Below are 53,537 nucleotides of genomic sequence, written 5' to 3'. Positions count from 1 at the left end.
CCGGCAGCGACCAGGTGCTCACACCCTCCGGTGACACATGGCGGACGAGCAGCACGCGCCCGTCCTCGACACACACGGCGTACGCCGCCAGCCGAAAGCTCATCCCGCACCTCCCGCCGGACCGTACCCCGGGCGTGGTTCTTTCGCCGCCGTAGCGGCCGGTTGCGGACCCTCGAAGCATTCGGGACGCAGGGGGAGCAACGTCGAACGGGACGTCTCAATCTTCCCGCCCGCAAAAAGAGTTGGCCGTACGCACGCCCTCGTCGCACGTCCGTTCCCCTGCTACTGTCACTCCCGCCCCACGAGACGACAGACGTTCACTCATCTTTCCCGTCAGCCAATGGGATTGTTCTTCCGGTCGTCACTCGCGAGGTGTGCGTGTCCCTGACTCGGTCGGATCTGGAAGGAGATCGCCGATGCGATGGTTGCGGCGGTTCGGGTTCATGGCGGCTGCGGTGGCGGCGGTCGTGTTCGGTATGGGAGGGCAGGCGAACGCGGCGGTGCCGCCGAAGAACTCCGGCTGGGTCTACACCCTGAGCGGGAGCGGCGCGACGTTCTTCGACGCCGACCTGGCGGGATACCCGTCGTACGAGAAGTACACCGTGTGCGACAACACGTCGGACGGCCGTGGCATCATCGCCACGTTCGTCGGGACGTCGCCCAGCGGCTACGCCATCGACCGGGAACTCCGCGACCCGTCCAACAACGGCGACTGCGCCGCGGCCTCCGGGAACTTCTTCGCGGACGGGTACTACGTCTACATCACCGTCTGCGAGTACTACGGCGACAACTACGTGAACTGCCGGCAGGGCACAGGCGTGGCGTAATGCCTGAACCCAGGCGCACGGGCGTCCCGCGAGCGGCCACACCGCATGCGGGGCGCCCTGCCCATGCGTCCCCCGGCCGGGGCGGCGCTAGCGTGAGCCGCATGATCGTATGGCTCAACGGGACGCATGGCGCCGGCAAGACGACGACCAGCGCGCTCGTGCAGCAACTGCTGCCAGATTCACGGGTGTTCGACGCCGAGAAGGTCGGCGAGACCCTGATGGACATCAAGCCGGGGCTGCCCGGGACGGACAACTTCCAGCACTGGCCGCCGTGGCGGCCACTCGTGGTCGAGACCGCCCGCCGCGTCCTCGACTACACCGGCGGCACCCTCGTGATGCCGATGACCGTCCTGGTCGAGGCGTACTGGCGCGAGATCAGTGCGGGACTCGATCAGCACGGCATCCCTGTACGGCACTTCGTCCTCCACGCGGATCAGGAAACCCTCCGCCGCCGCATCGAGGGCGACACCGTTCTCGGCCCGTCCTGGTTCCGCCTCAAGTACCTCGAACCGTACGCCGAGGCCGCCCGTACCTGGCTGCACGCCGAGGCCGAGGTCGTCGACATCACACACCTCACCCCCGCCGAGGCCGCCCAGCGGATCGCCGAAGCCGTCAAGAACTGAGCCCCAGGGGGCGTACGGCGGGTGGTGCGCGCCCCCGGTGGTGCGCGCGCGACGACGTCACTCTTCCGCGCCTCGTGCGGTGGGGGAGAGTGTCCGTAGCGTGTCCGGGGTGACACGTGCCTGTGGCCTCGTGAGCGAGGAGTTGAGTGTGGAGGCTGGGCAGTGGCCGCCGACGCGGTCGCCGTACCGGATCGAGCCCGGCGAGGGGCCGCGGACCGAGGACGAGTTGGCCGTCGCGCTCGCCCCGTGGCCGGACGAGGTGGCCCGCATGCGCGCCGAACTCGCCCGCGCGGCGGGACCCGAGCAGCGCGCGCGGACCGTGTCCGCGTGGCGCGCGGTGTGGGTGATGCGGACCCATCCGCGGATCAGGGCCGCGCTGGACCGCCTCGGCGACGGGCCGGACCCGGACGCGGTGCCGGCCGATGTGGTGTGGGCGCAGTACGACGATGCGTACGAACCCCGTACCCCGCCCGGCGCGGACGGGGAGCAGGAGCGGTGAGGTACAAGGTCAGCCTGAGCGGCGACGCGCAGCGCGGCCTCGGTACGCTCACGCCCGCGCAGCGGCGGGCCGTCCACGGCGCCCAGGAGACGCTGGCCCGCCGGCCGAGGGAGGTCGGCGAGCCGTACGAGGGGAGCGGTCCGGAGGCACTGCGCCGGTGGGTCCTGCCCGCGGCGCGGGTGTCGATCATGTACCGGGTGCTGGACCGCGCGGTCGTCGTCGAGGTGGTGTGGCTCATCGGCCACCCCTGAGCGGCGGGCGGGTGGCGCGGGTGGTGTACGGCGGGCCGTGCCTTCAATAGCCTCGCGGCATGGTCTCGGACACGGTACTGGTCGGGCTTCTCACCTTCCTGGGCACCGGGTTGGCCACGGCGGCCGGGGTGTGGCAGTGGCAGCGCGCCCATGCCAGGGAAGCGCGGGCCGACTTCCGAGCCGAGCGGGTGAAGGCGCTGGGGGAGGTGTGGGAGGCGCTGTCCGACCTGGAGGAGACGCAGCGCACGTCCGTGACCCGCCGAGGTCAGGCGGCCGGGACGGGCGAGCTGACGCGGGTCAACCTCCTGCTCCTGCGGCGTTCTCCTTTCCTCCGGCCGGACGAACAGGAGTGGGCGCAGGCGTTCGCGCACCACGTGACGGTGATCGACACCCTGATCCGGGCGGAGGCGGAGGGCGGCCGTCCCGCCGCGCAGTGGTGGATCACGAGCGCGCAGCAGCCCGCGTCGTCGGGCATCGCGGCCGTGGCCGCTCAGCAGCTCCGTTCACTGCGCGTCAAGCTGGGCGAACGGTACGCCGCCGTCGTGCGCGGTGACAGCGACTGAACCCGTGTCCCGCCGGGCATCGGCGGCCGGGTGGTACGGCCCGTTGCCGGTGTCGCCGCGCCACACGTACTGGCGGTGCGGCGTCACGGTCATGCCGAAGTCGTGGAACGCGGGTTCGTCGTGGCGGGTCCAGTGGTCCCAGGCGTGGGTGAGTTCTTCGTCGAGGTCCCTCGGGCCGCCGACGAAGGCGGTCCCGCTCCCACCGTCGAGCACGGCCCATGAGGAGCGCCCGTCGTGCAGCCCCACGGTGACCGCCCGGCCGCCCGACCGGGTGAAGACCTGTACGTCCGGCAGAGCGACGCGGAGGGCGAACAGCAGATGCGGGTCGTCGCGCAACGGCTCCGTGTCCCGGGCGAACGGCCTGGTCAGCCGCGCCGGATCCGTACCACGGACACGGTTCCAGGCGAGCCCGGTGGCCGGGAGACGGTCGCGGGCGGGCATGAACGTGCTCAGGCCGCGGACCCGTCCGGACGCGGAACGGCCGTCGTCGGCGACCGTGAGGGCGACGTGTCCCATACGGCCCCATGGTGTGACGATCCGGCCCCCGGGGCGGGTCTGCTCCACCCACGCCCACGGGATCGTGTCCACCGCGTAGGTGGCGATCAGCCGGTCGTACGGGCCGCGGCCGGGGCAGCCGGCGGCGCCGTCGGCGACCACGACCGTCACGTCCGGGCAGGGGGCGGCCGCGAGCCGTTCCCGGGCGGTGGCGGCGAGTTCGGGATCGACCTCGACGCTGACCACCCGCCCGGCACCGGCCCGGTATGCCAGCAGCGCCGCGTTCCACCCGGTGCCCGTGCCGAGTTCGAGCACGCGGTGCCCCGGGTCGAGGCGGAGGGCGTCCAGCATGTCCGCCACGACGGCGGGCGCGCTCATGCTGGAGCCGGGCAGACCGCCGACGATCCGCGTCAGGGCCGCCGAACCGGGACCGGCGTAGACCCGGGCCGCCCACCCACGCGGGTCGGCGGCGCGCTCGACGGCCGCGTAGGCGTCGCCGTCCCAGGCCCACAGCCGGTCCGGGGCGAAGAGTTCACGGGGCAGCCGGGCCGCAGCGCGCCGGATCCACGGGGACCGCGCGGGCCACTCGCCCGCCGCCTCCATGGCGGCGTCCAACCCGGCCCGCAGAGCTTCGTGTTCCGGCGACACTGCCATGTCTCTCGCTGCCTCCGGGGCTACTTCTCGTCCTTCTTGCCGTCGTCCTTCTTGTGCGTGCCGTTCCCGGTGGACGGCGTCTCCACCCGGCTGTCGCTGTTCCCGGGAGGCGGGGTGCCCTGGCTCAGATCCGGCTCGGGCTTGCTGTGTGCGCCCATGGTGCTACCTTCCGTGAGATCGCTTGCGGGCATCATGGCACGGGGCGGGGGCCGGCCGGTCGGCTGATGCGCCGGGCGCCGGCCGGTCCCCGTTCCCCCGGGGCCTGTTCGGGGCGGGAAGCTAGGCGGGCTTGTGGCAGACGGCGAGGGTGTCGTGCTCCCCGAGCGGCCGGAACGTGACGGTGTCGAACCCGGCGCCGGTGGCGTACTCCCGCAGTTCGTCCGTCGTGTACGCGCGGCCGCCCTGCGTCATCACCAGCATGGAGAGCGAGACCTTCAGGCTCTGGTCGGCCGTGCTGCCGGGCGCGTCGCCGAGCATCCGGTCGTAGACCAGGAACACGCCGCCGGGCCTGACGCTGTCGTACGCCTTGCGCACGAGGGCGCGTTGCCTGCCGGGGTCCCAGTTGACCAGCGCGTGGCCGATGATCGCGATGTCGGCCGGTGGCAGGTCGTCGGTGAGGAAGTCGCCCGGGTGGAAGGTCAGTCTGCCGTCGAGGCCGCGCTCCGCTCTCTTCTCGTCGAGGTACGGCGCCATCATCGGCAGGTCGAAGACGTGGCCCTCCAGGTGCGGGTGGGCGGCCAGGATGCCGGCGACGACGCTGCCTCGGCAGCCGCCGATGTCGAGGACCGACCCGTACCGGCCCCAGCCGTCGAACGCCGCCACGAGGTGGGGCATCAGGGAGTCCGTCATGTGGTCCATCTGGTTCGCGAACTGCCGCAGCACGTCGAGGCCCGCGACCATGCTCATGAACTCCTCGCCGCCGTACGGTGCGCCGGTGCGCAGCGAGTCGGTGAGGTGGGTGAGCGCGGGGAACAGCCGGAGGCGTACCACGTCCCCGATGTAGGAGTCGGCGCCGCGCACGAGGTACTGGTCCGCGGCCGGGGTGTTGCGGTACTTGTCCCCGTCGCGCAGCAGCACGCCGTTCAGGACCAGCAGGTCGAGCCAGTCCGACACGCCACGGCCGCGCAGACCGAGGGCGGAGCGCACGGTCTCCGCGTCGGCGGGGCCGGAGGAACGCAGCGCCGTGAACAGGTCCAGTTCCAGTGCGCTGAGCAGCGTCTGGGCGTCGCACAGGGAGTTGGTCAGGCTGACGAAGTCGGGGGTGGCGGCGGCGGTCTCGCCGACGGCCGGGAAGGCAGGCGTCATCACGTCTCCAGGACTGGGGCCGATGGGGTGATGTGGGGATGGATCCCGTTTTCGGGCGCCACATCACGTGATCGCACTGCCCGGCCGTTCCGGCCCCCGAACCTCGACGCGTTCATGACACTCTAATGAGCGATGTGACGCCCCGGACGACGGCGCCCGGTACGAGCGCGCACGCGGCGCCCGCCGCCGGGAAGAAGTGCGCCGCCACGGCCGCCGCGCTCATGCGGACGCCGTGGTGTGCGGGGGAAGGAGGGCCTGCCTGCGGGGGCGAGGAGGGTGCCGCTTACGGTGTGGCGGTGCAGCTCATCCCGTCGCCGCGGATACCGGCGAACGAACTCCGGCCCCGCCGCTACTGGTACGCCATAGCGGCCGGCATCGCCCTCGTGCTGATCGTGCTGGGCGTGGCCATCGGCGTGTACCGGTTCATCAGCGTGCGCGACGCGGTGGACACCGACAGGCGATTCGCCAACGGCGAGACCGCCACCGTACGTCTCGAACCGGAGAGCGACCGGGCGCTCTGGGTCAAGTACCCCGGCCAGTCACCCGGTCCGGAGTGCGACATCACCGGGCCGGGCGACCCCGTCCTCACCGACCCGGGCACCGACGTGTGGTTCACCCGCGACGAGACCTGGGACCTCCTCTACACCATCGACGTGTCCCAGGCCGGGGACTACACGATCACCTGCTCGTCCGACGCGCTGTCCCGGTACGCCTTCGGGGAGACCGAGGGCCTGTTCGCGTTCGGGATCGGGCTGGTCCTGGCCCTTCTCCTCCCGGTCCTCGGGGTCGGCGTCTGCGTCACCGTCGTCATCGTCACCGCCGTCCGCCGCCGGCGGCACCGCAAGCGGCTGCTCGCCGAGCGCCGGCCGGCCCAGGCCGGGTGAGACGGCCGGCGCGTGGCCGGCCGTATGCTCCGGGGATGTTCACTCGAATGCGCGCGCGGTCCGGCGGCGGCCCGGTGGATGTCGACACCCAGGTGCTCGCCGGGGTCGTCCGTCCCGGGGACACGGTGCCCGGCCAGGTGGTCGTCCGGGGCGGACGGTCCGGCACGGAGATCCAGGGGTTCACCTTCGACGTGCTCGCGTCATGGCCCGCCGCCCCCGGTGTGGAGGCCGGGGAGGACGAGATCAACCGCGCCCACGCCGACGGCCCCTTCACGATCCCGAAGGGCGAGGAGGCCGTCGTGCCGTTCACGGTCCGGCTGCCGTGGGCGACTCCGTTCACCGAGGTGGCGGGGCGCGCCCTGGGGATCGTCCTGGAACTGCGGACCGGCGTGGACGACAGCGTGCCGAGGGCCGGTTCGGACGAGGACCTGCTGCACGTCTCGCCCCTGCCGCTCCACGAGGCGATCCTCGACGCCTTCGCCGGCCACGGATACACCTGCGAGGCGGGGCGTCTGGTGGAGGAGTGGATCCCGGACGTCGACCAGCCGTACGACTTCTACCAACTGCTCGACCTGCGGGACCGTACGACGGACGGGGCCGGCACGGACCTCGAACTCGTCTTCCTCACCAACGCGGTCGGCTGCGAGATCCTGCTGCGGCGCGCCGGCCACGGCGTCCGGTACTGGGACGAGAAGCCGCCGGCCGGCCGTTTCGTCGCGGCGCACCACGATCTCGACAGCACCGACTGGAATCGTCGGGTGGGCGATTGGCTGGGCCGGGTGAAGGCGCTCTGAGCGGGACGAGGAACCGGCGGATCGTCGTGATCTGGGCGGGGCTGTGCCTGTCCGGAATGGCCGTCACCTGGGCACTCAATGCCTGGTCCTATTCGGGGGGACCTGAATCCCCGGCCGGGAATCCGGAACCGAGCGGAACGTACAGCGCAGAGTGCGAGGCGATCGCCGACGGGATCGCGCAGGCCCGCTTCGACGAGTTGAAGACGCAGGAGAAGGAACGCCTGCAGGGTCAGCTCACCGTGATGGACATATCGGTGCCGGAGGAGTGTGCGGACGAACTCGAAGCCCGCGGCCTGATCGACCGCTGACCGCGCGCCCTCCCCGGGCCGCCTCGTCAGAGCACCCGGTACGTCAGCTCGTACAGGGACAGGGACAGCGCGCCGATCGCCTGGATCCGGTCTCCGAGGCCGATCTCGGAGGGAATGATCTTCGCTCCGCCGATGAAACTGGCGCGGTCGTTCGCCTCGTTCCATTCATGCAGGATGATGTCGATGGGTTCCTGGTTCACGAACGGCACGAACCGCTCGTCGAACTCGTACACGTCCCCCACTCGCATTCTTACTTTCTCGAAGACTCCGCCGTCACCTCTGCTGATGATGATTTCGTCCGCGCCGTCCGGGTCCTGGATTCTCTTCGCCTCCAGCCATAGAAGCTTGGCGAAAGCAGCGTTCGACATACCGGTCTCCTATGTTCTGAATCGGACAGCGTATGAATAACTGATAGCACGCGCATCCGAGGGTCGCATGTCGGGAAAATTGCCCGGCCCGGGAAACCGTCCGCTTGACTTCAACCGCGCTTGAAGTTCCATGCTGGGCAGGCAGCGACGACAGGAGAGCCGTGTGATGTCGAATCAGCTCCCGGACCTGGCCCGGCCCGACGCCGGGACCACACTGGTCAGCGAATGGATCGTGGACACGCCGGACCGCCAGGACCGGGCGGCCCGCGCACTCCTCCAGGAGTGGGACGAGCTGTCGGCCAGGCTCCGCCCCGAAGCCTTCCTGCGGCTCAGTTGCTTCGCGAGCGCGGACGGGCGGGTGCTGCTCAGTGTCGCGCAGTGGACCAGCGACGAAGCCCACCTCGCCTGGATCCGGGAACACCGGGCCGAGATGATCAGCCGCATCGACCGGGAGATCCCGGGCATCCGGCGTCCCGGCCTGGTCCGCTTCCGGCTGGCGCACACGGTCACGCCCGACGGTGCGGGTGACGACACGACCGACCTGGTCGTCGTCGAGCGCGCCGAGGGCGCGCCGGGGTCCGTCGCCGAGGCATGGGCCGGGAGCACCGCCGACCGGCTGCGGACGGCACCGCCTCCCGGCATGGGCACCGCGCACGTCCTCGTGAGCAAGGACGGCGCCCGCGGCCTGCTCTACGCTCCGGTGACGCGCGCGGAGGGCTTTCCCGGCGCGCTGCCCCATCGGCTGATCGGCGCCGTCGCGGGGCCGGGCGACGACGGCGCATGACCGGCGGACGGCGCCGTAGGGTTGCCCGATGCGGCGGACGACGCGGTGGGTAGTGGCCGGGATCGCGGTCCTGGCGTGGGGTGAGTGGCTGAACCGGCGGTGGTCCCGGACGCTCGTGGGGAGCGGCGAGGGGCCTGCCGACGTCGTGGTCGTGCTGGGGTACCGCAATCCCGGAGCCACGGCGAACGTCATCAACCGCTGGCGGGTCCGCGCGGGCATCCGCTCCATCGCCGCTGACGACGGGCGCGGCGCACGGCTCGTCCTCAGCGGCGGCGCGGTCGGCGGCGGTACCCCGGAGGCCGAGCTGATGGCCCGGTACGCGAGGTCGCTCGCGTTCGACGGCGTGGTGACGCTGGAGGACCGGAGCCGGACGACGTGGGAGAACGTCACGAACGTGATTCCGATGCTGGAGGACGCCGACCGCATCGCCTTCGCGTCCCAGCCCGCCCACGCGCTCAAGGCCCGCGCGTACCTGCGCCGACAGCGCCCGGACCTCGCGGGGAGGCTCGTCCGCGCCGACGACTACCGCCCCGGCGAATGGCTGGTGGCGAAGCCGCTGCTGGCGCTGTACGGCCTGTGGACGCTCCGGGGGCTCAGCAGGGACGAACGGCAACGCTCGGCGTAGACGGCGGCGGCCGTATCGGCAGGGCGGAAGTCACGGTGCCCCGTGCGGTCGTTGCCCGCCGGGGCTCCGCCATGGACCTGCTCCGCCCGTCGTTCGGGCGCGGAAGCCCGCTCGATCTGTCGAAGGTCCTGCGTACTGCCCCGAATCCCGCGCGGCCCGCTGTGCCGCTCCACAGGACACCCCCTCTCACGGGTGACGCCCGAACCGGGCACGGACCTCAGTACACCGGCGGATTCGGCACACGGGGAGGCTCACAAGGGGGGCCGAAAACCCACAAGGGGGCCGACGCGCCTGCCGTCCGGGCCTACGCTCGGCGATGAGGCGGTGACTCCCACAGGAGGTGAGGCTCCCGGTGACCCGTTCGCCCAACACGGCACTGGCCACGCTCATCACCGCGTCCGGCACCAGCCACAAGGCTCTGGCGCACCGCGTGAACCAGCTCGCCGCACGCGCCGGCCGCCCGACCGCCTACAAGCACACGAGCGTCAGGACCTGGCTCGACGGGATGGTCCCGCGTCCGCCCGTCCCGGCCCTGCTGGCCCAGGCGCTGGGGGAACGGCTCGGCCGCGCGGTCGACATCGCCGAGATCGGCATGGCCGCACCCGGCCCGGCCGGCACCTGCGGGCTGGAGCTGCCCCGTGATCCCGCCGACGCCCGACGTGTGGCGTCCGCCTTCTGGAGAGACATGCACCGCCGCGCATTCGGACGGGCCTTCGCCGTCGCCGCCTACACCCTGCCGGTCACCCGCTGGCTGGTCCACCCCGCCAGTGCCGCCCCGGCCGACGGCGGCGGCCGGCGCGTCGGGCAGCAGGACCTCGCCGAGTTGTGGGAGCAGGCGGAACAGGCCCGGCAGTGGGACGCCCGCTACGGCGGCGGTTCCTGGCGCAGCAGCCAGGTCGTGGACTGCCTGACCAACCGCGCCGCGCCCCTCCTCGCCGGGCGGGCCACCCAGCAGATCGCCGACGGCCTGTACTCCGCCGCCGCCGAACTGTCCCGCCTCGCGGGCTGGGCGGCGTTCGACGCGGGCGAACACGCCCTCGCGCAGCGGCACTTCGTCCAGGCCCTGAGCCTGGCGCGGGCCGGCGGCAACGCCGGGCTCGGCGCGTACGTCCTGGCCACCATGGCCCTGCAGACCATGCGCCGCGGCTTCCCGAACGAGGCCATCGACATGGCCCAGGGCGCCGCCGAACGAGCGGGCCACGACGCCGCACCACGGGTGCTGGCCTTCGCCCGGCTGATCGAGGCGCGTGCCGCCGCCCGCGTCGGCGACGAACGGTCGGCGGCGCGGGCGCTGTCCACCTGCGAACGGCTCCTGGACACCGCGCGCGACCGGGAGAGTCCCACGTACATCGCCTACTTCGGCCCCGCCCGCATGGCGAGCGACGCGGTCGAGATCTACCGGGACCTCGGAAAGCCGCACGTCGCGGCCGGGTGGGACGCCCAGTGCGCCATGCCGTCCGGACACACCAGGGCGGTCGGGCTGCGGCTGTCCGTCACGGCGACCGCGCACCTGCAGGCGAGGGACCTCGACCAGGGCATCGCCGTCGCCCGCCGCGCGGTCGACATCCTGGCCGGTGTCACGTCCGACCGTGCACGCGAGTACATCGGGGACATCCACACGGCCCTGACCCCCTGGGCACGGGAACCCCGGGTGCAGGCATGGCAGACGTACGCCCGCCACCGGCTGAACGGCGGCACGCCGACCTGAGACACCTGCGGGCGCACAGCGCGGAACGCCCCCGCGTCCGCGCCTGCGAGGAAGTGCGGCGCTCAGCGAACTCCCGGCCGTCGCCGGTCACAGCCGTGCGCTGCTCGCCCGGCCCGGGCGGGGTCTGCTCGGTCGTCCCGCGAAGCAGGCGGCTCCCCGCCTCGCGCCGGCACGTGGGAGCCGACCCGCTCGGTGATGAGCCGCTGGTAGTTCGGGCATTGGGTGACGTCCTTGTACGCGCAGCCCAGGCCGCGCTCGATGAGTTCCAGGGAGGCCCGGGCCGCGGCGATCCTCGACCGCAGCTCCTCGGCCTCGGCGCGCAGGATCGCGTGCCGGGTGTCGCGATCCACGGTGCCGGACAGGTTCCTGATGGCGTCCAGGCCGAGGCCGGCCTCCTTCAGCATGAGGATCGTCGCCACGCGGGTGAGGTCGTCCGCACCGTAGCGGCGGCGCCCGCCCGTGTCCCGTCCGGGGTGCAGCAGGCCCATCGACTCCCAGTGCCGCAGGACGTGCGTGGCAAGGCCGAACCGTTCCGCGAGCACGCCGATGCTCATCGTGCCGGCGCCGCTGTCGTCGCTTGACTTCATGCCGACATTAAGTCGCAGGCTGATGTCCATGTCCAAGAACCAGGAAGCGGTGGAAGAGCACCGCGACACCGAGGCCCTGCTGGCACTCCTCGACGCGGCGGACCGGATGCCGAGCGCCGCCCGGCTGCGGGCCCGCTCCTACGAACTGCTGTCTCTCGTCCCGGACTCGACCGTCGTGGACGTCGGCTGCGGCGCCGGACGCGCCGTCGCCGAGCTGGCCGAACGCGGGGTCCACGCGGTGGGCGTGGACCCCGACCGGTGGATGCTGGCCGCGGCCCGGGAACGCTGGTCGGCGGCCGAGTTCCACGAGGCGGGGGCGGAGGAACTGCCGTTCGCCGACGGAAGCGTGCGCGGCTACCGTGCCGACAAGGTCTTCCACGTGCTCCAGGAGCCGGGGCGCGCGGTGGCGGAGGCGCGGCGCGTCCTGTGCCCGGGCGGCAGGATCGTCCTGGTCGGGCAGGACTGGGACGCCATCATGGTCGACTCGGACGACGCGGCGCTCACCCGTACGATCGTGCACGCCCGCGCCGACCTCCTGGGCGCGCCCCGCGCCGGCCGCCAGTACCGCAACCTGCTGCTCGACGGCGGCTTCGACGACGTCACCGTCGAGGTGCACACCAGCGTGTTCACCGACCCCGCGATGCTGTCGCTGCTCACCAGGCTCGCCGAACCGGCCTGCGCCAGCGGCGCCGTCGGCCGTGACCAGGCCGACGCGTGGCTCGCGGAGCAACGCCGCCGCGCCGAGACCGACCGCCTTCTCATCGCCATGCCGTTCTTCGTGGCCTCCGCCTCCGCACCGGCCGACGAGACAGGGTTCAGCGGTGGACGTTTCGGCGGTGGCCGACGTCGATCACTGTGACCAGTACCCGCAGCCGGTACTCCTCCTCGCGGCCACTGAGCTTCTTCACGTCCATGCCGGGTGCGTACGGGTCGATGGCCAGCCGCTCCAGGGCCGACTTGATGCGTTTTCGCCTCGCCGTCGAGGCCGCGCAGTTGGCGTTTGGCACTGCTCGTGAAGTCGAGTCGGTAACTCACCTGTCGTCGCCCTCGTCGTCACTGCACACTTCGGCGAGGGTGTAGCGGGTGCCGTCGTCCTCGTAGGTCCGTGTGGCCAGGGCCTCATCGACGGCTTCCTCTGCCACCTGGTAGTCCTTCATCGACACGATGGCCCCGATCGGCACTCCGCCACGGGTGACCACCGTCGCGCCGCCATCGGCCGCGCGGTCCAGCAGGCGGGTGAGGAGAGCAGGAAGCTCGGACTCGTCAACCTCGTCCGGGAGCAGGGCGTCAGGCGCATCAGACATGGTCGTCACCGTAGGGCGTCACCGCATTACGGTGTGCGAGTTCGATCGACGGCACGGCGGCCCCCGTTTGGTGCGGGGGCCGCGTGTGTGTGGGAGGTCAGCGTGTGAAGCCGTTGGCCACGGTCGCGTGGACGAACGCGCGCCAGGTGTCGGGGGAGACCCACAGCTCGGGGCCGCGTGAGCGGTGCTTCGAGTCGCGTGTGCCTACTGCATCGGTGCCGAGCGCCACCTCGACGCAGCAAGCATCACCGTTGCTGTAGCTCGATTTCGACCAGCGGGGCTCACTCGTCATACGCTTCGCCGCCTTCGCGATCACGGGTTCGGACATGCCTTCGTTCGGCGCTACGTGCGAGATGCCCTGGGCGCGCAGGGCGTATGCGTGGTCCTCCTCCCGGTGGTCCGGAGACGAAGGGCTCAACGTGCGAGGTCGGTGCCGTAATTCGACGGCAGTATCGCGGGCACGCCCCGGGGTGCGCGTGGGCTTTGCTTCCTGTCCTCACCGGCCGAGGCGCACACCACCGGTTCGAGCGGGACCCGAGCATCCCGGCGCGCGAAATCCAGCTCTACCGGCACGCGGCCACCGTTCTCGAACGGCTGGGCGTACCTGTCGTCAGCGTCAACACCGACACGGCCACCCCTCGGGAGGCCGCTGCGCGAATCCTGGCCTCGCTGGGCACGGCTCCCGCTAGCGTCGGAGCCGACACGAGCCCCGACAAGCACACGGTGACCTCATGACCCTCGCAACGCCCGTCGTCGACACGCACGTGATCCTGCGGGACGGCGACAAGATCCTCATGTCGCAGCGCGGCGGCCCGTACGGATACGGACGCTGGCACCTGCCGAGCGGCAAGCTCGACGCCGGCGAACCGCTCACCGTCGGCGCGGCCCGCGAGCTGTACGAAGAGACGGGTGTCACCGTCGATCCGGATCACCTGCGGCAGGTGCACATCGTGCACCACCGGCAGTCGGACGAGATCGAGCGCATCGGCGTGTTCTTCCTCGCGACCGAATGGCAGGGAGAGCCGACCAACCGCGAGCCCGAGAAGTGTCTCGACCTGCGGTGGCAGTCGGTGCACGACCTGCCCGAGGACGTCATCGAGTACCCGGCCGCCGGTCTGCACGGCTACCTCGCGGGCACCATGCTCACGGAACACGGCTGGTAGGGCCGCATCGCCGTGTTGATGCCAACACGCGCATAGTCCCGTCCATGCATGGACGGCTGCGTCCATGCCTTCGTACGGTCAGTGCACCACCACACAGACTCAGGGGGTTGTGCCATGGCTCGGGAGCAACTGATCAGGCTCACCGGCTTGGATGAGAACGGAAACGGGGGTCCGTGCGGACAGGGTGACTGTCCCAACGTATACCGCACGGCATCAGGCTCCTTCGTCGTCCAGGGTGACGTATCCCAGGCGTTCGCTCCTCCCGAGGGGGAAGGGCTTGTGGAGATCCCTGAGCACGTACTGAGGGAGGCTTTCCGTGCTCTTGGATGGTGACAACTGGGCGGCGAAGTTCCGGGACTTCCGAAGGGAAGCCTGGCGGCTTGAGACACTGCCTCAGTACCTCGTGCCTCAAGAGGCCGAAGAGTTCACGGCCTTCAAGGCGGGAACACGCTTTCCCGGCCCGTACGAAGACTCGTGGACTCAGATGGTGCGCACTCGGCAAGTGGGACGCGTACACATCGTGTCTCGCCCTCTGAGTGACTATCTGCGCTTCGAATTCGAGCGGTACTACCAGCACCAGGCTTCCGCAGGGGAAGACATCCGAATCCTCGACATCACAGGGCGCGAGAACCCCTTGCCGAATGTCCAGGACTTCTGGATGTTCGATCAGTCCACTGTCGTTCTCATGCACTACGAGCCGGACGGTAAGCAGATCGGCCGGGAACTCTACGACGGCGACCCTGCTCAGTTCATCAAATATCAGCGGATCGCCCAAGCCGAGTCCGTTCCCTTTCTGGAGTACATGAAGGGGTGACATTCGAACCAGAGCAGATGGGGCAGTCGGCACACGAGCTGGCTGTCCTGCTCAAGACCCTACGCGAGACGGCCAAGCTGTCAGGGGAAAGGCTGGCCAAGCGTTGCAACATGTCTCAGTCCAAAGTCAGCAGGATTGAGAACGGAAAGGTGCGACCATCCCTTGTGGATGTTGACCAGATTCTCAGGGCATTGGACGCGCCGCCCGCATTGGTTGCGGAAGTCATGGCGCTCACCCGGATCACCAACACCCAGTGGCAGGACGCCAGGAGCCTTCGCAGGAAGGGCCTCGACAAAAAGCAGCTTGAGCTGGCGGGGCTCGAACAATCCTCAACGGAGTTCCGCTACTTCCTTCTCTCGATGATCACGGGGCTCCTCTCCACACCGGAGTACATCCGAGCCAGTCTGGCTCACGTTCCCGGTGACCACGGCAGGACCGTGGCTCGGAAGCTGGAGCGACAGGAAGTCCTCTACGACAGGCCCAAACGCTTTACGTTCATCCTCACGGAACAGGCCGTGAGGTCCCCGTTCGTGGCGCGTGAGGCCATGGCCGTGCAGATCGACCGACTGGCCTCCCTCACCCACCTGGTGAACGTGCGCCTGGGTGTCCTTCCCATTGAGACCAGGATGCCGGGTAACCCGCTGAACACCTTCACGGTCTACGACGAGCGGATAGCGACGGCCGAACTGTCCGCCGGGGTGATGGTGTTCCGCGATCCCAGAGACGTTCGCAGTTACCTGGACGAGTTCGCGGCTTACGAGGGGCTGGCCCTCTTCGGTGAGGCTGCCAGGGAAAAACTTGGTGAGTGGGCGGTCCGCTACCGCGTATAGCTCATCCATGATCTTCAGTCCAGTACATGCATGAATCACCCTTGCCGCCAAAGACTTGGAGAACATCACCTATCGAGACCCACACCCTGGTCATTCAGGCACGTACGAATGGCCGGGGTGGGTTCCATCACCCGAGCACGACCACGTGAAGGGAACCACTGATGGCAACAGCAGTACAGGTCCGAGACCCCCGGTCCTGCGTCCCCGCTCAGGTGTGGGACCGGGAAGTCCGACTCATCATGCGGGACCACGCCACGGGGCGTGATCTGGCAGAGCGCATCTTCGGGCAGACCGTCGCCTACCTGGTGACCTCCGCCGAGTGCCCCGAGGTCCGCATGGGGCCCTCTCAGGCCGTGGACCTGGGCGTCCACTCGTTCGTGCTCGACTCGATCAACTACATGGCGTTCTGCGACCAGCACGCGGGACGTTACATCCACCACGTCCCGCACCTGCCGGGGGAGGGAGCCGAGGAGCCCACCGCGCTGCGGGACGCGGTCAAGGCCATCCAGGCTTCCGGCTTCGAGATCGACACGGAGCTGTGGGGCATGAAGGACGCGGCCGAGTGCTCCCAGTGCCATGCCGGGTGCACGGACAGCCCCAACGGCGGGAAAAAGTAGCACAGCGCTGACAGTGGCGACTCCCCCCGGCGACGGGGGGAGTCGTCCCCATGAGGAGAGGTTCCGTATGGAGGTCGTTGACGCCTGGGAGCGATACGCCCAGGGGCGGACACCCCGGCGAGAGGTGAACTCCGCTGGTGCTCGCACGTGGTTGAACTGGACCCAGTACCCCGACCACGGCCCCGATGAATCGATCCTCGGAAACCTCCGGGGTTGTACCGTTCTGGAACTGGGCTGCGGTACGGGCTGCAACCTGGCCCACCTGTCCACCCTTGGGGCAACCTGCACCGGGGTCGATATCGCTCCGAGCCAGCACGAGAAGGCCGTGACCCGATGGGGGCACCTGCCCGGCCTCACCTTTCACACGGCCGAGGTGACCGACTACCTGAACCGTACAGACGGCACCTTCGATGTGGTCCTGTCCATCTTCGGGCCTGTCTGGTTCACGGACCCTGAACAGCTTCTCCCCCTGGTACGGAAGAGGCTTTCCGCTGGTGGCGTACTGGCCTTCTCTCACAAGCCCCCTACAGCCGGCACTCAGCCGGTGGGGGCTCTGAGGGAAGCCAAGGCAGTGACCAGGTGGGACTACACCCCAGAGGAGTGGTCGGCCCTTCTGGCCTCTTCGGGGTACTCGGATATCAAAACCGAGGTCATCTCTCCTCCGGAAGAGAAGGACGCAGGAACCCTCTTGGCGAGGGCCTATGCGTGAGGGTTCAAGGCGGGCGGGCGTATGCGTTGACCGTGTGCTGACAGCACGGCGGCCCCCGCGTGGCAGTGAGCCGGTGCGGGGGCCGTGTGTGTGCGGGGGGTCAGCGCGTGAAGCCGTTGGCCACGGTGACGTGGACGAACGCGCGCCAGGTGTCGGAGGAGACCCACAGTTCGGGGCCAGTACCCAGAGCCTTGGTGTCACGCATCCCTGCCGCACCCGGGACTCGGGCCACTTCGACGCATGCCTCGTGGTTGCTGCTGTAGCTCGACTTTGCCCAGCGGGCCGTGCTCGTCATGCGACTTCGCCGCCTTCGTGATTGTTAGTGCGGACGTGTCCTCACTCGGTGCTGAGTGCGAGATGCCCCGAGCCGCCTGCTGCTACTCGTGGAACTACCGCGTGCGCGTGAGTATCAACGTGTGAGACCGCTGGTCGTGGCGGCGTGGACGAACGCGCGCCAGGTGTCGGAGGAGACCCACAGTTCGGGGCCGTGTCCCAGGTCCTTGGTGTCGCGCGCGCCTACCACGTCGGCGCTGACCGCCGTCTCGACGCACTGTCCGTCACCATTGCTGTAGCTCGACACACGCCACCGGGTGTCGTCCTTACTGTTGTTCATAGCTCCTCGCTGTCTCTGCGATCAGACGGTGCGATGCCTGGTCGTCCAGTGCTGCATCCCAGATTCTCTCGAACGCAGCGTCGTATTGCTCGACCTCGTCAGGCTTGTCGAGGTACAGCCCGCCCGTGAAGCCTTCGACGTAGGCGATCGGAGGTTCGGCCATCCGCCCTTCGGGGAAGCGGAGAACGGTGAAGGAGCCGGCGACAGTACCCATGGTCGGCGTGTGGAACGGCACAACGCGGAGCTGGATGTTCCGGTTCGCCACGACGTATGCCACATGCGCGAGCTGGGTCGCCATCACCTGCGGAGTGCCCACCAACTGACGTAGCACGGCCTCGCCAAGCGCGATCCGCAGCTTGGGCGATGCGACCGGGCGTGTCAGGATCGCCTGCCGGTCCATACGCAATTGTACGCGCCGCTCAACTTCGTGGTCCGAGAGATCGGGCCGGTGAGTGCGGATGATCTCGTTCGTGTAGTGAGCGGTTTGGAGAAGACCTGGGATGAGATGAGTCTCGAACCAGTCGAGTTCGGATGCCGATTCCTCCAGCCCGATGTAGAGGTCGAACCACTCGGGCAGCGTGTCGCCGTAGGCGTGCCACCAGCCGCGGGCCTTCGTCTCGCGCGCCAGGGCCATGAGCGCGTCGGTCATCTCGTCATCGGCGCCGTAGGTTTCACACATCGCACGGACGTCCAGTGCCCGCATGGCGACCTGGCCCGTCTCGATGCGCCAGATCTTCTGCTCGGACCACTCCAGTTCCCTGGACGCGGCGCGCACCGTGACGCCCGCGCGGAGCCGCAGATCCCGTAGATACCGGCCCAACTGCCGTCTCGGGACCGTCGAGCCCGTCACGCCATCAGCCATCACGCCTCCCCTCCTCCATCGATTACGGAATACTTCCGCGCCTTCACATGTAGGACCCGAATTCCCCGATCCGCAACACACGTCAATGAGTTGGGGACCCATGCGGGGAATTCATTGGCTGGAGTGTTGCACGACGCTCGGCAGCGCGGTCAAGCTGGATTTGTCGCCGGGAGTGCCGATCCGGTTACGTCCGGTCCTACCGCCAGTGGAGTGAGCCATGAGCGAACCACCCCCCGAAGAGTCTCCGCCCCCCGAGCCGCCGGAGGCCGCGCCTCGCCTGCCGCCGCTCGCGGAGTTGCATGCCGAGTGTGATCGGTTGTCCGCCGCGATTCGTGCGCATCTCGGGGACAGGTACGACGACCTCTGAGACTGCCGCTCCAGACTCGCGGCTTCCGCGCTGGTCAGCGCGGCCGATGGACCCCCGTCCGGTCCGCCCGTCCTCTTGCTCGGGGCGGCCGTGGAACCGGGCCGGGCGGGGTGGCCCGTCCCCGGTCCGAATGCCCTCCCGGGGACGGGCCTTCACCCCCCACCGCAGGCGGCCGAAGCGTCAGGGCCGCATCCACAGGACCCCCGCGCGGTCGTGTTCCCCCATGCCCGGCCGCGCGGGACCAGAACGTTCGTTCCAGGAGGAACCGATGACCACCCGCGTACCCCCGCCCGCCGGGGAAAAGGCCGAGCCGGGGGAGGCGTCGTGAGCCTCGACCCCCGGTGCGGGCACTGTGGCGCCGACGGACCGGCGTTGACGGCGATCTCGCTCATGACCGCCGGGACCGGAGCCGGATGGTCGCAGCACGCGTGCCGTCCGTGCCTGCTCTCCTGTCGTCTGATCCCCGTCGTGCACCACCCGGTGACGAGCTGGGGCGAGCCGCACCAGTGGCCGGCCGACGTGCCCGACGACCTGGTGGAACGGCTCGCCGACCTCGCGCCGGGCGTCGCGCTGCAGCCGGTGGTGACGCGCCTGTTCAAGGCCGTCCGCGCGGCGGCCGGGTACGGGATCACGGCGGCCGTGGATGAACTGAGGGCCGCCGTCGATGCCGCGCCGGGGCCGCTGTGCATGTACTGCGAGACGGTGGAAGGCCCGCTCACGACCGTCGCGGCCGGGGAGGCTGCGGCCGGTCCCGGGCGCGGGTTCCAGACGTGCCGTCCGTGCCTGGTCGAACAGCGGCTCGTCCCGTTCATCGCCCACCCCGGCACGAGCGCGGGCGGCCTGCACTACTGGCCCGAGGTCGTGCCGACGGACCTCGTCCGCCGGCTCGCCGACCTCGATGACGACCATCTCGCCGACCTCCGGCCGGTCATCGACCGGCTGTGGCCCGCCGCCGCGATCGGCTCCGCGCGGACGACGCCCGACCTGGAACGGGACGCGGCACGCGCCATCGCCGAGGACGCCGTGGACGTGCTCAGGGCTGCCGTCCGCGACATCGTCCCGGAGAACGGGCGGTGACCGCCGCCTGGACCGTCCTCGCGCTGACGGGCGGCGCGCTCGCGGCGTGGACCGGCCTGATGCTGCACATCGCCCGCACCGTCGCCCACGCCGTCGAGCACGAAACCGCCCCCGTCAGGAAGCCGGGCGCGTGAACTCCGGCTGGTCCAGCACGCGCAGCCAGCTCCCGTCCGGCTGGCGGCGCGCCACCTGGGCGCGGGCGCCCGTGCCGTCCTTCGGCGGGGTGCTCGTGAGTGCCAGGTCGCCGCTGATCAGGGTCGGCAGCGGCGGCTCGGGCTCGAAGTGCGGCCGGTTGGACAGGACCTTCGCCCACAGCTCCCGGATCGCGTCCCGGCCGACCGTGGTGCTGCCGGGCGGGTAGGCGATGACGGCGTCCTCCTCGTACAGGGCGGCGACCCCGTCGGTGTCGCCCGCGTTGGACCGCTCCACGAAGAGACGGGTGATGTCCTCCGGGCGCATGGCCTTCTCGTATGTCTCGCTCATGCACGACAGCCTTCCGGCGGGGAAGTGAGAAGTCCAACAGATGGTTCTGCTGGTCACTAGAATCAGCGCTCATGGATCTGCGTCAGCTCGAATACTTCGTCGCGGTCGCCGAGGAGCGGAACTTCACGCGGGCCGCCGAACGCGTCCACATCAGCCAGTCCGGGGTCAGCGCGCGTGTACGGCACCTGGAGCGGGAGTTGGGCGCCGAGCTGTTCGACCGGTCGGCGCGCGAGGTGACGCTCACCGTCGCCGGGAAGGCCGCGCTGGAGCACGCCCGCGCCGCGCTCGCGGCGGCCGGTGCCCTGCGGCAGGCCGTGGGGGAGGTGGCGGACGTCATCCGGGGCCGGCTCACGGTCGGGATGGTCGTCGGCTGCGCGATCACGCCGCTGTTCGACGCGCTGGCCGCCTTCCACGCCGCCCACCCCGGCGTGGAGCTGTCCCTGACCGAGGGGGCGTCCGACCGGCTCACCGACGCCGTGCGCTCGGGCGGCCTCGACCTGGCCCTCATCGGCGCCGCGCACACGCCGCCGGACGGCGTCGAGTCGCTGACGGTCGTACGGGAGCGGCTCGTCGTCGCCGTGCCGCCGGGGCATCCGCTTGCCGCCGGGCCGACCGTCACGCTGCGGGCGCTCGCGGCCCACCCGGTGGTGTGCATGCCGCGCGGCACCGGGCTGCGGGCGGTGTTCGACGCGGCGTGCGCGGCGGCGGACGTGCGGCCCGTGATCGCGCTGGAGGCCAGCGCCGCCGACGCCATCGCCGACCTGGCCGCCCGGGGCCTGGGCGCCGGGGTGCTGAGCGCGTCCATGACCGCCGCGTACGGGGACCGGCTGGTCGCCCTCCCCATCGACGACGCGGAGCGTCCCGGGCTGCTCTGCCTCGTGTGGCGCACGGCCGGGACGCCCGCGCTGCGCGCCCTGCTGGGGCACCTGCGGCGGTCCTTCCGGGCCGGTCCCGCGGGCTGAAACCGCCGGGCGGGCGCTTTCCGGCGTGCGGTACCCTGGCGCCATGCGTGCCGTACGCCTTCTGCTTCCACGGCCGTGCTGAACGACGGCGAGTGACGTCAGTCAGCACGGCGGACCCCTCCTGTGTGAGGGGTTTTTTCGTGGGACGGCAGAGACGACCGATGGAGCTTCGAAGACGATGAGCGAGACACACAAGTACGACGCCGCCCTGGCCGGTGAGATCGAAGCCCGCTGGCAGGACTACTGGGAGGCGCACGGCACGTACGAGGCCCCGAACCCGTCCGGCGACCTCGCCGGCGACCCGGAGACGGCGGCCCGCCCCACCCGTTTCATCATGGACATGTTCCCGTACCCGTCGGGTGCGGGCCTGCACGTCGGCCACCCGCTGGGGTACATCGCGACCGACGTGTACGCGCGCTTCCAGCGCATGACCGGGCGCAACGTGCTGCACACGCTGGGCTTCGACGCGTTCGGGCTGCCCGCCGAGCAGTACGCCGTCCAGACCGGCACGCACCCGCGCGTCTCCACCGAGGCGAACATCGCGACGTACCGGGGGCAGCTCCGGCGCCTGGGCCTGGGCTACGACCAGCGGCGGTCGTTCGCCACCATCGACCCGGACTACTACCGCTGGACGCAGTGGATCTTCCTGCAGATCTTCAACTCCTGGTACGACGCCGAGGCGGGGCGGGCGCGGCCGATCGGCGACCTGGTGGCGCAGTTCGAGTCCGGGGAGCGCGCGACCGAGGACGGGCGCCCCTGGAGTGAGCTGACCGCCGCCGAGCGCGCCGACGTGCTGGGCGGACACCGCCTGGCGTACGCCTCCGACGCGCCCGTCAACTGGTGCCCGGGTCTCGGCACCGTGCTGGCGAACGAGGAGGTCACCGCCGACGGCCGCTCCGAGCGCGGCAACTTCCCCGTCTTCACGTCGCGGCTGCGCCAGTGGAACATGCGGATCACCGCGTACGCCGACCGGCTGGTGGACGACCTGGACACCGTCGACTGGCCCGAGGCCATCAAGCTGCAGCAGCGCAACTGGATCGGCCGCAGCGAGGGCGCCCGCATCGACTTCCACGTCGGCGGCCCCGGTGCGGGCGCGGGCGAGGGCGCGGGGGCGGGCGGCATCGTCACGGTCTTCACGACGCGACCCGACACGCTGTTCGGCGCGACGTACATGGTGCTGGCGCCGGAACACCACCTGGTCGACGCCATCGTGCCGGCCGCCTGGCCCGAGGGCACCCGCCCGGCGTGGACCGGCGGGCACGCGACCCCGGGCGACGCCGTCGCCGCCTACCGCAAGCAGGCCGCGGGCAAGTCGGACGTGGAGCGGCAGGCCGACGCGCGGGAGAAGACCGGCGTGTTCACCGGCGCCCACGCCGTGAACCCGGTGAACGGCGAGCGCGTCCCCGTCTTCATCGCCGACTACGTCCTGCTGGGCTACGGCACCGGCGCGATCATGGCGGTCCCGGCGCACGACAGCCGCGACTTCGCGTTCGCCCGCGCCTTCGACCTGCCGATCCGCTGCGTCGTGACGCCGGACGACGGGCGTGGCACCGACCCGGCGGAGTGGACCGACGCGTTCGTGTCCGCCACCGCCACCGTCATGGACTCGGCGGGCGAGGGCGTCACGCTGGACGGGCTGCCCGTGCCCGAGGCGAAGGCCCGCGTCACGGCCTGGCTGGAGCGCGAGGGCCTGGGCGAGGGCACCATCAACTACCGGCTGCGCGACTGGCTGTTCAGCCGCCAGCGGTACTGGGGCGAGCCGTTCCCCATCGTGTACGACGAGGACGGCATCGCGCACCCGCTGCCCGAGTCGATGCTGCCGCTGGAACTCCCCGAGGTGGACGACTACTCGCCGCGCACCTTCGACCCGGAGGACGCCGACACGCAGCCGGAGACGCCGCTGTCGCGCAACGAGGAGTGGACCCACGTCACCCTCGACCTGGGCGACGGCGCGGGGCCGCGGCCGTACCGGCGCGAGACCAACACCATGCCGAACTGGGCCGGTTCCTGCTGGTACCACCTGCGCTACCTGGACCCGCGCAACGGCGACCGGCTGGTCGACCCGGAGATCGAGCGGTACTGGATGGGTCCGCGCGACGGTGCGCCGACCGGCGGCGTGGACCTGTACGTCGGCGGCGCCGAGCACGCGGTGCTGCACCTGCTGTACGCGCGCTTCTGGCAGAAGGTGCTGTTCGACCTGGGCCACGTGTCGTCGGCCGAGCCGTACCACAAGCTGTTCAACCAGGGCATGATCCAGGCGTACGTCTACCGGGACGCGCGCGGTTTCCCCGTCCCGGCCGCCGAGGTCGAGGAGGGCGAGGGCGGCGCGTTCACGTGGCGCGGCGAGCCGGTCAGCCGTGAACTGGGCAAGATCGGCAAGTCCCTGAAGAACGTCGTCTCGCCGGACGAGGTGTTCGCGTCCTACGGCGCCGACACCCTGCGCCTGTACGAGATGGCGATGGGGCCGCTGGACATGTCCCGCCCCTGGGAGACGCGGGCCGTCGTCGGCCAGTACCGGCTGCTGCAGCGGCTGTGGCGCAACGTGCTGGACGAGGCGACCGGCGAGGTCACCGTCACGGACGACGCGCCGGACGAGGCCACGCTGCGCGCCACCCACAAGGCGGTGGACGGTGTGCGCCAGGACCTGGAGGCGCTGCGGTTCAACACGGCCATCGCGAAGATCACCGAGCTGAACAACCACGTCACCAAGCTGCCGGCCGTCCCGCGCGTCACGGCGGAGACGCTGGTGCTGCTGATCGCACCGCTCGCCCCGCACATCGCGGAGGAGCTGTGGCAGCGGCTCGGCCACCGGGAGAGCGTCACGGGCGCCGGCTTCCCGGTCGCCGACCCGGCGTACCTGGTGGACGAGACGGTGACGTGCGTCGTCCAGGTGCGCGGCAAGGTCAGGGCGCGTCTCGAGGTCGCCCCCGACATCGCCGAGGCGGACCTGGAGGCGCTGGCGCTGGCGGCCCCGGCGATCGTGGACACGCTCGGCGGCGCGGCCGTCCGCAGGGTGATCGTGCGGGCGCCGAAGCTGGTGAACATCGTCCCGGCGTGACCACCGGGCTGCCCGGCTCCCGCACGGCCCTGCTGAACCGTCCGCTCCCGGCCTACTCTGGGTGGGGAGACCGGGAAGCGGCGTGATGTGAGGTGGGCCGGGCATGGAGATCGTCGTCGCCGGAGTGCTGGCACTGACGCTCCTGGTGTTCGTGACGCTGGTGGTGCGCGGCGTGCGCACGGTGCGGCGCGGTGTGGAGCGGGCGCGGCAGGAGGTGAGCCGTACGCTCGCCGGTGCCGCGCTGGCCGCCCGCGCCGCGCAGCCGGGCGCGCTCGGGGACGTGGCGCGCGTCCGGCGGGACCTGCGGCTCAGCATGGACAGCACGCGGGCGGCGCTGCGGGCCAGCGCGCCCACGGACCCGGCGCTGGGCGAGGCGCTCGCCCTGTTCGCGCAACTTGAGGACCACGCGCACCAGTTGGACGGCGAGCTGGCGGCGCTCGGCGGCGGTGAGCCGGACCGTGCGCGGGTCACCGCCCGGCTGCCCGAACTGCGGGAGCGCACCGACCGTGCGCGGCGCTCGGCGGACGCGCTGCGGTTCGCCGCGCAGGACCGGGCGCGGCGGCACGGCGCCGAGGACGCCGACGCGCTGCACGAGCGGATCGGCATGGAGGCGGAGGCCCTGCGGCACTGGACGCCCGTGGGCGAGACGCCGGCGCCCGTCGAGCCGGGGGAGGAACGGCCGGGCCTCACCGGGCGGTTCAGGAAGCGGCGCTCCTAGGGCCTGTCCGGCGGATCTTGCCTGTCTCGCGACGCCGGCTACGGCACCTCGCTGCGTTGCCGTATCGCGCGAATACGGTCGGGGTATGAGCTGCGATTCGGCGCCTTGCGATGCACCGCATCCGACGCCGCGAGCCGCGCCAAGACCCGCCGGACAGACCCTAGGGTCCCGTCGGGCGGTCGCGCAGCGGATGCGGTGGGGCGCGCGCCTGCGGGTACGCTCCGGGGCATGTCCCCAACCGTCGCCATCGTCACCGATTCCACGGCCTACCTGCCGCCCGAGCAGGTGGCGCGGCACGGGATCACCGTCGTACCGCTGACCGTCGTCCTCGACGGCCGGGCGCTGCTCGACGGCACGGGCGAGACGGCGCGGCGGCTGACGCGGGCGCTGGAGCGGCGGCAGGCCGTGACCACGTCGCGGCCGGGTCCCGAGGTGTTCGCCGAGGCGTACCGGGAGGCGGCGCGGGCGGGCGCGGAGGGCATCGTGTCGGTGCACCTGTCGTCGGAGATCTCGGGGACGCACGACGCGGCGGTCGTCGCGGCCCGCACGGCGCCGGTGCCGGTGCGGGTGGTGGACACGGGGCTGATCGCGATGGCGCTCGGGTTCTGCGTGCTGGCGGCGGCCGGGGCGGCGGCGGCCGGGGCGGACGCCGACCAGGCGGCGGCCGAGGCGCGGAAGCGGGCGGACGCGGCGCGGGCGTACTTCTACGTCGACACGCTGGAGCACCTGCGGCGCGGCGGGCGGATCGGGACGGCGCGCGCGCTGCTCGGCTCGGCCCTCGCCGTCAAGCCGCTGCTCGAACTGACGGACGGGCGGATCGAGTTGCGGGAGAAGGTCCGCACGGCGTCGCGGGCCATCGCGCGCCTTGAGGAGCTGGCCGTGGAGCACGCGGGGAGCGGCCCCGTCGATGTCGCCGTGCACCATCTGGCGGCTGGGGAACGGGCGGCGCAGCTCGCGGAACGGCTGGGGCAGCGGCTGCCGGGCGCGGCGGAGCTGCACGTCAGCGAGGTCGGCGCGGTCCTCGGGGCGCACACCGGGCCGGGGCTGCTGGGGGCGGTCGTCGTCCCGCGCTGAGGCGGCGGGCGGCCCGTTCAGGCGGGGCGGACGTCCTTGGCGAAGCAGCGGGTCCAGGGCTCGCCCACGTACGTGCCGTACGGGGGGATGGGTATGGCGCGGTGGGCGGGACGTCCGCGACGTCCCGCCCACCGCGCGCCGGGGGTCAGTCGTCGTCCCCGTCGTCCCCGTCGTCGTCGCTGTCGTCCTGGCCGTCGTCGTCCCGGTCGTCGGCGTCGTTGCGGTCGTCGTCCCGCTCGTGCGCCGTGACGGTGCCGGTGGCCGGGTCGATCCGCACCTCGTGCTCCGTGCCGTCGTCACCGCGCAGCTCGACCTCCCAGGCGCCGTCGTCGAAGGAGATCTCGCGGACCGCGGCGCCGGTCTCCTCCTCGGCGATCCGGGCCGCGTCGGCCGCGTCGTCCGCCTCGCCCGAGGCGTCGGCCGCGCCGTTCGCGTCGGCGGTGTCGTCGGCGTCGTCATCGTCGTCGGTCACGGTGCGGCTGCCGACGACCTCGGTGCCGTCCTGGCTGACCCGGACCTCGTACCGCTCGCCGTCGTCGCCGAGGACGTCGATCTCCCAGACCCGGCCGTTCCCGTCGTCGCCGTCGAGGTCCACGTCGGTGACCGTGCCGGCGTGCTCGGCGAGCGCCGCTTCGACGGCCGCCGCGATGGCGCCCGCGGCCGGGTCGGCCGCCGCGCCGCCGTCGTCGGTACCCGCGTCGTCCGTGCTCGCGCCCCCGTCGTCGTTCCGGTCGTCGGTGTCGTCGCCGCCGGTCCGCGCCCCCGACACGGTGGTCGCCCCGGCCGCGGCCTGCTCGTCGTCCTCGGTCGCCAGCGCGGCGCCGGTGAGCACGGCGCCCCCGAGCACGGCACCCGTGACGGCGACGGCGATGATGGCGGTGCGCTTCATGAGGAACCTCCCCGATCCCCACCGGCCCGCTGCCGGTGAACTGGGAACAGCGTGGCGAATCGTCCCTGAAGCGGACCTGAAGGCGGCTGAAGAAGTCTTCAGGACGGTTTTGCGAAGCTGGTCCCATGCGTGTGCTGATCGTGGAGGACGAGAAGCGGCTCGCCCGCTCGCTCGCCGGGGGGCTGGCCGCCGAGGGCTTCGCCGTGGACGTGGCCCACACCGGCACGGACGGGCTGCACCTCGCGACCGAGCGGCCGTACGACCTGATCGTCCTGGACATCATGCTGCCCGGGATGAACGGCTACCGGGTCTGCGCCGCCCTGCGCGCCGCCGGGGACGAGACGCCGATCCTCATGCTCACGGCCAAGGACGGCGAGTACGACGAGGCCGAGGGCCTCGACACCGGGGCCGACGACTACCTGACCAAGCCGTTCTCCTACGTGGTGCTCCTCGCCCGCGTCCGCGCGCTGCTGCGGCGGCGGGGGAACGGGCGCGGCGCCGCGGCCGAACGGCGCGTCGGCGACCTGACCGTCGACCCGCTCACGCGCCGCGTCACGCGCGGCGGGCGCGAGGTGACGCTCACGGCGAAGGAGTTCACCGTGCTCGCGCACCTCGCGGACCGGGCCGGCGAGGTCGTGTCCAAGGCCGACATCCTCGAACACGGCTGGGACTTCGCCTACGACGGCGACCCGAACGTCGTGGAGGTCCACATCAGCGCGCTGCGCCGCAAGCTCGGCCCCGGGCTGATCACGACGGTGCGCGGCGCCGGGTACCGGCTGGCGGACCCCCGTGGCTAGCGTCAGGGCGCGCGCCGCCATGGGCGCGACGCTCGTGGTGGCGCTCGCGCTCCTCGGCGTCGGCTGGCTGATGCTGTCCACGCTGCGCGACAACCTGAGCGCGCAGGGCGCGCTCCAGGCCGAGGTCACGGCGCGGGACGTGGCGGGGCGGCTCGTCACGACGACGGAGATCGCCGACCTCGACCTGGACGACGACACGCCCGTGCAGGTCGTGGGGCGGGACGGGGATGTGCTGCTCGCGGCGACGGAGGGTCTCGAGTCGATCTCCGGGACGGGGACGGACGCGGTCGTGCCGAGTGCGCCGGACCGCCCGGCGGCGACGCCGAGTCCGAGCCCGGACCAGTCGGACGACGATGACGACGGGGACGACGGGGACGACGGGGACGACGACGGCGACGACTCGGACGACGACACCGACACGGACACCGGCACCGGGAACCGGCTGGCCCCCGGCGAGGTCGGCGACGAGGTCGGGCGCTCCGACGGGCGGGCCGTCATCGACGGCCGGGAGCACGCCTACCACTTCGCGAGCATCGAGCTGACCACCCCGCGCGGCGTCGAGGCCGTCGTGTACGCGGGGGCGCCGACCGGTCTCGAGGAGGTCGCGGTGGACAGCGTCCGCACCTCCCTGCTGGTCGTCGGCCCCGCCCTCCTCGCCGTGGTCGGCGCGGTCACCTGGGCGGTGACGCGCCGCGCGTTCCGGCCCGTCGAGGGCATCAGGACCGAGATGGCCGCCATCACACGATCGGGTGATCTCAGCCGGCGTGTGCCGGAGCCCGCCGCACGGGACGAGATCGGGCGGCTCGCCGTGACGACCAACGAGACCCTGGCCGCCCTCGAGGCGTCCGTGGAGCGGCAGCGGCGGTTCGTCGCCGACGCGTCGCACGAGCTGCGCAGCCCGATCGCCTCGCTGCGCACCCAGCTCGAAGTGGGCGCGGCCCACCCCGAACTGCTGGACGTGCCGGGCGCCGTCGCCGACACCGTACGGCTCCAGACCCTCGCGGCGGACCTGCTGCTGCTCGCCCGCCTCGACGCGGGGGAGCGGCCGGCGCCCAGGGCCGTGGACGTCGCGGCCCTGGTGGCGGACGAGGCGGCGCGCCGCACCGGCGACCCGCACCCGCTGCGCGTGGACCTGCCGGACGGCGGCCCCGGGCCGGTCGTGTCGGGCTCGCCCGCGCAGCTCTCCCGGGTCCTCGGCAACCTCCTGGACAACGCCCAGCGGCACGCCGCCTCCGCCGTCCGCGTGACCGTGGCGCGGCGCGGCGACCGTGCGGTGATCGAGGTGGCGGACGACGGCGCGGGGGTGCCCGAGGCGGACCGGGAGCGGATCTTCCGCCGGTTCGTCCGGCTCGACGACGCCCGCAGCCGTGACGACGGCGGCGCGGGGCTCGGCCTGGCCATCGCCCGGGACGTCGCCGAGCGGCACGGCGGGACGCTGACGGTCGGGCGGGCGCCGGAGGGCGGGGCGCTGTTCACCGTCCGACTGCCCGGGGCGGACCCGTCCGCCCCGGCGCGGTGACGCCCGAACGCGCGGTGCGGAAAAACCATTGGCTGCGCCCGGCGGGGGCGGGAGACTCGCGGGATGGGCCATGTCGAAGTAGCGCATGTCGAGTACCTGCTGCCGGACGGGCGGGTGCTGCTGGACGACGTCTCGTTCCGCGTCGGTGAGGGGGACGCCGCCGCGCTGGTCGGCCCGAACGGCGCCGGCAAGACCACGCTGCTGCGCCTGGTCGCCGGTGATCTGAAGCCGCACGCGGGGACGGTCACGGTCAGCGGCGGCCTCGGCGTGATGCCGCAGTTCGTCGGCAGCGTCCGGGACGAGCGGACCGTGCGCGACCTGCTGGTGTCCGTCGCCAGGGAGCCGGTGCGGGCCGCGGCGCGCGCGGTGGACGACGCCGAGCTGGCCGTGATGGAGCGGGACGACGAGGCGGCCCAGCTCGCCTACGCGCAGGCCCTCGCCGACTGGGCCGAGGTGCGCGGCTACGAGGCCGAGACGATGTGGGACATGTGCACGACGGCGGCGCTCGGCACGCCGTACGAGAAGGCGCAATGGCGCCAGGTGCGCACCCTCTCCGGCGGCGAGCAGAAACGGCTCGTGCTGGAGGCGCTGCTGCGCGGCCCCGACGAGGTGCTGCTGCTCGACGAGCCGGACAACTACCTCGACGTGCCGGGCAAGCGGTGGCTGGAGGAGCGGATCGCGGAGACCCGCAAGACCGTGCTGTTCGTCTCGCACGACCGGGAGCTGCTGGCCAGGGCGGCGCGGCGCATCGTCAGCGTGGAGCCGGGGCCGGCCGGGTCCGACGTGTGGGTGCACGGCGGCGGGTTCGGCACGTACCACGCGGCGCGCGAGCAGCGGTTCGAGCGGTACGAGGAGCTGCGGCGGCGCTGGGACGAGAAGCGCGCCCAGCTCAAGCGGCTCGTGCTGGACATGCGGCAGTTCGCCGCGCGCAGCGACGAGATGGCGTCCCGCTACCGGGCGGCGCAGACCCGGCTGCGGAAGTTCGAGGAGGCGGGGCCGCCGCCGCAGCCGCCCCGCAAGCAGGACATCAGGATGCGGCTGCGCGGCGGGCGGACCGGCGTGCGGGCCATCACCTGCGGCGGTCTCGAGCTGACCGGGCTGATGCGGCCGTTCGACCTGGAGGTCTTCCACGGGGAGCGCGTCGCCGTCCTCGGGTCCAACGGCTCGGGCAAGTCGCACTTCCTGCGGCTGCTGGCCGGCGAGGACGTGGCGCACTCCGGCACGTGGCGGCTCGGGGCGCGCGTGGTGCCGGGGCACTTCGCGCAGACCCACGCCCACCCGGAGCTGAACGGCCGCACGCTGCTCGACATCCTGTGGACGGAGCACGCGAGGGACCGGGGCGCCGCGACGTCGGCGCTGCGCCGCTACGAGCTGGACCGGGCGGCGGAGCAGCCGTTCGACCGGCTGTCGGGCGGGCAGCAGGCGCGGTTCCAGATCCTGCTGCTGGAACTGGCGGGCACCACCGCGCTGCTGCTGGACGAGCCGACGGACAACCTGGACCTGGAGAGCGCCGAGGCGCTGCAGGAGGGTCTTGAACGGTACGAGGGGACGGTGCTCGCCGTGACGCACGACCGGTGGTTCGCGCGGTCGTTCGACCGGTTCCTGGTGTTCGGCGCGGACGGCCGGGTGCGGGAGACGTCCGGGCCGGTGTGGGACGAGGGGCGGGTGTCCCGCGCGCGGTGAGGCGTGCCGCCGGGCCGCGCCGGCCGGGGCATCTTGACGTTCCGTGACGATTCCCGCGATAGTCGAGGGGTGACGGTCACGTTTGGTGATCGACGACGCGGGGGATGATCGCTGAGAGTAGCGATCCATGAACGGAAGGTGGAGGTCAGGGCATGGCGGACACGGAACTCTTCCTCCGGGCCTCCGACACGGCCCCCGACGGGACGCTGGAGCGCATGCTCTCCGTCGTCGGCACGGGCGCCCTGGAGGTGTGCGCGGCCCCCGAGGGGCTCGGCGCGCGGGTCCTCGGCGTGACCGTGTGGGACGCGCTGGAGCCCGACCCGGCGCCGGGGCAGGTGGTGCTCGCCGTCGGTGTCGACCCCGGCTCGTTCGCGGCGGTCGACCTGCTGCGCACGGCGGGCAGGTGCGGCGCGGCGGCCGTGGTGTTCCGGCAGGGCACGGGCGGACCACCGGGCCCGGCCCTGCGGGCGACGGCGCGCGAGGCCGGTGTCGCCGTGCTGCTGCGCACCGCCTGGGCCGGGTGGGCGCAGCTCGTCGGGTCGCTCCGGGCCTGGCTGGCCGCCGGCGGTGTCCCCGCCGACCCGGAGATCGAACGGGTCGCGCTCGGCGACCTCGACGGGCTCGCCGAGGCGGTCGCCGCCCTGGTCGGGGGCGCCGTGACCATCGAGGACGTGCACTCCCGCGTCCTCGCCTACTCCACGACCGGCGCCGACGTGGACGAGATCCGCATGCTGACGATCCTCGGCCGGCGCGTCCCCGAGTGGCGGGTGGCGGCGCTGCGCGAGGCCGGGTTCTTCTCCGCGCTGTGGGGCTCGGGGGACGTGGTGCACCGGCCGGCCGAGGGCGCGGTGCCGGAACGGCTCGCCGTCGCGGTCTCGTCGGCCGGCGAGATCCTCGGGTCCATCTGGGTCGCGGCGGCCGGCGGTCCCCTGCCGCCCGGCGCGGCGGCGACCCTGCGGGCGGCAGCCAGGGCGGCGGCACCCCACCTGCTGCACCACAGGTCGCGGCGGGCGGGCGAGGCGCGGGCCGTGCAGGAGGCGGCGCGTGCGCTGCTCGACGGGCACGTGCCCGCCGGCGACCCGGTGGCCCGCATGGGGCTGCGGGCCGACCGGCCGTGCGCGGTGCTCGCCGTGGGCGCGGACACCGGAGCCGACCCGGACCCGGCCGCCGAGCCGGGGACGGCCGCCGAACCCGACGCGGGGACGGCACCGGACGGCGCGGGGGACGGCGGGCGGCTCCACGACCTGCTCGCCCTGCACTGCGCGGCGTACGGGCAGCGGGCCTTCGTCATCCCCACCGGGCGGGACGCCCTCGTGCTGATCGCCGACCTGGCCCCCGACGCGGAGCGGGCCGCCGCGCAGGCCGCGCAGCGCGGATCGTTCCTCGCGCAGCAGCTCTCCGGCGTCACCGGCCGCCGGGTGCGGGTCGGTGTCGGTGAGGTCGCCGCCCGGCCCGACCGCGCCCCCGAGTCCCGGCGGGACGCCGAACTGGCGCTGCGCGCCCTCCGGTTCAGCCGCTCGGCCACCATCGGGGAGCGGGCCACGGCCCGCGTCGGCGACCTCGCCGAGACCGTCGCGCTGCTGAGCGTCGCGGACACCCTCCGCGCCACGGACCTGCCGTCCGACACCCCAGTGGCCCGCCTCGTGGCGTACGACGCGCGGCACAGGGGCGGACTGCTGCCGACCCTGCGCGCCTACCTCGACCACTTCGGCGACCTCCCGGCGGCGGCCCGGGCCCTGGGCGTCCACCCCAACACCTTCCGCTACCGCGTCCAGCGGCTCCACGACACCTGCGGCATCGACCTGTCGGACCCGGACAGCCGCCTGCTGGCCCACATACAGATCCGGCTGCTCGGCCCCACGGAATGACACCGCCGGAAACGGCGGCTGCCACCCGGCCCGGACGGCGACACGGTCCCGCACATTCGTGCGGCGGCACCAGGCTTCGTTCCACCTTTCGTGCGGAGGCACGAAACGCGGTGGCGAACGGCCGGCCGTTGGGCCGCCGTACGGCCCGGCGCGGGGAAAACCGTGGGGCCGTATGAAGACGCGGCCGACCGGCCGCGTGCAGCATGAAGCACCCCACGAACCAAGCCATGACCAGCCGGAAGGTGCGGTGTGAACGACTCCGAAACGACGCGGCGGCGCGAGGACATCCTGCGCGCGGCCGTGCGGCAACGGCTCCTCGACCCCGAGGACGCCCTGCTCGCCGGATTCATCGACCTCGACGGCGTGGCGGCGAGCGTCGCCTCGCTCCACCACGCCTTCCCGTCGTCCGTGACCGTCCTGCACACCTTCGCCGCCAAGGCGAACAGCCTCGTGCCCGTCCTGGCCGAGCTGCGCGCCCTCGGCATGGGCTGCGAGGTGGCCAGCCCCGGCGAACTCGCCCAGGCCCTGGCCGCCGGCTTCGCGCCCGAGCGGATCGTGTTCGACTCCCCGGCCAAGACGACCGCCGAGCTGACCCACGCCCTGGACCTCGGCATCGCCGTCAACGCCGACAACTTCCAGGAACTGGAGCGCATCGACGCCCTCCTCGCCAACCGCCCCACCCCCTCCGCCTCGCGGCTCGGGGTCCGCGTCAACCCGCAGGTCGGGACCGGGTCCATCGCCGCGATGAGCACCGCCACCGCCACCTCGAAGTTCGGCATCCCGCTCCGCGACGAGGGCAACGAGGAACGCCTTCTGCGCCTGTACCGCGAGCGCCCCTACCTCACCCAGGTCCACGTCCACGCCGGGTCGCAGGGCGTGCCGCTGGAGCTGATCGCCCAGGCGGTCGCGCGGGCCGTCGCGTTCGCCGACGCCGTGAACGCCACGGCCGGCCGCCGGCAGGTCACCGGCATCGACATCGGCGGCGGCCTGCCCGTCAACTTCGGCGGGGACACCGTGACCCCCACCTACGACGAGTACGTCGGGCAGCTCCGCCGCCACGCGCCGGGCCTCTTCACCGGCGGCTACGCGATCACGACCGAGTTCGGCCGGTCCCTGCTCGCCAAGAACGGCTTCATCGCCGCCTACGTCGAGTACACGAAGAGCGCCGGCGGCCGTCCCATCGCCATCACCCACGCCGGCGCGCAGGTCGCCACCCGCACCGTGTTCGCGCCCGCGTCCTGGCCGCTGCGGGTCACCGCACACGACGCGACCGGCGCCGCGAAGGACGGCCCCGCCACCGCCCAGGACATCGCGGGACCCTGCTGCTTCGCCGGCGACGTCCTCGCCCACGGCTGCGAGGTGCCCCTCCTCGAACCGGGCGACCTCGTCGCCGTCCTCGACACCGGCGCCTACTACTTCTCCACCCCGTTCCAGTACAACAGCCTGCCCGAGCCGGCCGTTCACGGAGCCAGGGGCGGCGGCGACGGCACGGAGCCCGTCTTCGAGACCCTCCGCACCGCCCAGACCGTCGCCGACATCCTCGCCCGCACCACCACCCCCACCGGCCCGAGCACGGAGGCCGCCGTCCCCGCCGGCTGACCGGCCCACCCGCCCCGGCACCCGCACCCGCCGCCGTACGGAAGCACGGAACGAACGACAGCCCCACCGCACAGCACCAAGCACACGCACCGAAGGAACACCCCATGAGCGACGTGGATCTCGTCCCCGCAGGCCGGCCGCCCACCGCACCGGCCGGCACGCCAGGGCCCGCCCCCGCCCCCTCGGGACGTACGGCCGTCCGCCGCCGGGCGGTCGCCGTCTGCGCCGCCGCCGGACTCGTCCTGTCGGCCGTACTCGGCCCGTTCGTCGACGCCCCCACCCTGTGGGGCCTCGTCCCGATCGTGCTGTACGCCGTCCTGGCCCTGCTCGGCATGGACATCATGGTCGCCACCGTCGTGGCCATCGTGTCGGCGCTGCTGATCGTCCACCCGAGCCCGAGCGCGACGGCCGACATGCTCGGCGCGTCCCTCGCCGACCAGGTGACGATGATCGGCCTCATCATCATGCTCGGCGCCGGAGTCGGCGAGGTCCTGCGCGCCACCGGCGTCGCGGCCACGATCGTGCGCGGCGTGATGCGCGTCGTCGGCGAGCGGAACCGCACCGCCGTGACGCTCGGCGTCATGCTGTCCTGTCTGCTGCTCGTCGCGAGCCTCGGCACCCTCGCCGGCGCCCTGGCCATCGCCGCGCCCCTGCTGCTGCCCATCGTGGCGCGGCTCGGGTTCACGCGGTCGGCGACGGCCGCCATGATGTTCATCGGCGGCTGCGCGGGGCTCGCCCTCGCGCCGTTCGCCGGGTCCAACGTCGCGATCATGGACGCCGCCGACGTCGGCTACCTCACCTACCTGATCCACGGCGCCGGGCCGCTCGCCGTCCTGTCCGTCGTCGCCGGCCTGCTCATCGTGCCCTGGATGCAGCGGCGCACCGAGGGCACCGGCGACCTCCACGACGAGGAGATCACCGGCGACTCCGAGGACGCCGTGCCCGACGGCCGCAGCAGGCGGGCGACCGCCGTGTTCGCGCTGGTCCTGGTCGCGAGCGTCGTGTACGCGGTGATGGCCGAGGCCGGCACGGCGTTCCCGCTGCTCGCGCTGCCGGTGATGGGCGTGGCGGCGGCCCTGGCCGGCGGGATGACGCCGACCGAGGCTGCGCGGACGGTCTACCGGGGCGCGGCGCGGCTCGTGGACGTGTTCCTGCTGTTCTGGCTGCTGGCGGCCCTGTTCAAGGTGGTGGACGACCTCGCGCCGTTCCAGGTCGTCCTCGACACCTGGGGCGACGACCTCGGCGGGATGCCGCCGTTCCTGTTCGCCCTGGTCATCGGCCTGCTGGGCTGGGTCGGCGTGCCGGGCGCGACGGCCGCGCAGGTCGTGCTCCTCGACCAGGTCTTCGGAGGGCTGGCCGCCGACGTCGGTGTCGGCGCGGGGGCGTGGGTGATCGTGCTGCTCTTCGCGTCGAAGGCCGACACGTACGGGCCCTTCCCCAACGCCAACATGGTCGGCGCCATGGGCCTGGCCCGCTCCGACCGGCTCAACAACATGATGCTCACCGGTTTCCTCGTCCTGGTCCCCGCCTGCCTGATGTACGCGGCGATCCTGTTCGGCGAGACGGTCTGACGGGGAGGCTCACATGACCGACCACGACATCGTCATCAACGGCGGCACGGTCGTCGACGGCACCGGGACCCCGGGCCGCCGGCTGTCGGTGGGCGTCACGGGCGGCCGGATCTCCGCGCTGTCCCCCGGCCGCCTGACCGGGCGGCGCGAGATCGACGCGACCGGGCAGACCGTCACCCCCGGCTTCATCGACCTGCACTCGCACGCCGACTTCGCCGTCGAACCCGACCCGGGCGCCGACACGCAGATCACGCAGGGCGTCACCACCCTCGTCACCGGCAACTGCGGGCACTCGCCGTTCCCGCTCGACGCCGACGGGACACGCCCGCGCTCCGGCGTGCTGGACGGCTCGGCGCTGAGCTGGACGTGGCGGGACGCGGCCGGCTTCGGGGAGGCCATGACGCGCGTCGCCCCGGCCGTGAACCTCGCCCTCCAGGTCGGGCACAACGCGATCCGCCTCGCCGTCCTCGGCATGGACGACCGCCCGCCGAACGAGGACGAACTGCGCCGCATGTGCGACCTCGTCACGCAGGCCGCCCGGCAGGGCGCGGTCGGGTTCTCCACCGGCCTGATCTACATGCCCGGCGTGTTCGCGTCGCCCGAGGAGGTGCGGGCGCTGGTCGCCGCCGCCGCGTCCGCCGGGCTGCTCTACTCCACACACATACGGAACGAGACGTTCCACGTCATCGACGCCGTGCGCGAGGCGATCGGCGCCGCCGAGGCCGGCGGCGCCCGCCTGGAGATCTCCCACCTGAAGGCCATGGGGCCGGAGAACCACGGCGCCGTCACCGAGGCGCTCGCCCTGATCGACGCCGCACGCGAGCGCGGCGTCGACGTCACCGCCGACGTGTACCCGTACACCGCGTCGAGCACCGGCCTCGTGTCCCGCCTGCCCGCCTGGGCCGTCGACGGCGGCGTGGAGCCGACACTCGCCCGGCTCGCCGACCCGCCGGTCAGGGAGAAGATCGCGGCCGAGCTGCGGGCGCGGTTCGGCCGCGACATCGACCCGGAGGGCGTCGTCATCGCCGCGCTCCCCGAGGGCCGCTACAGCGGCAGCGTCGGCCGCTCCCTCGCGGACATCGGCCGCGCCGAGGGCACCGACCCGGCGGAGGCGGCGCTGCGGGTGCTGGAGCACCACCGCCTCGGCGTCGGCATCGTCAACCACGCGATGAGCGAGGCGGACGTCGAGACGGTGCTGCGGCACCCGTGGGTGTCGGTCGCCAGCGACGGCTGGGTGATGACGGCCGAACGCACCGGCCGCCCGCACCCGCGCAGCTTCGGCACGTTCTCCCGCGTCCTGGGCCGGTACGTCAGGGAGCGGGGCGTGCTCCCGCTGGAGGAGGCGGTGCGGCGGATGACGTCCCTGCCCGCCGCGCGCATCCGGGCGGCGGACCGGGGCGTGCTGCGGGTCGGGGCGGCGGCCGACATCGCCGTGTTCGACGCGGCGACGGTGACCGACCGCGCGACGTACGAGGAGCCGTGGCAGCTCTCCACGGGCTTCTCGACGGTGCTGGTGAACGGCGTCGCCGCCCTCCTCGACGGCGCCCTCACCCCGCACCGCGCCGGCCGCGTCATCACCCCGTCCCCGGCCGCCGCGTCCTGACGGCCGCCCGACGGCGTCCTCCCCCGGGGGACGCCGTCGGCAGGCGGTAGCATCCCCGGCAGAACGTTCCGGACGCCGACGCCGAGGAGGGCGTGCACCCGATGGCGGGAGAACCGCAGGCCGACTGCCTGTTCTGCAAGATCGTGGCCGGTGACGTCCCCGCCACCGTCGTCCGCGAGACGGACACCACCGTCGCCTTCCGCGACATCAACCCGCAGGCACCGACGCACGTCCTCGTGATCCCCCGCGCCCACCACCCGAACGCCGCCGCCCTCGCCGAGGCCGCGCCCGACGTCCTGGCCGTGATGATGCGCGAGGCCCGCGAGATCGCCGCAGGCGACGGGATCGAGGGCACCGGCTACCGCGTCGTGTTCAACACGGGCAGCGGCGCCGGGCAGACCGTCTTCCACGTCCACGCGCACGTGCTCGGCGGACGCGGCCTGGAGTGGCCTCCCGGCTGACTAGTGCCGCGTCAGGCAAGGTTTGCCCGTCAAGGAGCGGCGTCCGGTGCGGTGCATCGCAAGGCGCCGGATCGAAGCTCATACCCGTCGTATTCGCGCGATTCGGCAACGCAGCGAGGTGCCGTGCCGGGCGACGCGACGGGGCGAACCTTGCCTGACGCGGCACTAGCGCTGCCCGCGCCCGTATGTACGCGATCCGCAGGAAGGGTGCACGGCGCCCGTGTCCGCCCGCGAACTGGTGGTCCTCGGCACCGCCAGCCAGGTACCGACCCGGCACCGCAACCACAACGGCTACGCCCTGCGCTGGGACGGCGAGACGATCCTCTTCGACCCGGGCGAGGGCACGCAGCGGCAGATGACCCTCGCCGGGGTCACCGCGACCTCCCTCACCCGCGTGTGCGTCACCCACTTCCACGGCGACCACGCGCTCGGCCTCGCCGGGGTGATCCAGCGCATCAACCTCGACCGCGTCCCGCACCCCGTGCCGATCCACCACCCGGCGAGCGGCCGGGAGTTCCTCGACCGCCTGCGGTACGCCACCCCGTACCACGAGACGGCCGAGGTCGTTCCGGCCCCGGTCACGGAGGAGGGGCCGCAGGCCGTCAGCGGCATCGCCGGCTTCACGCTCACCGCGCACCGGCTGTCCCACCCCGTCGAGTGCTTCGGCTACCGGCTCACCGAGCCGGACGGCGTCCGCATGCTGCCGGACCGGCTCGCGGCGCACGGCATCGCGGGCCCGGACGTGGGCCGGCTGGGCCGCGCGGGCAGTCTGCGCGGCGTCACCCTGGCGGAGGTCAGCGAGACGCGGCCGGGCCAGCGGTTCGCGTTCGTCATGGACACGCGGCTGTGCGACGGCGTGTGGGCGCTGGCCGAAGGCTGCGACCTGCTGGTCATCGAGTCCACCTTCCTGGCCGCCGACGAGGCGCTGGCCAGGGAGTACGGCCACCTGACGGCGGGCCAGGCGGCCCGCGTGGCGAGCGAGTCCGGCGTGCGGCACCTGGTGCTGACGCACTTCTCGCAGCGCTACACGGACCCCGGGGCGTTCGCGCGGGAGGCCCGCGAGGCCGGCTACGACGGCGACCTCACCGTCGCGGAGGACCTGGCACGCGTCCCGGTACCGCCCCGCCGCTGATCCCGCACGTGCGGTCGGCGGTCAGGCGAGGGTGGTGTCGTCGTGTGCTTCGAGGATCGCGCGCAGTCCCGAGGCGATCTGCTCGCGCTGCCGCGCGCCGAGCGCCGAGAGGATCCGCTCGTACTCCCGCAGATGTGTCGTGATCATGTCGTCCGCGACAGCCTTGCCGTGCTCGGTGAGGCGGATCTGCACGGAACGCCGGTCGGCGCTCTCGCGCACCCGCTCGACCAGGCCCTTGTCCTCCAGGCGGTCGATCCGGTTCGTGACGGCGCCCGCGGTCACCATGGCCGCCTTGAGGAAGGCGCCGGCCGTGAGCGTGTAGGGCGGCCCTGAGCGGCGCAGCGTGAAGAGCATGTCGATCTCGCCCATGGCGAGGCCGAACGCGTCGCGCAGCTTCCTGAAGTGCTGCTCGTGGACGCGCTGCATCCGCTGGATGCGCCCCATCACCTCCATCGGTTCCAGCGCGGCGGACAGGTCCGGCCGTTCCTCGCGCCACTGCCCGACGATCAGATCCACCGCATCGGCCACGTACGGACCTCCTCCTGCGCTCAATTGATTTCACCTTAAGAGACTTGACGTTGAAAGGGCAAGAGTGATCTCCTTCAACGTTAAGAGACCTAGTATTGAAATATTTGCTCGGTCGCCCGCCTGTCTGGAGCCCCACGATGCCCCTGCTGCTCGATCCCGCCGCCCAGGACCTCCTCTTCCGCACGGCCCGCACCGCGAACACGTTCACCGCCGAGCCGGTGTCCGACGCGCAGATGCGGGCCGTCTACGACCTGGTCAAGTACGGTCCGACCGCGTTCAACACGGCCCCCTTGCGCGTCGTCCTCATCCGCACGCCCGAGGCGCGCGCACGGCTGCTGCCGCACATGGACGAGGGGAACCGCGCCAAGACCGGGTCGGCTCCGCTGGTCGCGCTGCTCGCCACCGACCACGAGTTCCACGAGGAGCTGCCCCGGCTGGTGCCCCATGCCCCGCAGGCGAAGGACGCGTACTTCTCCGAACGGCCGGTGCGTGAGCGGACCGCCGCGCTGAACGGCGCCCTGCAGGCCGCGTACTTCCTGATCGGCGTCCGGGCGGCCGGGCTCGCGGCGGGGCCGATGACCGGCTACGACGCCGAAGGGCTGCGCAAGGAGTTCCTGGACGAGGACCACGTCCCGCTGATGGTCGTCAACATAGGCCGCCCGGGCCCCGACGCCTGGTTCCCGCGGCTGCCGAGGCTCAGCTACGACGAGGTCGTGACCGCCGTATGAGCGCCACCGACAGCACGGCCGGAGTCGGATCGGACACGCCCGGCCGGCGCCTGCCGGCCGGGCACGGTGAGGCCGTCCCGCGGATCCCCGTCCTCTGGCTGGCGTTGCTGGCCACTCCGGTGGCCGCGGCCAACAACGCGCCGGTCCTGATCCTCGGCGACATGAGCCGGTCGCTCGGGGTGTCCACGGAGACCGCGTCGTGGCTGGTCACCCTGTCGGCGCTCGCCCTGGCCGTCGCCACACCGCTGATGGGCGCGCTGATCCGCCGGCGCGGCACCCGCCCGGCGCTGTGGCTGGGAGCCGCGCTCGTGCTCGCCGGCACCCTGGTGGTCGCCACGTCCCCGTGGCTGCCGCTCACCCTGGCCGGCCGTGTCGCGCAGGCCGCGGGCGGCGCGGGCATGATGGCCGTCGCGCTGAACCTGGCGGGCACCGTCCGCCGGATGGGCGTGATCAGCGCTGGGTCCGGGATGCTGGGCGCGGTGGGACCGCTGCTCGGCCAGCATCTGACCGGCGCGATCTCCTGGCGGGCCGCGCTGTCCGTCCTCGCGGTCACACTCCTGGCCGTGCCCGCGGTGAGCCGCGGCGCCCGGCACGCGCGGCCCCCGGAGGAGCGCTTCGACACCCGGGGCGCGGTCCTGCTGGCCGTGCTGTCCGGCGGACTCGTCCTGCTGCCGTCGAACCCGTTGCCCGCCATGGTGCCGGCGGTACTCGCCACGATCCTGCTGGCCGTACACGTCCGACGCCGCCCGGAGGGCTCCGTCCCGGCGGTCGCCCTGCGCTCCCCCCGGTTCCGTGGCGCAGTCCTCGTCACCATCGGCCTGTCCACGTCGTACTTCACCCTGCTCTACGCGATCCCGGACCTGCTGGGCGACCGGGCGGGCTGGTCGGCCGGCGCGGTGGCGACGGGCCAGATGACGGCCATGCTCGCCGGCTCGGCGCTCACCCTGGCCTTCGCCGCGCACGCGGCCCGCATGAGCCGGAACGCGATACGCGCGGTCCTGCTCACGGCGGGCGCGCTGGCCGCGCTCACGGCCGCCCTCGCTCACGGGGCGGTCGCACTGCTCCTCGCCATCGGCGCAGCCGTCTTCACGGCGACCTCTGCCAACGGGATCCAGGGCGCCGAGGCCGCCTCGTCCGTCCCCGGGCGCGAACGCGCCACCGCCCTCGGTCTTTTCACCCTCGTCTACCTGATGGGCGGCGCCCTGGGACCCGCCCTGGCGACGGCGATGGTGCTCGACTGAGGCCGGTCACGGCCGCCGTGGGTGCGCGGTCCCGCTCCCGACGTACCGGAGCGGGACCATCGGCCGAGTGGTGGCGCGTTCGCCGGACGCCCGCGTCAGCGGAAGCCGGCGCGGGTCAGGAGGCGGTCCGCCGCCGTGACCGAGTCGACCAGGGGGTGCAGCGCCAGCGCGCGCAGCGCGGCGTCACGCGAACGGGTGACCGCCGCGTCGATCGTGGCCCGCTCCACGGCCTTGACCTGGAGCATCAGGCCCGTCTCGCCGAGCCCCGGCATCACGCACGGCACCGGGTGCGCGCCCTGGCCGTCCACCTCGCACACCGTCTCCACGATGGACTGGACCGGCAGCGCGGGGACCGTGCCGCCGTTGCGGACGTTGAGGACGAGCCGGGTCCTGCGGTCCCCGGCGATGGCCCGCATCAGCGCCAGCGCGACATGCTCGTACCCGCCACCCTCGAGATCGGCCGCGTCGCGCGGCCGGGTGTCACCCCCGGCGGCGCGCGCCTCCGCGCCGTACGTCTCCTCCCGCTCCCGGCGCGCACGCTCCCACAACTCCAGCGCGCGCCCCGGCTCGTGCGCCGCCGCGGCGAAGAACGCGCCCTGCTGCCGGTCCAGGAACTCCCCGCGCGTCCGTTCCGCCGAGCCCGCGGCCGCCCGCGTCTCCCGCGCGAAGTAGTAGTAGTGCAGGTACTCGTTGGGCAGCGACCCCAGCGCCCGCAGCAGGGAGCCGCCGAACAGCCGGCCCTCCTCGAACGACGCCAGCGCCGCGTCGTCCGCGAGCAGCCCCGGCAGCAGGTCGTTCCCCCGGTGCGTGAGCGACAGCAGCCACCCGAGGTGGTTCAGCCCGACATAGGCGAACGCCACCTCGTCCGGGTCCGCGCCCGCCGCCCGCGCGGCACGCCGCACCAGACCCACCGGCGAGTCGCAGATGCCGATGACCCGGTGCCCCAGCACACCCGACATGGCCTCGGTGACCATGCCCGCCGGGTTGGTGAAGTTGATGACCCACGCGTCCGGCGCGACCGCGGCCACCCGTTCGGCGATCCGCAGGGCCTCGGGCACCGTCCGCAGCCCGTACAGGACACCGCCGGCGCCCACCGTCTCCTGCCCGAGCAGGCCCTCGGCCAGCGGCCCCCGCTCGTCCGCGATGCGGCCCGCCGTGCCGCCGACCCGCATCGCGCAGAACACGAAGTCCGCGCCGCGCAGCGCGTCGTCCAGGCCCTCCGCGACCCGGACGCGCGGCGCGCCCGGCACCCCCGCCGCCAGCTCCGCGAGCACCGCGGCGATCACCCCGGCCCGCGCCGGGTCCGTGTCGTGCAGCACCACCTCGTCCGGGCGACCGCCGGGCCGATCGGGACCGCCTGTCAGAAGCGCCCTGTATACCAGGGGTACGCGGAACCCACCGCCGCCGATGATCACAAGCCTCATGAGCCGGAAGCTACCGCAGGAGAGACGGTGACCGACAGGAACGCCGACCACCCGCCGGCCGCCGACCGGCGGCGCCCGTGCCGCGGGATCGACCCGCTCGCCGCCGTCAGGACGCCGGACGGGCCGCCGTTCGACGTCTTCCTCACCGGCACCGTCTTCCTCGACATCGTCTTCACCGGCCTGCGCGCCGCGCCCGAGCGCGGCAGCGAGACGTGGGCGAGCGGTATGGGCTCCAGCCCCGGCGGTGTCGCCAACATGGCGACGGCCCTCGCGCGCCTCGGCCTGCGCACGTCGCTGGCCGCCGCGTTCGGCGACGACAAGTACGGCGAGTACTGCTGGGAGACGCTGGAGCGCGGCGAGGGCATCGACCTGTCGCGCTCCGGCGTGGTCCCCGGCTGGCACTCCCCGGTGACCGTCTCCATGGCGTACGAGGGCGAGCGCACCATGGTCACCCACGGGCACGACGCCCCGGCCGCCCCCGCGGGCACGCCGCTCGGCGCCGGCGGCCCGCCGCCCGCCCGCTCCTGCGTCGCCTCGCTGACGCCGGGGCGCCCCCAGGAGTGGATCGGCGAGGCCGCCCGCGCGGGCAGCCTGGTCTTCGCCGACGTCGGGTGGGACGACACCGGCGCCTGGGACCTGGCCGCCCTGCCCGACCTGGCGCACTGCGAGGCGTTCCTGCCGAACGCGGCCGAGGCCATGCGCTACACCCGCACCGACAGCCCGGCCGCGGCGGCCCGCGCCCTGACGGAGCGGGTGCCGCTCGCCGTCGTCACCATGGGCGCCGACGGCGCGGTCGCCGCCGACGGCCGGACCGGCGAGATCGCCGAGGTCCCCGCGATCGTGGTGGACGCCCTGGACACCACCGGCGCCGGCGACGTGTTCACCGCCGGCTTCGTCACGGGCACGCTCGCCGGCTGGCCGCTGGCCGACCGGCTGGCCCTGGCCGGCCTCACGGCGGCGCTGTCCGTCCAGGAGTTCGGCGGGTCGCTGTCCGCGCCCGGCTGGGGCGAGGTCGCCGCGTGGTGGCGGCTGGTGCGGTCGGCCGGGCCGGACGCCGGCGCCGGGCCGTTCGGGCGCGAGCGGGAGCGGTACGCGTTCCTCGCCTCCCTGCTGCCGGGACCCGCCCCGGCCTGGCCGCGCCGCCGTGCCGTCCCCACTCTCGGCTTCCGCGGCTGACGCCCTGCCCGCCCGGCCGTGGGTCAAGCCGTGTGTCAAGACGGCGGGGCCTGGGCCGACGTCCGGGGCGGCGGCGGCCGTTCGCCCCGTATTCCCTGTGGCGGTCCGGGCGCCGCGTCGTACCCTGGAGGCCCGGCAGTCCAGTGCAGAGAGGGATGAGCAGGCCGGTCCCGCGGCCACCCATGACCCAGACACCCACACACCAGCCGGCGGCAGGTGCCGCCGAGGCGACCGCGCGGTTCACCGTGCCCGCCAAGCACCCCATGGTCACGGTGCTCGGTTCGGGGGACGCGCTGCTGCGCGTCATCGAGGACGCCTTCCCCGCCACCGACATCCACGTCAGGGGCAACGAGATCAGCGCCACCGGCGACCGCGCCGAGGTCGCCCTGGTCCAGCGCCTCTTCGACGAGATGATGCTCGTCCTGCGCACCGGCCAGCCGCTCACCGAGGACGCGGTGGAACGCTCCATCGCCATGCTGCGCGGCTCCGGCGAGGGCGAGGGCGCGAGCCCCGCCCAGGTCCTCACGCAGAACATCCTCTCCAACCGCGGCAAGACCATCCGCCCGAAGACCCTCAACCAGAAGCGGTACGTCGACGCGATCGACACCCACACGATCGTCTTCGGCATCGGCCCGGCCGGCACCGGCAAGACCTACCTCGCCATGGCGAAGGCCGTCCAGGCCCTCCAGTCGAAGCAGGTCAACCGCATCATCCTCACCCGGCCCGCCGTCGAGGCCGGCGAGCGCCTCGGCTTCCTGCCGGGCACGCTCTACGAGAAGATCGACCCCTACCTGCGGCCCCTCTACGACGCGCTGCACGACATGCTCGACCCCGACTCCATCCCCCGCCTCCTCAGTGCGGGGACGATCGAGGTCGCGCCGCTGGCGTACATGCGCGGCCGGACGCTGAACGACGCGTTCATCATCCTCGACGAGGCGCAGAACACGAACCCCGAGCAGATGAAGATGTTCCTCACCCGCCTCGGGTTCGAGTCCAGGATCGTCATCACGGGCGACGTCACGCAGGTCGACCTGCCCGGCGGCACCAAGAGCGGCCTGCGGCAGGTCCAGGAGATCCTCGACGGCGTGGACGACGTGCACTTCGCGCGCCTCACCTCGCAGGACGTGGTGCGGCACAAGCTCGTCGGCCGCATCGTGGACGCGTACGACCGTTACGACGACCGGCACGGAAAGTAGCCGCCCACCACCATGGCGATCGAGGTCAACAACGAGTCCGGCACGGACTTCGACGAGAAGGCCGTCCTCGACATCGCGCGGCACGCCCTCGCCCGGATGCGGATCCACCCGCTGTCCGAGCTGTCGGTGATCGCGGTGGACGAGGCGGCGATGGAGCAGCTCCACCTCCAGTGGATGGACCTCCCGGGACCGACCGACGTGATGTCGTTCCCGATGGACGAGCTGCGCCCCCCCGCCAAGGACGACGAGGAACCCGTGCCGGGTCTCCTCGGGGACATCGTGCTGTGCCCCGAGGTGGCCCGGCGGCAGGGCGCCGACGCGCCGACGCGGCACTCCATGGACGACGAGCTGCAGCTCCTCACCGTCCACGGGGTCCTCCACCTCCTCGGCTACGACCACGAGGAGCCCGGCGAGAAGGCCGAGATGTTCGGCCTGCAGAAGGCCATCGTGGACGGCTGGCGCGAGGCACGCGGCCTCACGGGTCCGTCCCCGGCCCCCACCACGACATGACGGCCACCCTGCTGCTCGGCGTCGTCGGCCTGCTGGCCCTGGCGTGGCTCGCCTCCTGCGCGGAGGCGGGGCTCGCCGTCATCACGTCCTACCGCGCCGAGGAGGCCGAACGGGCCGGCCGGCGCGGCGCGGCCCGGCTCGCGCTCGTCGCCGCCGACTCCACCCGCTACCTGAACCTGGCGCTCCTGCTGCGCGTGTGCAGCGAGATGCTGGCCGCCGTCATGGTGACCCACGCGTGCCTCCAGGAGTTCGGCGAGGTGTGGGAGGCGGTGCTCGTGGCGTTCGCCGTGATGGTGCTGCTGTCGTTCGTGGCGGTCGGCGTGTCGCCGCGCACCATCGGGCGGCAGCACCCGGTCGCCACGACGGCCGCCGCGAGCTACGTCCTGGTGCCGCTGGCGCGCGTCCTCGGCCCCCTGACGCAGTTCCTCATCCTCGTGGGCAACGCCCTCACGCCCGGCAAGGGCTTCCGGCGCGGCCCGTTCGCGTCCGAGGCGGAGCTGCGGGCCATGGTCGACCTGGCCGAGCGCGAGTCCCTCATCGAGGACGAGGAGCGCCGCATGGTGCACTCCGTCTTCGAGCTGGGCGACACGCTCGTGCGCGAGGTCATGGTGCCGCGCACCGACGTCCTGTCCATCGACCGGCACAAGACGCTGCGGCAGGGCCTCACCCTGGCGCTGCGGTCGGGGTTCTCCCGCATCCCGGTCACCGGGGAGAGCGACGACGACATCGTCGGCATCGTCTACCTGAAGGACCTCGCGCGGCGCGTGCACGTCAGCCGGGAGGCGGAGACCCGGCTCGTCGAGACGGTCGCGAGGCCCGCGACGTTCGTCCCCGACACGAAGAACGCGGGCGACCTCCTGCGGGAGATGCAGCGCGACCACATCCATGTCGCCGTCGTCATCGACGAGTACGGCGGCACGGCGGGTCTCGTCACCATCGAGGACATCCTGGAGGAGATCGTCGGCGAGATCACCGACGAGTACGACACGGAGCTGCCGCCCGTCGAGGACCTCGGCGACGGCACGCGCCGCGTCACCGCCCGGCTCGACATCGGCGACCTCGGCGAGCTGTACGGACTGCTGCTGGAGGACGAGGACGTCGAGACCGTCGGCGGGCTGCTCGCCAAGGCCCTGGGGCGCGTGCCGATCCCGGGCGCGAGCGCGGTCGTGGAGGTCACGTCCGAGCAGGCGGCGCCGCACCACCAGGGGCCGGTGCCGGCGGCGCTGCGGCTGACCGCCGAGTCGACGGCCGGGCGGCGCAACCGCATCGACCGCGTCCTGGTCGAACCGCTCGCGCCCGAACCCGCGTCCGCCGCCACGGAGCGCGAACCCGAGGACTGACCCGAGCCCCGCCCTCACCGTGCGCGGTCACCCGAACGGGGGGCCGCGCATGGCCGTACGGGCGTCCTGATGGCGCCATGGGAGGCATGTACACGCATCTTCGGGCGGCAGCCGTCACGGGGGTCGCCCTCCTGGGACTGACCGTGCTGCCTGCTGAGCGCTCCGCCGGCTCCGGCGCCCTCCCGGAGCCCCGCCTGCGCGCCGCGCTGCTGGACACCATGGACTTCCCCGAGGGCTGGGCCGGCGACAGCGCCCGTTCGGCCGCCGAGCGCGGCTTCGGGGTGCCGGAGCCGAGCGAACGGGACTGCCGCGGCCTGTTCGACAGCGCCGAGGAGACGACGGCGCGCGCCGGGTTCGCGCGGACGGAGAGCGGCCCGTTCGTCACGACCGTGCTGGCGGCGCACGAGAGCGCGGCGGCGGCGCGCGCGGCGCTGGACGCGTTCGACGACACGGCGGAGCGCTGCCGCACCTTCCACACCCGCGAGGGTCCCGGCGGCGGCGCGGCCACCGTCTCGTACCACGCGGCCGAGCTGGACGTGGGGCGGCTCGGCGAGGAGAGCACCGCCGTCCGTTTCGAGCGCCGCGTGGACGGCCCGGCGCACGGTGCGCCGGTGGTCGCCGACGTGGTGATCGCCCGGGTCGGCGCGCAGGTCGTACGGGTCGCGCAGGCCGGCCGGGCCGACCGGGGCGCGGGCGATCTCGCGGCCATGGCGGACCGCGCCGTCGAGAAGCTCGAACAGGTCGCGGACGGCCAGGACCCGCTGCCGCCGGCCGGCCAGCCCGGCACGACCGACCTGTGACCCGGGCCGGGCGGCGGAGGGCTTAGGCTCGGCCGCATGAGTGAAGCCCCGACCGACGCCCGTCCCGGCCCGAACCCCGAGGACCGCAAGATCATCACCCTGGCGCGCAGCGCGCGTGCCCGCACCGGGGTCCCGGAGGGCGCCGCCGTACGGGACGAGACGGGCCGCACCTATGTCGCCGCGACCGTCGCCCTCGACTCGCTGCGGCTGAGCGCCCTGCGGACGGCCGTCGCGATGGCGGTCGCCAGCGGCGCCGCCTCGCTGGAGGCCGCGGCCGTCGTGACGGCGGCCGACGCCCTGCCGGACGACGACCTGGCGGCCGTGCGGGACCTCGGCGGCGCGGGCACTCCCGTGCTGCTGGCTGGCCCGGACGGCGCGGTCCGTGCGACGATCCCCGCGTCATGAGCAGCAGCCCGAGCACCCCCAGCACCCCGGCGCGCGACGGAGCGGACCACCGTTCCGGCTTCGCCTGTTTCGTCGGCCGCCCCAACGCCGGCAAGTCCACGCTGACCAACGCCCTGGTCGGCACCAAGATCGCGATCACCTCGAACCGGCCGCAGACCACGCGGCACTCGGTGCGCGGCATCGTGCACCGGCCCGACGCGCAGCTCGTCCTCGTGGACACCCCGGGCCTGCACCGTCCGCGCACCCTCCTCGGTCAGCGGCTGAACGACGTGGTGCGCACCACGTGGGCGGAGGTCGACGTGATCGGCTTCTGCCTCCCGGCGAACGAGAAGATCGGCCCGGGCGACCGCTTCATCGCGAAGGAACTGGCCGCGATCACCCGCACCCCGAAGATCGCCGTCGTCACCAAGACGGACCTGGTGACCAGCGAGGCGCTGGCCGAGCAGCTCATCGCCATCGACCAGCTCGGCCGTTCGGCGGGCTTCGAGTGGGCCGAGATCGTGCCGGTGTCGGCCGTGGCGGACCGGCAGGTCGGGCTGCTGGCCGACCTGCTCGTCCCGCTGCTGCCGGAGGGGCCGCCCCTGTACCCGGAGGGCGACCTGACGGACGAGCCGGAGCAGGTCATGATCGCCGAGCTGATCCGCGAGGCGGCGCTCGAGGGTGTGCGCGACGAGTTGCCGCACTCCATCGCGGTCGTGGTCGAGGAGATGCTGCCCCGCGAGGACCGCCCCGCCGACCGCCCGCTGCTCGACATCCACGCCAACCTCTACATCGAGCGCCCGAGCCAGAAGGGCATCGTCATCGGCCCGAAGGGCAAGCGCCTCAAGGATGTCGGCACGACGGCCCGCCGCCACATCGAGGCGCTGCTCGGCACCCCGGTCTTCCTCGACCTGCACGTGAAGGTGGCCAAGGACTGGCAACGCGACCCGAAACAACTGCGCCGCCTCGGCTTCTGACCGAGGGCCGGAGGACGGTGAGGACGCGGTGCGGCGACGTGAGGTGCTGGCCGGGCTCGCGGTCTCGGCCGCCGTCGGGGCACCGTTCGGTGCCCTCGCGCGGCCGGGTGGGCCTCCGGTCGGTGAGCTGCTGGTCGCCGGGCTGCGGGACGCGATGCTCGGGCTCGGCGAGGCTCCCGTCGCGACCTCGGCCGAGTCCCTCGGGGCCGAAGTCACCGCCGCGCTCGCCGACTTCGACGCGTGCCGTTACAGCGGTCTCGCCGTACGGCTGCCGCGCCTGATCAGAACCGGGCACGCGCTCACCGCGGACGGTGCGACGGCGGGACGGCACGGCCTGCTGGCGAGGAGCTATCTGCTGGCCACGCGCATGCTGGTGAAGATGGACGAGCAGCAACTCGGCCGGCTGGCGGCCGATCGCGCGCGTCAGTTCGCCGAACACGCGGAGGATGTCCTCGCCGTCGCCGAGTCGGCCCGCCAGATGGCCGTGCTCGCCAGGAAGGCCGGCCGGCACCGGGAGGCACTGTCACTCGCGCTGGCCGGCGCCGACGATCCGGGTCTGCGGCGGGCCGGGCGGGCCGGGGTCGCCCTCCGGGGGCTCCTCGTGCAGAGCGCGGCCTACACGCTGGCCCGGCGGGGGGACCGGGATGGGATGCGGGCGCTCACCGATGAGGCCGCGGCCCTCGCACAGGGGCTCGTCGGCGGGAACCCGCCGCGTGCGGACGCCGACGGATTCAGCCCGCTCACCGTGCAACTCCACCGGATCTCCGCAGAGAACCACGCGGGCGATCCGTCAGCGGCGCTCGCCGCGGCGCGGGCACTCCCGTTGAAGGCGCTGCCGAGTGTCGAACGCCGCTCCCGCGCGCTCGGCGATCTCGCGGTCACCTACGACCGGCTCGGCCTGCGCGACGAGTGCGTGCGCACGCTGCTGGTCGCCGAACGCTGCGCCCCGCAGGAGACCCGCGCCCGGCCGGCGACGAAAGCGCTCGTCAGCAGCCTGTTGGCCTCGGGCCCCACGACGCCGGAGCTGCGCGGCCTGGCCCTCCGCAGCGCCGTTCCTGTGTGACGGACGGGATCAGCGGCGGGTGTGCCAGAACGCCTTTGCCGTCACCGCCGCGCGTGGCCAGCCGCGGTCGTGTGTCAGGTGGCGGCGTACGGCCTGGACCGTCCGTGCCTCGCCGGCGATGTACGCCGCGCCCGGTCCGTCCGGCAGCGGCAGGTCCGCCACGGCCGCGAGCAGGCCGGGGGAGGCGACGGCGGACGCGCCGTCGCGGAAGCGCCAGGTCACCGGCCCCGGCAGCGGCAGCCGTTCGGCCGGGGACGCGACCTCCACGACCGTGCGCACCGTGGCGCCCTCGGCCAGCAGCGCCCGCAGCATCGGCCCGAAGGCGACGGACGCCGTCTCGTCCCCGGCGAACAGGTGATACGGCGCCGGGCGCGCGACGAGGCGGCCGCTCGGCCTGCTCAGCAGCACCCGGTCGCCGGGGCGTACGGCGCGCGCCCAGCGTGCGCCGGGTCCCTCGCCGCCATGGTCCAGGATCCGCAGGTCGATGCCGTCGTCGGTGCGGTCCCAGACCGAGTACGTGCGGCGCGGTCCCAGCAGGCCGCCGGTCAGGACCTCGACCTCCTGGCCCGGCGTCCAGCGCAGCGGGCCGCACACGATCCGGACGCCCCGGATGCGGCCGGCGGCCGAGGGGGCGACGGCCGTGACCGTGCCGGTGACCGGCAGGAGGTCCCGTACGCTCACGAGGCCGCGCCCCGTCCGTCCGTGCCCGGGCGCAGCCACAGCAGGACCGGGACGGCGAGTACCGCGACGGCCGCGGCGGTGACGCGGAAGCCGACCGCCATGCCGCCGGTGAAGTCGCCGGTGCCGGCGAGCGCGGTGCCCATCGTGGCGACGCCGAGGGCGCTGCCGAGTTCGCGGACCGCGCTGTTGAGACCTGAGCCGAGGCCCGCGCGGGCCGGCGGCAGGGCGCCGACGATCCCGGCGGACAGCACCGGCATCGACAGGCCCATGCCGACCGACATGACGAGCAGCAGCAGGGCGTACAGCGGGTAGGGCGTGTCCCGGTCGATCAGGGACAGCAGCGCGAGGCCGGTCGTGAGGGACAGCAGCCCCGTGGCGACGAGCGGCCGGGTGCCGAAACGTCGCGCCAGGCCGATGCTGCGGCGTGCGACGATCAGCATGCCGAGGGCCAGCGGCCCTATGGCGACGCCGGTGAGCGCCGGGCCGTAGTCCTTCGCGTAGTGCAGGTACTGCGCGTTGACGAAGAAGAGGGCGAACAGGCCGAAGAACGTCAGGCCGACGCCCAGCGCGCCCGCGCGCACTCCGGGGATCGCGAACAGCCGCAGGTCGATCAGCGGGTGCGGTGACCGCAGCGCGTGCGCCGAGAACACGGCCAGCAGCACGGCGGCCACGGCGAACGCCCCCAGCACGAGGGGCGAGTCCCAGCCGCGTTCCGGCCCCTCGAAGACGCCGACGAGCAGGGCGACGAACCCGGCGCACAGCAGCAGTGTCCCGATCGGGTCGGCGTCGGCCGGGTGCCGCTCGCCGGGCGGCGCGAGGCGGGCCGTCAGCACCAGCAGGACGGCCGCGACCGGCGCGGCGCACCAGAACAGGCCGCGCCAGGGCAGGTATTGCAGGACGAGTCCGCCGCCGAGGTTGCCCACCATCCCGGCGACGCCGGTGGCGGCCGTCCACGCCGCGATGGTCTGCGGCCTGCGTCCGGGCGAGACCTGGAGCGCGAGCGACAGGGTCGCCGGCATGACGAGCGCGGCCCCGGCGCCGGTCAGGGCACGGGCCGCGACGAGGAACCACGGTCCCGGGGCCAGCGCGGACAGCAGGCAGCCGGCCGCCATGACGCCGAGGCCGGTGAGCAGCGCCCCCTTGCGGCCCCGCCGGTCCCCGAGGGCACCGGCCGGTATGAGGAGGCAGGCGAAGACGATGACGTAGGCGTCCACGGTCCACAGGAGCTGGGTGGACGTGGGGCGGAGGGAGTCGGCGGCCAGTTCGGGCAGGGCCAGGTTCACGGCCGCCACGAGGGCGACGCAGAGGATCACGGAGGCGTACATCAGCGGCAGGACGCCGCGCCGCGCGGTGGCCGGGGCGTCCGGCGGCGAGGTCCTGGGCGGTGCGAGAACGGTCATACCGGGTACCGTGGCACCGCTGCGGATTGACTTCAAATGCACTCTGGACAAGGGGAAAGTGCACGTCATGCAATCGACTTCGGGGCGGCTCGATCTCAACCTCCTGATCGCCCTCGACGCGCTGCTGGAGGAGCGGAGCGTCGCGGGCGCCGCGCACCGGCTGAGCCTGTCCAGCCCGGCGATGAGCCGCGCCCTCGGCCGCATCCGCAAGGCGCTGGGCGACCCGGTGCTCGTCAGGTCCGGGCACGCCATGGTGCCGACGCCCCGCGCGATCGCCCTGCGCTCCGAGGTGCGGGAACTGGTGGAGCGCGCGCAGGCCGTCCTCACCCCGGCCGGCGCCGTCCGCCCCGAGACCCTGGAGCGCACCTTCACACTCCTCGCCGACGACGCGCTGCACACGACCGTCGGCCGCCGCCTCCTGGAGCACGTGCGCACCGCCGCCCCCGGCGTCGTCCTGCGGCTCGTCCCCGAGGGGCCGGGCGACTCGCTGCTGCTGCGGGAGGGCGCCGTGGACCTGGAGATCGGAGTCGTGTCCGACCCGGCGCCCGGGACGCGGGCGGAGATGCTGTTCCGCGACGAGAACGTGGGGGTCGTCCGGTGCGGGCACCCGCTGCTCGACGGCCCGGTCACCGTGGAGCGGTACGCCGCGGCCGACCACATCACGGCGTCGCGGCGCGGCAGGCTGCACGGCCCCATCGACGACCTCCTCGCCGAACGGGGGCTGCGCCGCCGCGTCGTGGCATCCGTCCCCACGCTGACGTCCGCCCTGCTGCTGGCGTCGAGCACCGACCTGGTGGCCCGCACGGCCCGCCGCCTGCCGGGCGACCAGACGCGGCGGCTCGGCCTCGCCACCTTCCCGATCCCGCTCGACCTGCCGGGCCTCGTCATCTCGCAGGCGTGGCACGCGCGTTTCGACGCCGACCCGGCGCACCGCTGGCTGCGGGCCTGCGTGCGGCGGATCGCCGCCTCGCTCCCCGACGGCGGGGACGACGGCGTGGCATCATCGCGCGGGTGACCAGCAGAACCGCCGACACCGAACGC

63 protein-coding genes (2 of these 63 running past the window's edge) are annotated in these 53,537 nt (G+C 73.0%); 45 read left to right on the top strand and 18 right to left on the bottom strand.

All coding sequences use genetic code 11. The features are described 5' to 3' along the window. On the bottom strand, nt 1-103 hold the 5' portion of the coding sequence (locus EMA09_RS07800; protein ID WP_129840192.1) for an NUDIX hydrolase. The gene continues 365 nt to the left of window position 1, outside the view; only the first 103 of its 468 coding nucleotides appear in the window; the start codon lies at nt 101-103; its stop codon lies off the left edge, out of view. A 313-nt stretch (nt 104-416) separates the two neighbouring features. Between EMA09_RS07800 and EMA09_RS07795 the strand changes: the two genes are divergently transcribed. From EMA09_RS07795 to EMA09_RS07775, 5 genes are all read left to right on the top strand, one after another. After that, entirely contained in the window at nt 417-827 is a 411-nt protein-coding gene (locus EMA09_RS07795) for a hypothetical protein (RefSeq protein ID WP_129840190.1), read from the top strand. 101 nt (nt 828-928) lie between these two features. After that, nucleotides 929-1,450 carry an AAA family ATPase gene (locus EMA09_RS07790; RefSeq protein ID WP_129840188.1) on the top strand — a complete coding sequence of 174 codons (522 nt, stop codon included), beginning with the start codon at nt 929-931 and terminating at the stop codon, nt 1,448-1,450. Between the two features lie 109 nt (nt 1,451-1,559). Beyond that, nucleotides 1,560-1,949: a hypothetical protein gene (locus EMA09_RS07785; protein WP_129840186.1), complete on the top strand. Its 390-nt coding sequence runs from the start codon at nt 1,560-1,562 to the stop codon at nt 1,947-1,949. Then, nucleotides 1,946-2,200, top strand: a complete 255-nt coding sequence (locus tag EMA09_RS07780) for a hypothetical protein (RefSeq protein WP_129840185.1) — start codon at nt 1,946-1,948, stop codon at nt 2,198-2,200. The genes EMA09_RS07785 and EMA09_RS07780 overlap by 4 nt, the downstream gene beginning before the upstream one ends. Before the next feature lie 59 nt (nt 2,201-2,259). After that, nucleotides 2,260-2,763 (top strand): hypothetical protein, encoded by a 504-nt coding sequence (locus EMA09_RS07775; RefSeq protein WP_129840183.1) that lies wholly within the window; start codon nt 2,260-2,262, stop codon nt 2,761-2,763. On the opposite strand, the gene EMA09_RS07770 is transcribed toward EMA09_RS07775, so the two are convergent. From EMA09_RS07770 to EMA09_RS07765, 3 genes are all read right to left on the bottom strand, one after another. After that, the gene (locus EMA09_RS07770; protein ID WP_240796290.1) at nt 2,704-3,912 is read right to left on the bottom strand and encodes a methyltransferase domain-containing protein; all 1,209 of its coding nucleotides are present in this window, start codon (nt 3,910-3,912) and stop codon (nt 2,704-2,706) included. The genes EMA09_RS07775 and EMA09_RS07770 overlap by 60 nt on opposite strands. A gap of 20 nt (nt 3,913-3,932) precedes the next feature. After that, nucleotides 3,933-4,070 carry a hypothetical protein gene (locus EMA09_RS28235; RefSeq protein WP_168220662.1) on the bottom strand — a complete coding sequence of 46 codons (138 nt, stop codon included), beginning with the start codon at nt 4,068-4,070 and terminating at the stop codon, nt 3,933-3,935. Nucleotides 4,071-4,191: 121 nt separating this feature from the next. Then, nucleotides 4,192-5,217, bottom strand: a complete 1,026-nt coding sequence (locus EMA09_RS07765; RefSeq protein WP_129840181.1) for a methyltransferase — start codon at nt 5,215-5,217, stop codon at nt 4,192-4,194. 296 nt (nt 5,218-5,513) lie between these two features. Here EMA09_RS07765 and EMA09_RS07760 point away from each other — a divergent pair, with 296 nt between their 5' ends. The 3 genes from EMA09_RS07760 to EMA09_RS07750 are packed head-to-tail and all read left to right on the top strand — an operon-like array spanning nt 5,514 to nt 7,203. After that, nucleotides 5,514-6,101, top strand: coding sequence for a hypothetical protein (locus tag EMA09_RS07760; protein ID WP_129840179.1), 588 nt, complete (start codon nt 5,514-5,516; stop codon nt 6,099-6,101). Between the two features lie 35 nt (nt 6,102-6,136). After that, nucleotides 6,137-6,895, top strand: coding sequence for a sporulation protein (locus EMA09_RS07755; protein ID WP_129840177.1), 759 nt, complete (start codon nt 6,137-6,139; stop codon nt 6,893-6,895). A 26-nt stretch (nt 6,896-6,921) separates the two neighbouring features. Continuing rightward, nucleotides 6,922-7,203 (top strand): hypothetical protein, encoded by a 282-nt coding sequence (locus EMA09_RS07750; RefSeq protein WP_129840175.1) that lies wholly within the window; start codon nt 6,922-6,924, stop codon nt 7,201-7,203. Nucleotides 7,204-7,229: 26 nt separating this feature from the next. On the opposite strand, the gene EMA09_RS07745 is transcribed toward EMA09_RS07750, so the two are convergent. Then, a complete protein-coding gene (locus EMA09_RS07745; RefSeq protein WP_129840173.1) occupies nt 7,230-7,571 on the bottom strand; it encodes a hypothetical protein in 342 nt (113 codons plus the stop codon). 166 nt (nt 7,572-7,737) lie between these two features. Between EMA09_RS07745 and EMA09_RS07740 the strand changes: the two genes are divergently transcribed. The 3 genes from EMA09_RS07740 to EMA09_RS07730 all read left to right on the top strand — a co-directional run bounded on the left by EMA09_RS07740 (nt 7,738) and on the right by EMA09_RS07730 (nt 10,688). Beyond that, nucleotides 7,738-8,355 (top strand): antibiotic biosynthesis monooxygenase, encoded by a 618-nt coding sequence (locus tag EMA09_RS07740; RefSeq protein ID WP_240796289.1) that lies wholly within the window; start codon nt 7,738-7,740, stop codon nt 8,353-8,355. A gap of 28 nt (nt 8,356-8,383) precedes the next feature. Then, a complete protein-coding gene (locus EMA09_RS07735) occupies nt 8,384-8,980 on the top strand; it encodes a YdcF family protein (RefSeq protein WP_129840169.1) in 597 nt (198 codons plus the stop codon). Between the two features lie 352 nt (nt 8,981-9,332). Further along, a complete protein-coding gene (locus EMA09_RS07730) occupies nt 9,333-10,688 on the top strand; it encodes a sporulation protein (RefSeq protein ID WP_129840167.1) in 1,356 nt (451 codons plus the stop codon). Nucleotides 10,689-10,750: 62 nt separating this feature from the next. Here the strand turns inward: EMA09_RS07730 and EMA09_RS07725 are convergent, their stop codons facing one another. After that, nucleotides 10,751-11,275, bottom strand: a complete 525-nt coding sequence (locus EMA09_RS07725) for a MerR family transcriptional regulator (RefSeq protein WP_129840165.1) — start codon at nt 11,273-11,275, stop codon at nt 10,751-10,753. Between the two features lie 28 nt (nt 11,276-11,303). On the opposite strand from EMA09_RS07725, the gene EMA09_RS07720 reads away from it, so the two are divergent. After that, on the top strand, nt 11,304-12,134 hold the full coding sequence (locus tag EMA09_RS07720; protein WP_129840163.1) for a methyltransferase domain-containing protein: 831 nt from the start codon (nt 11,304-11,306) through the stop codon (nt 12,132-12,134). Here EMA09_RS07720 and EMA09_RS07715 read toward each other — a convergent pair. The 3 genes from EMA09_RS07715 to EMA09_RS07705 all read right to left on the bottom strand — a co-directional run bounded on the left by EMA09_RS07715 (nt 12,091) and on the right by EMA09_RS07705 (nt 12,871). Continuing rightward, on the bottom strand, nt 12,091-12,282 hold the full coding sequence (locus EMA09_RS07715) for a type II toxin-antitoxin system RelE/ParE family toxin (RefSeq protein WP_168220661.1): 192 nt from the start codon (nt 12,280-12,282) through the stop codon (nt 12,091-12,093). The two genes, EMA09_RS07720 and EMA09_RS07715, sit on opposite strands and share 44 nt — an antisense overlap. Nucleotides 12,283-12,306: 24 nt before the next feature. Continuing rightward, a complete protein-coding gene (locus tag EMA09_RS07710) occupies nt 12,307-12,579 on the bottom strand; it encodes a type II toxin-antitoxin system prevent-host-death family antitoxin (protein WP_129840161.1) in 273 nt (90 codons plus the stop codon). Between the two features lie 97 nt (nt 12,580-12,676). Continuing rightward, nucleotides 12,677-12,871, bottom strand: coding sequence for a DUF397 domain-containing protein (locus EMA09_RS07705; RefSeq protein ID WP_129840159.1), 195 nt, complete (start codon nt 12,869-12,871; stop codon nt 12,677-12,679). Nucleotides 12,872-13,310: 439 nt separating this feature from the next. Here EMA09_RS07705 and EMA09_RS07695 point away from each other — a divergent pair, with 439 nt between their 5' ends. From EMA09_RS07695 to EMA09_RS07670, 6 genes are all read left to right on the top strand, one after another. Then, nucleotides 13,311-13,742, top strand: coding sequence for an NUDIX domain-containing protein (locus tag EMA09_RS07695; RefSeq protein ID WP_129840157.1), 432 nt, complete (start codon nt 13,311-13,313; stop codon nt 13,740-13,742). A 114-nt stretch (nt 13,743-13,856) separates the two neighbouring features. Continuing rightward, a complete protein-coding gene (locus EMA09_RS28865; RefSeq protein WP_129840155.1) occupies nt 13,857-14,075 on the top strand; it encodes a hypothetical protein in 219 nt (72 codons plus the stop codon). Beyond that, a complete protein-coding gene (locus EMA09_RS07685) occupies nt 14,059-14,556 on the top strand; it encodes a DUF6879 family protein (protein ID WP_129840153.1) in 498 nt (165 codons plus the stop codon). Before EMA09_RS28865 ends, EMA09_RS07685 begins: the two co-directional genes overlap by 17 nt. Continuing rightward, nucleotides 14,553-15,386: a helix-turn-helix transcriptional regulator gene (locus tag EMA09_RS07680; RefSeq protein WP_129840151.1), complete on the top strand. Its 834-nt coding sequence runs from the start codon at nt 14,553-14,555 to the stop codon at nt 15,384-15,386. Before EMA09_RS07685 ends, EMA09_RS07680 begins: the two co-directional genes overlap by 4 nt. A gap of 239 nt (nt 15,387-15,625) precedes the next feature. After that, entirely contained in the window at nt 15,626-16,003 is a 378-nt protein-coding gene (locus EMA09_RS07675) for a hypothetical protein (protein ID WP_240796288.1), read from the top strand. A gap of 67 nt (nt 16,004-16,070) precedes the next feature. Next, nucleotides 16,071-16,712, top strand: a complete 642-nt coding sequence (locus EMA09_RS07670) for a class I SAM-dependent methyltransferase (RefSeq protein WP_129840147.1) — start codon at nt 16,071-16,073, stop codon at nt 16,710-16,712. Nucleotides 16,713-16,812: 100 nt separating this feature from the next. Here EMA09_RS07670 and EMA09_RS07665 read toward each other — a convergent pair whose 3' ends face one another. The 3 genes from EMA09_RS07665 to EMA09_RS07655 all read right to left on the bottom strand — a co-directional run bounded on the left by EMA09_RS07665 (nt 16,813) and on the right by EMA09_RS07655 (nt 18,187). Next, nucleotides 16,813-17,007 carry a DUF397 domain-containing protein gene (locus tag EMA09_RS07665; RefSeq protein ID WP_129840145.1) on the bottom strand — a complete coding sequence of 65 codons (195 nt, stop codon included), beginning with the start codon at nt 17,005-17,007 and terminating at the stop codon, nt 16,813-16,815. 114 nt (nt 17,008-17,121) lie between these two features. Then, on the bottom strand, nt 17,122-17,325 hold the full coding sequence (locus EMA09_RS07660; protein ID WP_129840143.1) for a DUF397 domain-containing protein: 204 nt from the start codon (nt 17,323-17,325) through the stop codon (nt 17,122-17,124). After that, entirely contained in the window at nt 17,312-18,187 is an 876-nt protein-coding gene (locus tag EMA09_RS07655) for a helix-turn-helix transcriptional regulator (protein ID WP_129840141.1), read from the bottom strand. Before EMA09_RS07655 ends, EMA09_RS07660 begins: the two co-directional genes overlap by 14 nt. Before the next feature lie 691 nt (nt 18,188-18,878). On the opposite strand from EMA09_RS07655, the gene EMA09_RS07650 reads away from it, so the two are divergent. After that, a complete protein-coding gene (locus tag EMA09_RS07650; RefSeq protein WP_129840139.1) occupies nt 18,879-19,631 on the top strand; it encodes a hypothetical protein in 753 nt (250 codons plus the stop codon). Next, the gene (locus EMA09_RS28230) at nt 19,628-19,765 is read left to right on the top strand and encodes a hypothetical protein (protein WP_168220660.1); all 138 of its coding nucleotides are present in this window, start codon (nt 19,628-19,630) and stop codon (nt 19,763-19,765) included. The genes EMA09_RS07650 and EMA09_RS28230 overlap by 4 nt, the downstream gene beginning before the upstream one ends. Here the strand turns inward: EMA09_RS28230 and EMA09_RS07645 are convergent. Then, nucleotides 19,746-20,114 carry a nuclear transport factor 2 family protein gene (locus EMA09_RS07645; protein WP_129840137.1) on the bottom strand — a complete coding sequence of 123 codons (369 nt, stop codon included), beginning with the start codon at nt 20,112-20,114 and terminating at the stop codon, nt 19,746-19,748. The genes EMA09_RS28230 and EMA09_RS07645 overlap by 20 nt on opposite strands. A gap of 71 nt (nt 20,115-20,185) precedes the next feature. Here EMA09_RS07645 and EMA09_RS07640 point away from each other — a divergent pair, with 71 nt between their 5' ends. From EMA09_RS07640 to EMA09_RS07625, 4 genes are all read left to right on the top strand, one after another. Next, nucleotides 20,186-21,076: a LysR family transcriptional regulator gene (locus EMA09_RS07640; protein ID WP_129840135.1), complete on the top strand. Its 891-nt coding sequence runs from the start codon at nt 20,186-20,188 to the stop codon at nt 21,074-21,076. Nucleotides 21,077-21,254: 178 nt separating this feature from the next. Then, nucleotides 21,255-24,134: a leucine--tRNA ligase gene (gene leuS, locus EMA09_RS07635; protein ID WP_168220659.1), complete on the top strand. Its 2,880-nt coding sequence runs from the start codon at nt 21,255-21,257 to the stop codon at nt 24,132-24,134. 103 nt (nt 24,135-24,237) lie between these two features. Beyond that, nucleotides 24,238-24,852 carry a hypothetical protein gene (locus tag EMA09_RS07630; RefSeq protein WP_206305920.1) on the top strand — a complete coding sequence of 205 codons (615 nt, stop codon included), beginning with the start codon at nt 24,238-24,240 and terminating at the stop codon, nt 24,850-24,852. Between the two features lie 228 nt (nt 24,853-25,080). Next, nucleotides 25,081-25,926, top strand: a complete 846-nt coding sequence (locus EMA09_RS07625; protein ID WP_129840133.1) for a DegV family protein — start codon at nt 25,081-25,083, stop codon at nt 25,924-25,926. Between the two features lie 145 nt (nt 25,927-26,071). Here the strand turns inward: EMA09_RS07625 and EMA09_RS07620 are convergent, their stop codons facing one another. Continuing rightward, entirely contained in the window at nt 26,072-26,815 is a 744-nt protein-coding gene (locus EMA09_RS07620) for a PepSY domain-containing protein (RefSeq protein ID WP_129840131.1), read from the bottom strand. A 125-nt stretch (nt 26,816-26,940) separates the two neighbouring features. On the opposite strand from EMA09_RS07620, the gene EMA09_RS07615 reads away from it, so the two are divergent. The 9 genes from EMA09_RS07615 (at nt 26,941) to EMA09_RS07575 (ending at nt 39,048) form a co-directional block, all read left to right on the top strand. Then, nucleotides 26,941-27,612 carry a response regulator transcription factor gene (locus tag EMA09_RS07615; protein ID WP_129840129.1) on the top strand — a complete coding sequence of 224 codons (672 nt, stop codon included), beginning with the start codon at nt 26,941-26,943 and terminating at the stop codon, nt 27,610-27,612. Further along, entirely contained in the window at nt 27,605-29,131 is a 1,527-nt protein-coding gene (locus tag EMA09_RS07610) for a HAMP domain-containing sensor histidine kinase (RefSeq protein ID WP_129840128.1), read from the top strand. Before EMA09_RS07615 ends, EMA09_RS07610 begins: the two co-directional genes overlap by 8 nt. A 63-nt stretch (nt 29,132-29,194) precedes the next feature. Continuing rightward, nucleotides 29,195-30,814 carry an ATP-binding cassette domain-containing protein gene (locus tag EMA09_RS07605; protein WP_129840126.1) on the top strand — a complete coding sequence of 540 codons (1,620 nt, stop codon included), beginning with the start codon at nt 29,195-29,197 and terminating at the stop codon, nt 30,812-30,814. Nucleotides 30,815-30,966: 152 nt separating this feature from the next. Then, entirely contained in the window at nt 30,967-32,682 is a 1,716-nt protein-coding gene (locus EMA09_RS07600; protein ID WP_129840124.1) for a PucR family transcriptional regulator, read from the top strand. 249 nt (nt 32,683-32,931) lie between these two features. Beyond that, nucleotides 32,932-34,281: a diaminopimelate decarboxylase gene (locus EMA09_RS07595; protein WP_240796287.1), complete on the top strand. Its 1,350-nt coding sequence runs from the start codon at nt 32,932-32,934 to the stop codon at nt 34,279-34,281. 104 nt (nt 34,282-34,385) lie between these two features. Further along, nucleotides 34,386-35,852: a Na+/H+ antiporter NhaC family protein gene (locus tag EMA09_RS07590; protein ID WP_129840122.1), complete on the top strand. Its 1,467-nt coding sequence runs from the start codon at nt 34,386-34,388 to the stop codon at nt 35,850-35,852. A gap of 13 nt (nt 35,853-35,865) precedes the next feature. Beyond that, nucleotides 35,866-37,455 (top strand): D-aminoacylase, encoded by a 1,590-nt coding sequence (locus EMA09_RS07585; RefSeq protein ID WP_129840120.1) that lies wholly within the window; start codon nt 35,866-35,868, stop codon nt 37,453-37,455. A 101-nt stretch (nt 37,456-37,556) separates the two neighbouring features. Next, a complete protein-coding gene (locus EMA09_RS07580; RefSeq protein ID WP_129840118.1) occupies nt 37,557-37,916 on the top strand; it encodes a histidine triad nucleotide-binding protein in 360 nt (119 codons plus the stop codon). A gap of 220 nt (nt 37,917-38,136) precedes the next feature. Then, the gene (locus EMA09_RS07575) at nt 38,137-39,048 is read left to right on the top strand and encodes a ribonuclease Z (RefSeq protein WP_129840116.1); all 912 of its coding nucleotides are present in this window, start codon (nt 38,137-38,139) and stop codon (nt 39,046-39,048) included. Nucleotides 39,049-39,069: 21 nt separating this feature from the next. Here EMA09_RS07575 and EMA09_RS07570 read toward each other — a convergent pair whose 3' ends face one another. After that, nucleotides 39,070-39,576 carry a MarR family transcriptional regulator gene (locus EMA09_RS07570; protein ID WP_129840114.1) on the bottom strand — a complete coding sequence of 169 codons (507 nt, stop codon included), beginning with the start codon at nt 39,574-39,576 and terminating at the stop codon, nt 39,070-39,072. Between the two features lie 137 nt (nt 39,577-39,713). Here EMA09_RS07570 and EMA09_RS07565 point away from each other — a divergent pair, with 137 nt between their 5' ends. Together EMA09_RS07565 and EMA09_RS07560 are read left to right on the top strand one after the other, a co-directional pair. Then, nucleotides 39,714-40,304 carry a malonic semialdehyde reductase gene (locus tag EMA09_RS07565; protein WP_129840112.1) on the top strand — a complete coding sequence of 197 codons (591 nt, stop codon included), beginning with the start codon at nt 39,714-39,716 and terminating at the stop codon, nt 40,302-40,304. Further along, a complete protein-coding gene (locus EMA09_RS07560; RefSeq protein WP_129840110.1) occupies nt 40,301-41,545 on the top strand; it encodes an MFS transporter in 1,245 nt (414 codons plus the stop codon). The genes EMA09_RS07565 and EMA09_RS07560 overlap by 4 nt, the downstream gene beginning before the upstream one ends. Before the next feature lie 95 nt (nt 41,546-41,640). On the opposite strand, the gene EMA09_RS07555 is transcribed toward EMA09_RS07560, so the two are convergent. Further along, nucleotides 41,641-42,969: a 6-phospho-beta-glucosidase gene (locus tag EMA09_RS07555; protein ID WP_129840108.1), complete on the bottom strand. Its 1,329-nt coding sequence runs from the start codon at nt 42,967-42,969 to the stop codon at nt 41,641-41,643. 27 nt (nt 42,970-42,996) lie between these two features. Between EMA09_RS07555 and EMA09_RS07550 the strand changes: the two genes are divergently transcribed. From EMA09_RS07550 to EMA09_RS07515, 8 genes are all read left to right on the top strand, one after another. Continuing rightward, entirely contained in the window at nt 42,997-44,145 is a 1,149-nt protein-coding gene (locus EMA09_RS07550) for a PfkB family carbohydrate kinase (protein WP_129840106.1), read from the top strand. 182 nt (nt 44,146-44,327) lie between these two features. Continuing rightward, nucleotides 44,328-45,341: a PhoH family protein gene (locus EMA09_RS07545; protein ID WP_129840104.1), complete on the top strand. Its 1,014-nt coding sequence runs from the start codon at nt 44,328-44,330 to the stop codon at nt 45,339-45,341. A gap of 12 nt (nt 45,342-45,353) precedes the next feature. Next, nucleotides 45,354-45,851 (top strand): rRNA maturation RNase YbeY, encoded by a 498-nt coding sequence (gene ybeY / locus EMA09_RS07540; RefSeq protein ID WP_129840102.1) that lies wholly within the window; start codon nt 45,354-45,356, stop codon nt 45,849-45,851. Beyond that, nucleotides 45,848-47,191, top strand: a complete 1,344-nt coding sequence (locus EMA09_RS07535; RefSeq protein WP_129840100.1) for a hemolysin family protein — start codon at nt 45,848-45,850, stop codon at nt 47,189-47,191. The genes ybeY and EMA09_RS07535 overlap by 4 nt, the downstream gene beginning before the upstream one ends. Before the next feature lie 86 nt (nt 47,192-47,277). Continuing rightward, a complete protein-coding gene (locus tag EMA09_RS07530; RefSeq protein ID WP_129840098.1) occupies nt 47,278-47,991 on the top strand; it encodes a hypothetical protein in 714 nt (237 codons plus the stop codon). Nucleotides 47,992-48,027: 36 nt separating this feature from the next. Continuing rightward, nucleotides 48,028-48,396, top strand: coding sequence for a cytidine deaminase (locus EMA09_RS07525; RefSeq protein ID WP_129840096.1), 369 nt, complete (start codon nt 48,028-48,030; stop codon nt 48,394-48,396). Next, on the top strand, nt 48,393-49,352 hold the full coding sequence (era, locus tag EMA09_RS07520) for a GTPase Era (RefSeq protein ID WP_129840094.1): 960 nt from the start codon (nt 48,393-48,395) through the stop codon (nt 49,350-49,352). The genes EMA09_RS07525 and era overlap by 4 nt, the downstream gene beginning before the upstream one ends. Nucleotides 49,353-49,380: 28 nt before the next feature. Continuing rightward, the gene (locus tag EMA09_RS07515) at nt 49,381-50,415 is read left to right on the top strand and encodes an XRE family transcriptional regulator (protein ID WP_129840092.1); all 1,035 of its coding nucleotides are present in this window, start codon (nt 49,381-49,383) and stop codon (nt 50,413-50,415) included. A gap of 9 nt (nt 50,416-50,424) precedes the next feature. On the opposite strand, the gene EMA09_RS07510 is transcribed toward EMA09_RS07515, so the two are convergent. Together EMA09_RS07510 and EMA09_RS07505 are read right to left on the bottom strand one after the other, a co-directional pair. Next, nucleotides 50,425-51,096 (bottom strand): siderophore-interacting protein, encoded by a 672-nt coding sequence (locus tag EMA09_RS07510; protein ID WP_206305919.1) that lies wholly within the window; start codon nt 51,094-51,096, stop codon nt 50,425-50,427. After that, nucleotides 51,093-52,496, bottom strand: coding sequence for an MFS transporter (locus EMA09_RS07505; protein ID WP_129840088.1), 1,404 nt, complete (start codon nt 52,494-52,496; stop codon nt 51,093-51,095). The genes EMA09_RS07510 and EMA09_RS07505 overlap by 4 nt, the downstream gene beginning before the upstream one ends. Before the next feature lie 67 nt (nt 52,497-52,563). Here EMA09_RS07505 and EMA09_RS07500 point away from each other — a divergent pair, with 67 nt between their 5' ends. Next, entirely contained in the window at nt 52,564-53,511 is a 948-nt protein-coding gene (locus EMA09_RS07500; RefSeq protein ID WP_129840086.1) for a LysR family transcriptional regulator, read from the top strand. Continuing rightward, on the top strand, nt 53,508-53,537 hold the beginning of the coding sequence (locus EMA09_RS07495; RefSeq protein WP_129840084.1) for a helix-turn-helix transcriptional regulator. The gene runs 420 nt beyond the window's last position; the window shows 30 of its 450 coding nt (coding positions 1-30); the start codon lies at nt 53,508-53,510; its stop codon lies beyond the right edge, outside the window. The genes EMA09_RS07500 and EMA09_RS07495 overlap by 4 nt, the downstream gene beginning before the upstream one ends.

This window comes from Streptomyces sp. RFCAC02, assembly GCF_004193175.1.
Taxonomy (GTDB): Bacteria; Actinomycetota; Actinomycetes; order Streptomycetales; family Streptomycetaceae; genus Streptomyces.
This window is presented reverse-complemented; position numbering and strand designations above follow the sequence as displayed.

What these genes read in the sequence shown, in the direction of transcription:
- EMA09_RS07745 (WP_129840173.1), bottom strand. Translation starts at nt 7,571, where the DNA reads ATGTCGAACGCTGCTTTCGCCAAGCTTCTATGGCTGGAGGCGAAGAGA.
- EMA09_RS07605 (WP_129840126.1), top strand. Translation starts at nt 29,195, where the DNA reads ATGGGCCATGTCGAAGTAGCGCATGTCGAGTACCTGCTGCCGGACGGG.
- EMA09_RS07500 (WP_129840086.1), top strand. Translation starts at nt 52,564, where the DNA reads ATGCAATCGACTTCGGGGCGGCTCGATCTCAACCTCCTGATCGCCCTC.
- EMA09_RS07585 (WP_129840120.1), top strand. Translation starts at nt 35,866, where the DNA reads ATGACCGACCACGACATCGTCATCAACGGCGGCACGGTCGTCGACGGC.
- EMA09_RS07615 (WP_129840129.1), top strand. Translation starts at nt 26,941, where the DNA reads ATGCGTGTGCTGATCGTGGAGGACGAGAAGCGGCTCGCCCGCTCGCTC.
- EMA09_RS07765 (WP_129840181.1), bottom strand. Translation starts at nt 5,217, where the DNA reads ATGACGCCTGCCTTCCCGGCCGTCGGCGAGACCGCCGCCGCCACCCCC.
- EMA09_RS07710 (WP_129840161.1), bottom strand. Translation starts at nt 12,579, where the DNA reads ATGTCTGATGCGCCTGACGCCCTGCTCCCGGACGAGGTTGACGAGTCC.
- EMA09_RS07640 (WP_129840135.1), top strand. Translation starts at nt 20,186, where the DNA reads ATGGATCTGCGTCAGCTCGAATACTTCGTCGCGGTCGCCGAGGAGCGG.
- EMA09_RS07770 (WP_240796290.1), bottom strand. Translation starts at nt 3,912, where the DNA reads ATGGCAGTGTCGCCGGAACACGAAGCTCTGCGGGCCGGGTTGGACGCC.
- EMA09_RS07705 (WP_129840159.1), bottom strand. Translation starts at nt 12,871, where the DNA reads ATGACGAGTGAGCCCCGCTGGTCGAAATCGAGCTACAGCAACGGTGAT.
- EMA09_RS07675 (WP_240796288.1), top strand. Translation starts at nt 15,626, where the DNA reads ATGCGGGACCACGCCACGGGGCGTGATCTGGCAGAGCGCATCTTCGGG.
- EMA09_RS07670 (WP_129840147.1), top strand. Translation starts at nt 16,071, where the DNA reads ATGGAGGTCGTTGACGCCTGGGAGCGATACGCCCAGGGGCGGACACCC.
- EMA09_RS07620 (WP_129840131.1), bottom strand. Translation starts at nt 26,815, where the DNA reads ATGAAGCGCACCGCCATCATCGCCGTCGCCGTCACGGGTGCCGTGCTC.
- EMA09_RS28235 (WP_168220662.1), bottom strand. Translation starts at nt 4,070, where the DNA reads ATGGGCGCACACAGCAAGCCCGAGCCGGATCTGAGCCAGGGCACCCCG.
- EMA09_RS07795 (WP_129840190.1), top strand. Translation starts at nt 417, where the DNA reads ATGCGATGGTTGCGGCGGTTCGGGTTCATGGCGGCTGCGGTGGCGGCG.
- EMA09_RS07625 (WP_129840133.1), top strand. Translation starts at nt 25,081, where the DNA reads ATGTCCCCAACCGTCGCCATCGTCACCGATTCCACGGCCTACCTGCCG.
- EMA09_RS07655 (WP_129840141.1), bottom strand. Translation starts at nt 18,187, where the DNA reads ATGGCTGATGGCGTGACGGGCTCGACGGTCCCGAGACGGCAGTTGGGC.
- EMA09_RS07555 (WP_129840108.1), bottom strand. Translation starts at nt 42,969, where the DNA reads ATGAGGCTTGTGATCATCGGCGGCGGTGGGTTCCGCGTACCCCTGGTA.
- ybeY (WP_129840102.1), top strand. Translation starts at nt 45,354, where the DNA reads ATGGCGATCGAGGTCAACAACGAGTCCGGCACGGACTTCGACGAGAAG.
- EMA09_RS07545 (WP_129840104.1), top strand. Translation starts at nt 44,328, where the DNA reads ATGACCCAGACACCCACACACCAGCCGGCGGCAGGTGCCGCCGAGGCG.
- EMA09_RS07735 (WP_129840169.1), top strand. Translation starts at nt 8,384, where the DNA reads ATGCGGCGGACGACGCGGTGGGTAGTGGCCGGGATCGCGGTCCTGGCG.
- EMA09_RS07565 (WP_129840112.1), top strand. Translation starts at nt 39,714, where the DNA reads ATGCCCCTGCTGCTCGATCCCGCCGCCCAGGACCTCCTCTTCCGCACG.
- EMA09_RS07665 (WP_129840145.1), bottom strand. Translation starts at nt 17,007, where the DNA reads ATGACGAGCACGGCCCGCTGGGCAAAGTCGAGCTACAGCAGCAACCAC.
- EMA09_RS07630 (WP_206305920.1), top strand. Translation starts at nt 24,238, where the DNA reads ATGGAGATCGTCGTCGCCGGAGTGCTGGCACTGACGCTCCTGGTGTTC.
- EMA09_RS07525 (WP_129840096.1), top strand. Translation starts at nt 48,028, where the DNA reads ATGAGTGAAGCCCCGACCGACGCCCGTCCCGGCCCGAACCCCGAGGAC.
- EMA09_RS07535 (WP_129840100.1), top strand. Translation starts at nt 45,848, where the DNA reads ATGACGGCCACCCTGCTGCTCGGCGTCGTCGGCCTGCTGGCCCTGGCG.
- EMA09_RS07600 (WP_129840124.1), top strand. Translation starts at nt 30,967, where the DNA reads ATGGCGGACACGGAACTCTTCCTCCGGGCCTCCGACACGGCCCCCGAC.
- EMA09_RS07740 (WP_240796289.1), top strand. Translation starts at nt 7,738, where the DNA reads ATGTCGAATCAGCTCCCGGACCTGGCCCGGCCCGACGCCGGGACCACA.
- EMA09_RS07755 (WP_129840177.1), top strand. Translation starts at nt 6,137, where the DNA reads ATGTTCACTCGAATGCGCGCGCGGTCCGGCGGCGGCCCGGTGGATGTC.
- EMA09_RS28865 (WP_129840155.1), top strand. Translation starts at nt 13,857, where the DNA reads ATGGCTCGGGAGCAACTGATCAGGCTCACCGGCTTGGATGAGAACGGA.
- EMA09_RS07790 (WP_129840188.1), top strand. Translation starts at nt 929, where the DNA reads ATGATCGTATGGCTCAACGGGACGCATGGCGCCGGCAAGACGACGACC.
- leuS (WP_168220659.1), top strand. Translation starts at nt 21,255, where the DNA reads ATGAGCGAGACACACAAGTACGACGCCGCCCTGGCCGGTGAGATCGAA.
- EMA09_RS07725 (WP_129840165.1), bottom strand. Translation starts at nt 11,275, where the DNA reads ATGAAGTCAAGCGACGACAGCGGCGCCGGCACGATGAGCATCGGCGTG.
- EMA09_RS07530 (WP_129840098.1), top strand. Translation starts at nt 47,278, where the DNA reads ATGTACACGCATCTTCGGGCGGCAGCCGTCACGGGGGTCGCCCTCCTG.
- EMA09_RS07645 (WP_129840137.1), bottom strand. Translation starts at nt 20,114, where the DNA reads ATGAGCGAGACATACGAGAAGGCCATGCGCCCGGAGGACATCACCCGT.
- EMA09_RS07660 (WP_129840143.1), bottom strand. Translation starts at nt 17,325, where the DNA reads ATGAACAACAGTAAGGACGACACCCGGTGGCGTGTGTCGAGCTACAGC.
- era (WP_129840094.1), top strand. Translation starts at nt 48,393, where the DNA reads ATGAGCAGCAGCCCGAGCACCCCCAGCACCCCGGCGCGCGACGGAGCG.
- EMA09_RS07695 (WP_129840157.1), top strand. Translation starts at nt 13,311, where the DNA reads ATGACCCTCGCAACGCCCGTCGTCGACACGCACGTGATCCTGCGGGAC.
- EMA09_RS07775 (WP_129840183.1), top strand. Translation starts at nt 2,260, where the DNA reads ATGGTCTCGGACACGGTACTGGTCGGGCTTCTCACCTTCCTGGGCACC.
- EMA09_RS07580 (WP_129840118.1), top strand. Translation starts at nt 37,557, where the DNA reads ATGGCGGGAGAACCGCAGGCCGACTGCCTGTTCTGCAAGATCGTGGCC.
- EMA09_RS07505 (WP_129840088.1), bottom strand. Translation starts at nt 52,496, where the DNA reads ATGACCGTTCTCGCACCGCCCAGGACCTCGCCGCCGGACGCCCCGGCC.
- EMA09_RS07560 (WP_129840110.1), top strand. Translation starts at nt 40,301, where the DNA reads ATGAGCGCCACCGACAGCACGGCCGGAGTCGGATCGGACACGCCCGGC.
- EMA09_RS07590 (WP_129840122.1), top strand. Translation starts at nt 34,386, where the DNA reads ATGAGCGACGTGGATCTCGTCCCCGCAGGCCGGCCGCCCACCGCACCG.
- EMA09_RS07720 (WP_129840163.1), top strand. Translation starts at nt 11,304, where the DNA reads ATGTCCAAGAACCAGGAAGCGGTGGAAGAGCACCGCGACACCGAGGCC.